The 57,671-nt window shown below is 52.8% G+C and carries 39 protein-coding genes (1 of these 39 running past the window's edge); 21 read left to right on the forward strand and 18 right to left on the reverse strand.

The window, feature by feature from the left end:
- Positions 1-530 precede the first annotated feature (530 nt).
- Positions 531-1,559 (forward strand): DUF1559 family PulG-like putative transporter, encoded by a 1,029-nt coding sequence (locus tag SH668x_RS09980; RefSeq protein WP_437184908.1) that lies wholly within the window; start codon positions 531-533, stop codon positions 1,557-1,559.
- 236 nt (positions 1,560-1,795) lie between these two features.
- Positions 1,796-2,284 (forward strand): hypothetical protein, encoded by a 489-nt coding sequence (locus tag SH668x_RS09985; protein ID WP_437184909.1) that lies wholly within the window; start codon positions 1,796-1,798, stop codon positions 2,282-2,284.
- A 71-nt stretch (positions 2,285-2,355) separates the two neighbouring features.
- On the opposite strand, the gene glgC is transcribed toward SH668x_RS09985, so the two are convergent.
- From glgC to SH668x_RS10000, 3 genes are all read right to left on the reverse strand, one after another.
- On the reverse strand, positions 2,356-3,612 hold the full coding sequence (gene glgC / locus SH668x_RS09990) for a glucose-1-phosphate adenylyltransferase (protein ID WP_437184910.1): 1,257 nt from the start codon (positions 3,610-3,612) through the stop codon (positions 2,356-2,358).
- A gap of 257 nt (positions 3,613-3,869) precedes the next feature.
- A complete protein-coding gene (locus SH668x_RS09995; protein ID WP_437184911.1) occupies positions 3,870-5,183 on the reverse strand; it encodes a PQQ-binding-like beta-propeller repeat protein in 1,314 nt (437 codons plus the stop codon).
- Between the two features lie 72 nt (positions 5,184-5,255).
- Entirely contained in the window at positions 5,256-5,645 is a 390-nt protein-coding gene (locus SH668x_RS10000; protein ID WP_437184912.1) for a hypothetical protein, read from the reverse strand.
- Between the two features lie 197 nt (positions 5,646-5,842).
- Between SH668x_RS10000 and SH668x_RS10005 the strand changes: the two genes are divergently transcribed.
- From SH668x_RS10005 to SH668x_RS10020, 4 genes are all read left to right on the forward strand, one after another.
- Positions 5,843-6,520 carry a hypothetical protein gene (locus tag SH668x_RS10005; protein ID WP_437184913.1) on the forward strand — a complete coding sequence of 226 codons (678 nt, stop codon included), beginning with the start codon at positions 5,843-5,845 and terminating at the stop codon, positions 6,518-6,520.
- Between the two features lie 169 nt (positions 6,521-6,689).
- On the forward strand, positions 6,690-8,588 hold the full coding sequence (gene mnmG, locus SH668x_RS10010) for a tRNA uridine-5-carboxymethylaminomethyl(34) synthesis enzyme MnmG (RefSeq protein ID WP_437184914.1): 1,899 nt from the start codon (positions 6,690-6,692) through the stop codon (positions 8,586-8,588).
- Between the two features lie 331 nt (positions 8,589-8,919).
- Positions 8,920-10,839: a redoxin domain-containing protein gene (locus SH668x_RS10015; protein WP_437184915.1), complete on the forward strand. Its 1,920-nt coding sequence runs from the start codon at positions 8,920-8,922 to the stop codon at positions 10,837-10,839.
- Positions 10,840-11,119: 280 nt separating this feature from the next.
- Positions 11,120-11,398 carry a hypothetical protein gene (locus tag SH668x_RS10020; protein ID WP_437184916.1) on the forward strand — a complete coding sequence of 93 codons (279 nt, stop codon included), beginning with the start codon at positions 11,120-11,122 and terminating at the stop codon, positions 11,396-11,398.
- 13 nt (positions 11,399-11,411) lie between these two features.
- Here SH668x_RS10020 and SH668x_RS10025 read toward each other — a convergent pair whose 3' ends face one another.
- The 3 genes from SH668x_RS10025 to ppk1 all read right to left on the reverse strand — a co-directional run bounded on the left by SH668x_RS10025 (position 11,412) and on the right by ppk1 (position 16,915).
- On the reverse strand, positions 11,412-13,400 hold the full coding sequence (locus tag SH668x_RS10025) for an amino acid transporter (RefSeq protein ID WP_437184917.1): 1,989 nt from the start codon (positions 13,398-13,400) through the stop codon (positions 11,412-11,414).
- 83 nt (positions 13,401-13,483) lie between these two features.
- The gene (locus SH668x_RS10030; RefSeq protein ID WP_437184918.1) at positions 13,484-14,743 is read right to left on the reverse strand and encodes a glutamate-5-semialdehyde dehydrogenase; all 1,260 of its coding nucleotides are present in this window, start codon (positions 14,741-14,743) and stop codon (positions 13,484-13,486) included.
- Between the two features lie 51 nt (positions 14,744-14,794).
- Positions 14,795-16,915: a polyphosphate kinase 1 gene (ppk1, locus tag SH668x_RS10035; RefSeq protein ID WP_437184919.1), complete on the reverse strand. Its 2,121-nt coding sequence runs from the start codon at positions 16,913-16,915 to the stop codon at positions 14,795-14,797.
- Between the two features lie 277 nt (positions 16,916-17,192).
- On the opposite strand from ppk1, the gene SH668x_RS10040 reads away from it, so the two are divergent.
- Positions 17,193-19,694 carry a DUF1549 domain-containing protein gene (locus tag SH668x_RS10040; RefSeq protein ID WP_437184920.1) on the forward strand — a complete coding sequence of 834 codons (2,502 nt, stop codon included), beginning with the start codon at positions 17,193-17,195 and terminating at the stop codon, positions 19,692-19,694.
- A 138-nt stretch (positions 19,695-19,832) separates the two neighbouring features.
- Positions 19,833-20,546: a hypothetical protein gene (locus tag SH668x_RS10045; protein WP_437184921.1), complete on the forward strand. Its 714-nt coding sequence runs from the start codon at positions 19,833-19,835 to the stop codon at positions 20,544-20,546.
- Between the two features lie 37 nt (positions 20,547-20,583).
- Here the strand turns inward: SH668x_RS10045 and SH668x_RS10050 are convergent, their stop codons facing one another.
- The gene (locus SH668x_RS10050; RefSeq protein ID WP_437184922.1) at positions 20,584-25,275 is read right to left on the reverse strand and encodes a hypothetical protein; all 4,692 of its coding nucleotides are present in this window, start codon (positions 25,273-25,275) and stop codon (positions 20,584-20,586) included.
- 236 nt (positions 25,276-25,511) lie between these two features.
- On the opposite strand from SH668x_RS10050, the gene SH668x_RS10055 reads away from it, so the two are divergent.
- Positions 25,512-26,867 (forward strand): SGNH/GDSL hydrolase family protein, encoded by a 1,356-nt coding sequence (locus SH668x_RS10055; RefSeq protein ID WP_437184923.1) that lies wholly within the window; start codon positions 25,512-25,514, stop codon positions 26,865-26,867.
- Between the two features lie 239 nt (positions 26,868-27,106).
- On the opposite strand, the gene pgi is transcribed toward SH668x_RS10055, so the two are convergent.
- Positions 27,107-28,750: a glucose-6-phosphate isomerase gene (gene pgi / locus SH668x_RS10060; protein ID WP_437184924.1), complete on the reverse strand. Its 1,644-nt coding sequence runs from the start codon at positions 28,748-28,750 to the stop codon at positions 27,107-27,109.
- Between the two features lie 517 nt (positions 28,751-29,267).
- Between pgi and SH668x_RS10065 the strand changes: the two genes are divergently transcribed.
- A complete protein-coding gene (locus SH668x_RS10065; RefSeq protein ID WP_437184925.1) occupies positions 29,268-29,717 on the forward strand; it encodes a DUF7009 family protein in 450 nt (149 codons plus the stop codon).
- On the opposite strand, the gene SH668x_RS10070 is transcribed toward SH668x_RS10065, so the two are convergent.
- Complete coding sequence (locus SH668x_RS10070) at positions 29,714-30,094, reverse strand: hypothetical protein (protein WP_437184926.1); 381 nt, start codon at positions 30,092-30,094, stop codon at positions 29,714-29,716. The two genes, SH668x_RS10065 and SH668x_RS10070, sit on opposite strands and share 4 nt — an antisense overlap.
- 156 nt (positions 30,095-30,250) lie before the next feature.
- Between SH668x_RS10070 and SH668x_RS10075 the strand changes: the two genes are divergently transcribed.
- Together SH668x_RS10075 and SH668x_RS10080 are read left to right on the forward strand one after the other, a co-directional pair.
- Positions 30,251-30,706 (forward strand): hypothetical protein, encoded by a 456-nt coding sequence (locus tag SH668x_RS10075; protein WP_437184927.1) that lies wholly within the window; start codon positions 30,251-30,253, stop codon positions 30,704-30,706.
- 72 nt (positions 30,707-30,778) lie between these two features.
- Entirely contained in the window at positions 30,779-31,363 is a 585-nt protein-coding gene (locus SH668x_RS10080) for a DNA-3-methyladenine glycosylase I (RefSeq protein ID WP_437184928.1), read from the forward strand.
- Between the two features lie 164 nt (positions 31,364-31,527).
- Here SH668x_RS10080 and SH668x_RS10085 read toward each other — a convergent pair whose 3' ends face one another.
- Complete coding sequence (locus SH668x_RS10085; RefSeq protein WP_437184929.1) at positions 31,528-32,193, reverse strand: tetratricopeptide repeat protein; 666 nt, start codon at positions 32,191-32,193, stop codon at positions 31,528-31,530.
- Between the two features lie 229 nt (positions 32,194-32,422).
- Complete coding sequence (uvrB, locus tag SH668x_RS10090) at positions 32,423-34,540, reverse strand: excinuclease ABC subunit UvrB (RefSeq protein WP_437184930.1); 2,118 nt, start codon at positions 34,538-34,540, stop codon at positions 32,423-32,425.
- Positions 34,541-34,861: 321 nt separating this feature from the next.
- Here uvrB and SH668x_RS10095 point away from each other — a divergent pair, with 321 nt between their 5' ends.
- The 3 genes from SH668x_RS10095 to SH668x_RS10105 all read left to right on the forward strand — a co-directional run bounded on the left by SH668x_RS10095 (position 34,862) and on the right by SH668x_RS10105 (position 39,868).
- Complete coding sequence (locus SH668x_RS10095; protein WP_437184931.1) at positions 34,862-36,319, forward strand: hypothetical protein; 1,458 nt, start codon at positions 34,862-34,864, stop codon at positions 36,317-36,319.
- A 50-nt stretch (positions 36,320-36,369) separates the two neighbouring features.
- On the forward strand, positions 36,370-36,915 hold the full coding sequence (locus SH668x_RS10100) for a TIGR00730 family Rossman fold protein (RefSeq protein WP_437184932.1): 546 nt from the start codon (positions 36,370-36,372) through the stop codon (positions 36,913-36,915).
- Positions 36,916-37,027: 112 nt separating this feature from the next.
- A complete protein-coding gene (locus SH668x_RS10105; protein WP_437184933.1) occupies positions 37,028-39,868 on the forward strand; it encodes an Hsp70 family protein in 2,841 nt (946 codons plus the stop codon).
- Here the strand turns inward: SH668x_RS10105 and SH668x_RS10110 are convergent, their stop codons facing one another.
- Positions 39,869-40,780, reverse strand: coding sequence for a lipopolysaccharide kinase InaA family protein (locus SH668x_RS10110; RefSeq protein ID WP_437184934.1), 912 nt, complete (start codon positions 40,778-40,780; stop codon positions 39,869-39,871).
- Between the two features lie 195 nt (positions 40,781-40,975).
- Between SH668x_RS10110 and SH668x_RS10115 the strand changes: the two genes are divergently transcribed.
- Positions 40,976-41,797, forward strand: a complete 822-nt coding sequence (locus SH668x_RS10115; RefSeq protein WP_437184935.1) for a polysaccharide deacetylase family protein — start codon at positions 40,976-40,978, stop codon at positions 41,795-41,797.
- 31 nt (positions 41,798-41,828) lie between these two features.
- On the opposite strand, the gene SH668x_RS10120 is transcribed toward SH668x_RS10115, so the two are convergent.
- Positions 41,829-42,017 (reverse strand): hypothetical protein, encoded by a 189-nt coding sequence (locus tag SH668x_RS10120; RefSeq protein ID WP_437184936.1) that lies wholly within the window; start codon positions 42,015-42,017, stop codon positions 41,829-41,831.
- A gap of 44 nt (positions 42,018-42,061) precedes the next feature.
- Between SH668x_RS10120 and SH668x_RS10125 the strand changes: the two genes are divergently transcribed.
- Positions 42,062-42,889 (forward strand): class I SAM-dependent methyltransferase, encoded by an 828-nt coding sequence (locus SH668x_RS10125; protein ID WP_437184937.1) that lies wholly within the window; start codon positions 42,062-42,064, stop codon positions 42,887-42,889.
- A 104-nt stretch (positions 42,890-42,993) separates the two neighbouring features.
- Entirely contained in the window at positions 42,994-43,800 is an 807-nt protein-coding gene (locus SH668x_RS10130; RefSeq protein WP_437184938.1) for a lipopolysaccharide kinase InaA family protein, read from the forward strand.
- A gap of 3 nt (positions 43,801-43,803) precedes the next feature.
- Here SH668x_RS10130 and SH668x_RS10135 read toward each other — a convergent pair whose 3' ends face one another.
- On the reverse strand, positions 43,804-45,150 hold the full coding sequence (locus SH668x_RS10135; RefSeq protein WP_437184939.1) for a hypothetical protein: 1,347 nt from the start codon (positions 45,148-45,150) through the stop codon (positions 43,804-43,806).
- 227 nt (positions 45,151-45,377) lie between these two features.
- Between SH668x_RS10135 and SH668x_RS10140 the strand changes: the two genes are divergently transcribed.
- The gene (locus SH668x_RS10140; protein ID WP_437184940.1) at positions 45,378-46,325 is read left to right on the forward strand and encodes a hypothetical protein; all 948 of its coding nucleotides are present in this window, start codon (positions 45,378-45,380) and stop codon (positions 46,323-46,325) included.
- A gap of 27 nt (positions 46,326-46,352) precedes the next feature.
- On the forward strand, positions 46,353-48,749 hold the full coding sequence (locus SH668x_RS10145) for an ATP-dependent helicase (RefSeq protein WP_437188531.1): 2,397 nt from the start codon (positions 46,353-46,355) through the stop codon (positions 48,747-48,749).
- Between the two features lie 153 nt (positions 48,750-48,902).
- Here the strand turns inward: SH668x_RS10145 and SH668x_RS10150 are convergent, their stop codons facing one another.
- Positions 48,903-53,141, reverse strand: a complete 4,239-nt coding sequence (locus SH668x_RS10150; protein ID WP_437184941.1) for a PVC-type heme-binding CxxCH protein — start codon at positions 53,139-53,141, stop codon at positions 48,903-48,905.
- Positions 53,142-53,444: 303 nt separating this feature from the next.
- On the opposite strand from SH668x_RS10150, the gene trpS reads away from it, so the two are divergent.
- A complete protein-coding gene (gene trpS / locus SH668x_RS10155) occupies positions 53,445-54,413 on the forward strand; it encodes a tryptophan--tRNA ligase (RefSeq protein WP_437184942.1) in 969 nt (322 codons plus the stop codon).
- Positions 54,414-54,421: 8 nt separating this feature from the next.
- On the opposite strand, the gene SH668x_RS10160 is transcribed toward trpS, so the two are convergent.
- The 3 genes from SH668x_RS10160 to SH668x_RS10170 form a co-directional block, all read right to left on the reverse strand.
- Positions 54,422-55,564: a cysteine desulfurase family protein gene (locus SH668x_RS10160; RefSeq protein WP_437184943.1), complete on the reverse strand. Its 1,143-nt coding sequence runs from the start codon at positions 55,562-55,564 to the stop codon at positions 54,422-54,424.
- Between the two features lie 164 nt (positions 55,565-55,728).
- Complete coding sequence (locus SH668x_RS10165) at positions 55,729-57,084, reverse strand: sialate O-acetylesterase (RefSeq protein ID WP_437184944.1); 1,356 nt, start codon at positions 57,082-57,084, stop codon at positions 55,729-55,731.
- Between the two features lie 104 nt (positions 57,085-57,188).
- Positions 57,189-57,671, reverse strand: partial view of a 3-dehydroquinate synthase gene (locus SH668x_RS10170; RefSeq protein WP_437188532.1) — the 3' portion only. Its footprint extends 699 nt past the window's final position; the window shows 483 of its 1,182 coding nt (coding positions 700-1,182); the start codon falls outside the window, past its right edge; the stop codon is at positions 57,189-57,191.

The following is a 57,671-nucleotide window of genomic DNA, read 5'->3' on the forward strand; positions in this document are numbered from 1 at the left end:
GATGGGGAAAATCCAGCGAAGCCGAATGCAGTTGTATGACTGAGAGTGACTCAACGTTGCTTAAAGCGGTATCGCGAGTTCTGGGCGGCTTAGGATTCGCAAGCCGTTAATGCTTGCTTTGGAACGGGTGGGTCGCCGATTCGCTTATTTGGTCACACTTTAAAGTGGAAGAGACTTCCTCTCCTCCGTGGGCAGAAATGCCCGAATTCACATCACTTCAAGATTTCAATAGTTGTTGTGGTACTGATGTGTGCGTCGCATGCGCATGAAATTGGGCAGTCTTTGCGAAAAAAAGTTATCGGTTGCCATTTGTGTTTCATTGGGACTAATAGTTGCGGTAATAAATGACATAAATAGCTTGATTCCGGTGCTGTCATTCGGTTACAGCTGTTATCAGCAGGGTCCCCCGAATGATCCTCGGGGTTTTACTGCTGCTAGGCCATTTCAAGCTTCACGGTGTTCTGAGAAGCCTCGAGTGGCTGGATCGTATTTGTTTAAGTAATTCCGTTTTTACGTCAGAAGGAATCGGCATGAAATTGAAGAATTCAACTGCACGGCTGAAAGGGTTCACACTGATTGAGCTCTTGGTCGTAATCGCGATCATTGCGGTATTGATCGCCCTGCTGTTGCCGGCGGTGCAGCAGGCCAGAGAGGCTGCTCGTCGCACGCAGTGCAAGAACAATCTTAAGCAGATCGGCTTGGCAGTTCATAACTACCACGATACTCACAACTGCTTTCCACCAGGTTCAATGAGTGGAGCGCCAGCAGGACAAACCGGATGGGATACAGGTTTCTGGCGGATGCCAAACTGGCGCGCATCGATTTGGCCGGGTCTGGATCAGGCAGCATTATTCAACGCAATTGACTGGGCCTCCTGGGACCGAACCGTCTGTTCGGGAAGCGGACTCGAAGCGTACCGGGCTCTCCTCCGCGGCCATGTTGTGCCCGCATACGTTTGCCCGTCGAGCCCATCTAACCCGAATCCAACCGGTGGTGATTACCACGCAAACTCAGATGCGGTTCAAGTGCCGATGTACATCGGGATTGCTGGCGCGTCTCTCTACGACACTTCCGCTGAATTCCCAGCGGGTAACTCCGTCGGATTTGTGAACGGCTATGGTGTCGTTACAAACAACGGGATCATGCAAGTGAATGCCGTTTCTCGTATGCGAGACATTACAGATGGATCGTCCAATACGATGATGATTGGCGAGCAGTCTGGAACGGTTCAGAACCGTGATATTCGCAGCGGACATTATGGCGGCTACGGCGGGTCGCTCATCGGTGGTTCGATCACTCCTGGTCGTGGTGGTGATTCCAGTTCGAATGAGTGGTTTACAGGCGTGACGGCAGTTGTTTACTCACCTAACGCGAAAACAATCGCAAACGGTTCTTCAAACGTTTACACCGCAAACACCCTGCTGAACTCTCATCATGTGGGCGGAATTCACGGACTGCTCGGAGATGGGTCTGTCCGATTCGTGAGTGATAACATCAGCATGGATACTTTCCGTGCTCTGTGTGCTCGTAACGATGGATTTGTGCTGGGCGAGTTCTAGTCCCTGTTTCAGGGGAGTGTGAGGACGAATGCTGGCAACGGCACGTTCAAACGCTGTGTTGATCGCCTCCGGAACGCCGCACTCTGGTGAGCGGCGTTCCTGGAGCCGAGAGCTCCAACTTGCAGGAATGAGGCGAGTGCAGGAAATCACATCACGCTTTCTGCCTCGCTGACCTTTCTGCGAAGTCATATTGAAGGTTGCACAACCCGCGGTGAATCGGGGGCAATCGATTGCGAATGTTTCCAAAATCGAATCGCGTGATTGAAGGGCAGATTGAAATGAAGATCAAGTTCGCTTTGCTACCTCTCGCATTGGCGTTGATCGTCGCGGCTGGATGCGGCGGGAAATCGGACAGTGGACCGACTGGCGCTGTTTCCGGAACTGTGACACTCGATGGCGTTCCGTTTTCAGACGGGCAGCTGTCATTGTTTTCTCAAGCGACCGGAAGTGGAGCGACGCTTCCTTTGGATGAAGAGGGCACCTTCAAGATTGGCGATCTTCTCAAGGCTGGAGACTACACGGTCGCTGTGATTCCATTGCCACCACCTCCCCCGGGAGGAGCTCCGGCAGCACCGGGTGCGAAGCCATCGAAACCAACCAAAGAGAAGGTTTCTACAACGATTCCCAAAAAGTATCTGAATGCGAAAACTTCGGGTCTCACGCTCTCGATCGCACCGGGAAAAAATTCATTGAATGTCGAAATGGTTTCGACCACCAAGAAGTAATGACGCGTTTCGTCGACGTTTCGATAGAGATCTAAGGGGAGTCAATTTCGATTGACTCCCCTTTTTTATTCTCAACGACCGGAACAGAGTCCATTCAATCCTTCGGGAAATGAATACGCTTTCGGGACGACGGTGAGACCGCTTTCTGTCACCGTGAACCCGCGCGCAGCATCCTGCTCGAGATCGATTCCGATCTGTGTTTCCGGGGGAATCTGCACTCCCTTGTCGATGATCGCGCGATGAATTCTGGAATGTCTTCCGACATTGACCCCTTCAAAGAGGATCGACTCTGTGACCTCCGCCCAGCTGTTCACTCGGACATTTGGCGAGAGAATGGACTGCTGAACGAGCCCGCCCGAGACGATGCAACCGGGGCAGACGATGCTGTCGAGTGCATGACCCACACGTGGTGGATCTTTGGTGAAGTCTGCAAACACGAATTTCGGCGGGGGGAGTTGGGCGTGATAACTTCGAATTGGCCACGACGAATCGTACAGATTCAGTAGAGGATCGACGGAAATGAGATCCATGTTGGCTTCGTAGTAGGCGTCCAGAGTTCCGACGTCTCGCCAGTAGTGCTCTTTCCCGGTGTTGCGATCGTGGAAGAGATATCCTTTGACGTGGTGCGTGTGGATGACTCGGGGAATGATGTCCTTACCGAAGTCGTGTGAGCTGGCGTTCTGAATCGCATCTCGACAAAGTTCTTCAAGCAGAAATTTCGTCTTGAAAATATAGATTCCCATCGATGCCAGACACCGTTCGGGATTGCTCTGAAGCGGTTTCGGGGATTTCGGTTTTTCAGAAAAATCGTTGACCCAACCTGCGGAGTCGATTCCCATCACGCCAAATGATTTCCCTTCTTCGAGCGATACAGGAAGGCAGCCGATGGTGCAGTCAGCATTGCAGGCGATGTGCTCCGCCAGCATCTCCGAGTAATCCATCTTGTAAATGTGATCCCCGGAAAGGATGAGAATGTGCTCGGGTGCGTGCTGTTCGATCGTGTAGATATTCTGGTAGACCGCATCCGCAGTTCCGCGGTACCAGTGCTCGCCGATTCGCTGCTGTGGAGGAAGGATGTCGATGAACTCGTCGAGCTCGCGACAAAGAAAATGCCATGCCTGGCGAATATGTCGATCGAGGCTGGCCGCTTTGTACTGCGTTAAAACGAGTATTTTCCGAAGACCGCTGTTGAGGGTATTCGAGAGCGTAAAGTCAATGATTCGAAATGCGCCGCCAAACGGGACCCCAGGTTTCGCTCTTTCATTGGAAAGTGGATCCAGACGTGTTCCTTTTCCGCCTGCGAGAATCAGTGTGAGTACGTTTTGCATGGAGATCGGATGAGGCTTTTTCGTTCGGCGTTTGCTTTCGCTCGCCACTGTCTCAGGTGTGTGTGGCGGCGAAAGGTGGCAAAAACTCGTTCTAACGCTGGGTTTATCGCCGCTGGAACGCCACACTCTCTGGAGAGGCGTTCTAGTACGGCGAAATCGCAGTGCTCCTCTTGCCCTGCATCCTAACCGCGCGCGTCTCAGAATCCAGATGTAAACTGGCACGTCGCATCAATCTGCTTCGATTCCGTTCTGAAGTTTCAATTGCGATTGAAAGCCGTTGTGTTCTCAGTTGCAGGTGGCGGAGTCTGTTCGTTCTGCTGATGCGCCGAGTCCGGCAGGAGGCGGAAGCAAACCATCTCTGAAGCATTGCGGGCGTAGAGCATTCCACGGCAGAGAACGAGTGGGTTCCAGTTCTTCCCGATGGGCAGGATCTGAAGCGATGACTTTTCCACCAGTTTTTCGGCATTGGGTTCAATGAGTACGAGCATCCCCTGCTCTGATTGAGCCAGTATCTGCCCATTAGTGACGAGAATCTGGCCGTGGTTATAGCGTCCTTTCAGGCCAGTTTTTCCGCCTTTCCACAAGCGCTTCCCCGTCTCAGGATCGAGGCAAACCAGAATTCCTTCGTCGAGCCCGTAGATCAATCCGTTCACTAGTACGGCGCTGGTGAACTTGCATCGCATGTTTCGATTTGACCAGAGTTCTTCAACTTCCCACGCGTCATTTTCTTTCGTCACCCGAATCATCTTGCATCCCACGTTGTAACTTGTCGAAATGAAGACGCGTCCATCCGGGAAGACGATTGGCTGCGCGACGTTGACGTGAGACAAGTTTTCGAATGGTGTCGACCAAAGTACTACTCCGGTTTGCGGATCGTGCCCTCGGAGTGCTTTGCCATCCAGATTGAGTATCAATTCTTGACCGGCAATCGTGGAAATCTGCGGAGAGGCATATCCCGGACAGGACTTTTCTGAGCTGTCAGGAACAGCGTTGATCCCGGTGCGTTGTGCCTCGCTGATCGCTCGAGGCTGTGGTAGTCCATCTGTTTTCCAGATGACTTCGCCCGTAACGGTGTGATAGGCAACCAAGCCGTTGCCCGAGAGTCCACCGATATTGACGATGACCCGATCCTGATCAATCAGCGGAGAACAACTCATTCCCCAACTGGTGTTGGGGACATTGAATTGCTGCAGCGCATTGACGTGCCAGTTCAGTTTTCCTGTCTTCAGATCGAGACAACAGAGGTCACCGAAAGCGCCGAACGCGAAGACAGCATCTTGAGAAATCGTCGGTGTGGATCGTGGCCCTGCTCCACCCATCGCTTCAAAGAAGCTGGCAGGATAGCTGTACTCCCAGTGCATTTCTCCTGTGCGGTTGTCGTAACAGGTGATCGCTTCATTCTCCCCACGCTGTTCGATTGTGACCAGCAGGTCTCCCCGAATGGCGACGGAAGCGTACCCGCCTCCCACTGGAATTTTCCAGATTTGCTTTGGTGGTGTTTCTTTCCAATCCTGCAGAATCGCTGGTCCAATCACAACTCCGTCGCGATGCATGCCACGATAGGCTGGCATGTCCTGAGGCTGCAATTCGGAGAGAGCGGTGATGGGGGTGAAATGAGCGTCGTCGGTCTCAGAGCCGCGTATTCAATGGAGGTGGAGTCCATCATGGACCGGGCTCCAGCGGTAAGTGAACGTGGCGATCATATCCCCGCTCAGTTCAAAGGATCGGATTGAGAGAACCCAACCGGCGATCAGAATGATCGGGATACAGCCAATAAGGGCGCGGGTGCGAAACGAAAACGGTGCAAAGATCAGCCACCAGAGAAGCAGACAGAATCCGCTTAAGATGATTTGTGCGTAGGTCGCAAGATACTTGAAGGAATCGCCCAACGTCGGATTCCAGAACTGCCAGATGTAAAACTGGCTCAGCAAAAAGAGGACGGGAAGTCCCAGCAAAAAGGCTTGAGCGAATAAGCGACCGAGTCGGGAACGTTGAGTCGAAGTTTCAGCGTGATTCTTCATAACGTTGCTCATTGACGATCTCCCAACGATTCATTGAGAAAGTTGTGCAATCCCGAAGTCTAAATGCAGCTACGGATTTCTCAAAGGGAATTCGTCATGTGAACGCGCAAAACAAACACAAAATTGTTAGTTTTGATGGATCGGTGTGAGACGACATGTCTCGTGCTCAACGAGCTGAGATATTGGTGACGAGCTGAGAAGGAAATTCCATGACGCGTTTCAATTTCGTTGTGTTGGCGGTGCTGGTGTTTGCGATTCCTGCGGTTGCCGTAGCACAGCCACGGAATGTCAAAACGGAAAAATGGGACGCCACGATCAAAGAGGTCAAGCAAAAGGGAAAATCTGTCACGCTGGTGGTCGATTATCTGGGCGAGGAGCACACGTTCCCAATCACTGCCAAAGTGACGTTGGAGATTCAACTTACCGGCGGAACCGAGGAGAGTTTGGCTCGCGGAAACTTTCTGGAAGCAAAAGGGCTTTTGACCAATGGACGCGTATTTCTTGATGAGGCGAAGGTTTATATCCTTGCGCCGAATGCCAAAGTTCCCCCGTCGGCCATTGCAAATCCCCCAGTGAATGTTGACGGTCAAAGCGTGAACTTGCGTTACATCTCTGGTCAAATCGCTGTCCGACAGACATCGAAAGAATACCCGGACTATGAGGAAATGGCACTCCGGGCTCCAGGGACGGTCCCTCCCATTATGTTCAACAAGGGCATTGCGGTTGAAATTGTCAGCTCGAACGCGGACGACATCAAACCAGGCCAGGCTGTTGAGTTGGAGGTCATTCCGGGGCGGAATGATAAAGTGACACTTGTTCGGGCGGTTGTGACCGGAGGAGAATATGTCGCCCCTGTTGATGAAAAGGCAGGCAAATCCCGGAGCTGATTCCAATTTGCGAGCGAAACCGGATACGGAGGAAAAACGGTCTCGCTTTTTGTAGAATTCATCAGCGAGAGATCATCAACCTGTTGGCCTGTCCGGTCTGCAGGTTGATCTTGTTTCAATACTCGCACGAGTAGCTGTACTTCGAGTTCCCGCGGATTACCACGATTCCATGTCCGATACATTTTATCAGTTTGACGTTGTCGTTATTGGTGCTGGCCATGCTGGTGTGGAAGCTGCACTGGCCTCGGCCCGACTGGGCGCCAAAACAGCACTGCTGACAATGAACTGCGACACAGTCGGACAGATGAGCTGCAACCCCGCAATCGGAGGGGTTGCCAAAGGGCAACTTGTTCGCGAGATCGATGCTCTCGGCGGAGAGATGGGCAAGACAATCGATGCCACCGGGATTCAGTTCCGCATGCTGAACAGCGGCAAGGGGCCTGCGATGTGGAGCCCTCGGGCTCAGGCGGACAAAAAAGGGTATCAATTCCTGCTGAAGTTGATCGTCGAGCAACAGGAGAACCTGACGCTTGCTCAGGAGATGGTTGAAGAACTGGTGGTGGAAGGGGATGCCGTCCGTGTTGATATCACTGATCCGGTCCTCGAAGATCGCCCGCGGATTGTTGGAGTGAGAGTCCGTGGTGGTGCTGTCTACCAGACTCGCGCTGTGATCGTCACGACTGGGACGTTCCTTCAGGCGATCATGCATACAGGAGAGGCCAAAACTGTTGGGGGGCGTGCTGGCGAAGGGACAACTGGCACCCTGTCCGACTGCTTCCGAAAACTTGGCTTCGAGCTGGAACGATTCAAGACAGGGACCCCGGCTCGCATTAACGGGCGGACCATCGATTTCTCCGTTCTCGAAGAGCAACCGGGAGATGCAGTCCCTGTTCCGTTCTCTTACCTCAACGATCGCATTGAACAGCCTCAGTTGCCTTGTTGGCTGACACTGACGAACGAGGGGGTGCATGATGCGATTCGTGCAAATCTCCACCGTGCGCCAATGTACAGCGGGCAGATCAAGTCAACCGGCCCTCGTTACTGCCCATCCATCGAAGACAAGGTTGTTCGATTCGCGGACAAGACATCGCACCAGATTTTTCTGGAGCCAGAAGGACGTCATACGCTCGAATACTATTGCAATGGCATCTCGACCAGCCTGCCTCGAGATGTGCAGTCGACGATGATCCATTCCATTCGAGGGCTCGAAAAAGCAGAGATCATGCGATTTGGCTACGCAGTTGAGTATGATTTCGCGCCGCCGACACAGCTCATTTCGACACTCGAGACCAAGCGGGTCGAAGGGCTTTATTTCGCTGGTCAAATCAATGGGACAACCGGCTACGAAGAGGCCGCTGGTCAGGGATTGATTGCAGGCGTGAATGCGGCGTTGAAGCTGCAAGGGAAAGGACCGTTCATCTTAGACCGCTCGCAGGCGTATCTGGGAGTTCTTATCGACGATCTGGTCACGAAGGGAGTCGATGAACCGTACCGGTTGTTCACGTCGCGTGCGGAGTATCGGCTCTTGCTCCGACAAGACAACGCCGATCGTCGGCTGACTCCGATTGCGACTGAGATCGGACTGGCGACGAAAGAGCGAATCGAGAAGTTCGAAAAGTATGAAGCAGAAGTTCAACTCGCTTGTTCTGTGTTGAAAAAGACACGCTACCAGGGGCAGGCGTTGGAAGACTGGTTGCGTCGTCCCGAAATTGAATGGCCTCAGTTGCAAGAGATGTCGCCTGAAATTGCCGCTTTGACGATCAGTCCAAGAGCGGCTGAACAGGCGCAGATTGAGACCAAGTATTCCGGCTACGTGAAACGCCAGCAGATGGATATTGATCGTCAGGTGCGAACTCAGTCGATGAGGATTCCGCCGTCTTTCAATTATCGCGCGGTGCCTCAGTTGCGGAGTGAAGCTCAAGACAAGTTTTCTCGAGTGCAGCCGGCGGATCTGGGACAGGCAAGTCGAATCAGCGGGATTACCCCGGCTGATCTGGCGGTCTTGACTTTGTATCTCAAAGAGCCACGTCGACTACGTCCTGAACAGAGCGATGCCGTCGAGGCCTAGTTTGAATCAGAGTTCACGCGACCAACTGAATTCGTTCCATCTGTCGAGACGATGCGACCTTTTTGGCATCGGTTCTGGACCCGAAACGGCATTTAAAGCTCCTACTGAATCTACCTATTCTTTCAGGTTTCCCTAAGCAGTCGCTGAATGTCTTGATCTTTGGGATGCGCAGGTGATTCGGTAATTCCTGCCGAATTGGTCATGACGCACTCCTGATGTTTCCCTAAGATCAGGCGAATGAACGGATCTCGTGCAGAGAGCCGACTTTCGAAACCACTGAATCAGCCTGTCGCAGTTCCATGAGTTTCTGCGCAGTTGGGAGTGTTTACTGATGACTCGTCCAGTTCAACCCGTCGGGAGAATCATTCGCCTAACGGTTGTCTTGAGCGTTTTTTCTCTGCCTGTCCCCTGCTTCGCTCAAGTGAAGATCGACAGTGTGCTCGCTTACAAGCCCGCACAACCCGGGGTTGACATCGACACACCGACCGCTGAAGAGATTCCTAACTGCAAGCTGGAAGTGGAACGAAACGAAGGCGGGTCGGGGTGGGCTCTTTACAGCCCGCAAGGTCAAATTCTCCGTCGGTTCATGGATACCAATGCGGATCGTGGAGTTGACGAGTTCCGCTATTACAAGAATGGTCTCGAGGTCTACCGAGACCTTGATACCAACGGCGATAATGAGATCGACCAGAGTCGCTGGATGAACACAGCGGGGAGTCGTTGGGGGGTAGACAGCGACGGTGACCGCATCATCGACAGCTGGAAAATCATCTCTGCCGAAGAAGCCTCCCGAGAAGCAATTCTGGCGATGGTCGAGCGGAATGAGAAGCGTTTAGCAGCAGTGATGCTGAATGTTGAAGACATGAAAACCCTGGGGATTCAGGGAGATTCCGCAGCCAAGCTGACCGCCCGTATCAAAGAATCTTCGCAGACATTTCGCTCCGTGTTGACGAATTCGAAGATGTTGACGCCGCAGACGACCTGGACTCGTTTCGATTGCTCGATGCTCATGCCGAATCTGATTCCTGCTGAACCGGGGAAAACTGCCAACGATCTGATCGTTTACGAAAACGTCATGGCGATTGTCGACAACGCTGGGACAAGCGGATTCGTTCAGATTGGCGAAATGGTTCGAGTTGGAAACACCTGGAAAGTGACTCAGGTCCCGCAGCCACTTGAAGGAGAAAAGTTCGAACTCAGCGGAGGGATTCTGCTTCAGCCAACAATCGCTGGTGGCGCCGGACTGACTCAGTCGATGTCTCCAAAAATGAAGGAACTGATTGACCAACTGGGGGCGCTGGATGAGAAGGCGCCACAGGCACAGGCAAGTCAGGACGAGATCACCAAGTACAACGTGGCTCGTTCACAACTATTGGCCATGCTGGCCAACGAAGTGACCACCGACGAAGAACGAAAGAACTGGATTCGCACGCGCCTTGAAGGGATTGCAGCAGCGACCCAGATGAAAACATTCCCGAACGGTCTGGATGAAATTAAAAAGGCTGAACAGGATCTCCGTGCAAGCAAGGCGGATAACGAGCTCCTCGCATTTGTCGCGTTTCAGCGAATTCTGGTGGATTACAACATGCAGCTGGAAGCGGCTGCTCCGCCAGACCGAACGAAGATTCAGCAGAGCTGGTTAAAAGCTCTCGAAGATTATGTGACCGAGTTTCCATCAGCGCAGGAATCAGCAGATGCGATGTTGCAACTGGCAATTACCTACGAATTCAACGGCAACGTCAATGAATCTAAAGCGTGGTACACGAAGTTAATTGCAGCCTATCCGCAGTCAGCCGCCGCAACACGTGGTAAAGGGGCCATGCGCCGTCTGGAACTGAAAGGAAAACCGCTGGCACTCGCTGGGAAAGGTCTCACAGGTGGTCCGATCGACATTGCGAAGTATCGCGGCAAAGTTGTTGTCGTGATTTTCTGGGCGACATGGTGCACTCCTTGTACTGAAGACTTGCCACAGATTCAGCAGTTGTATCAGACCCATCAGAAGGATGGCCTCGAAATTATCGGTGTGAACCTCGACAGTCCGGGGGGCCCGATTCAGCAGTACCTGCAGAATTACAAGGTGAACTGGGCACAGATTCACGAAGAGGGAGCTCTTGAGAGCCGACCCGCAGTTGAGTTCGGAGTCATCTCGCTGCCAACGATGTTCATCGTCGACCGTAACGGAGTCGTCGCCTCGTCCAGTGCGACTGTCGATGAAATGAAGAAGGTCATACCAGACCTCCTCAAGAAGTAGACTGACCTTGGTGAATCGTAGCGTTTCGAACATTGCAATCGAAATCGCCCTTTGACCACCGTCGAACGTGTGAAAATCACGACGACGGTGGTCTTTTTTATGTCCCCTGTTGATGAATCCGCTCGGCCACCGTTTTGTCTTCGAGGAGTAAGCCCATGTGTGGTCTCGGTGATAGTTGAGAGCGGTTTCGGATGAGCACCTCGGCGTTCATCTTATCTGATGCGCGCACTGCACCCGATTATGGTTCTGTTGGGGAATGAACGCTGGTAGGAGGATGCAGATGTATGACGTTGTGTTTGTGTTCAATGCATGTGAAGCAATCTTCTGGTTTATACTTGCAGCGATCATCGCTTCGTGCCTTCGCCCAGTTCTACAGGTTCCCGTCAGAGCACTGCTGGTGCTCTGTCTGGTTCTGTTCGGGGTTTCCGATCTCGTTGAAATGACCACTGTGGCGTGGTGGCGACCACTGTGGCTGCTCTTCCTGAAAGCTGCGTGTCTCTGCGGGCTCATTGCAGGAACATGGATTGCCTGGAAGCAGAATCAGCGGGTCAAGATGTGATTGGTCATCCGAGTTAACCAATGATGACGCGAGGGCGTTTGGTTTCATCTGGTTCTGCCTGACGAATCAGATCATACACAAGCCAGGGGATGTTCCCTTGCCCGAAGAGCAGAAAGTCCAGATTCGTTCGCATTGGACTCTCGTCAGACCACCCGAAGTGAATTTCGATTGGATGTGCTGAATTGGACAGGGATAGCGCAACTGCAGCAATCGCCGGCGCGGTCGCAGTGCAGCGGTCGAGCTTGATCACAAACCTTCCCCCTTCTGGCCGAATGGACATTTGTGGGGACTGGAAAAAGTCGCTGGTGTCTCCCAATTGCACTTCCACAAACACGACAGGGAGCGATTCAGCAATGTGATGCCTCTCGCGAAGGTCTTTTTCCTTATCGTCCAACGAGCGACCTCCGGGACGATGTGGAGCCAGAATAGGAATGTCGACGTGCTGCAAAGAATGCCAAAGGAACTGAGATTCCTGGTCACGAAACTCGAATCCTTCGACACGGAGTTCGGAACTGCGGGCGATTCGGGAGATGATCGAGACAACGACAATCCCGCCGACAAATGCTGAAGCGATCATCAGTCCATCAGGCTTTTCGATCATGATGTCGAACGTTGCGTAGGCGAAGACGAGACTGATCAGAACTGGCATCCAGGGGAAGTTCGCCCATGTCTTCTGTTGATTCTGACGGTATCGGTCAATGGAGACCGCGATGCATCCGCTCAGGATCAGGACCATCACGCCAGTGGCGTAAGCCGCCCCCTGCTCCGCGACATTCGCACGAAAAATCAGAGTCACAATTAAGCAGATCGCTACGATAATGAGAACGAGTGGACGCATGGCTGCAGCCCACCGGGGAGCCATGCCATAGCGGGGAAGGAATCGCGGAATCAGGTTCAGAAGACCTGAAAGTGCACTGGCACCCGCGAACCAGAGTATTGAGATCGTACTGATGTCGTAGATGGTGCCGAACGTGTTCCCGCACCAGTACGCGACCGGATCAGGATTTTGGCCGTGCGCGAGATACGCGAGCGCCCGATTCTCTGCCCGCCCACCCTCTTTCAGTTCTGCTTCAGGAATCAGAAGCGTGATTGCAATGGACGATGCCAGCAGCAGGATGCTCATGATGATTGCGGCCGTGAGCAACAGCTTTTTCGTTCCACGGATGCGTGTCACAGGTTGATCTGGTGGATCCTGCGGAGAGTCTTTCACGAGTGGCATCACAGCGACGCCGGTTTCAAATCCACTCAGTCCCAGAATCAGTTTGGGGAAGTAGAAGGCGCTGATCAGAAGCATGCCCCAGATCGTCAGAGGTCCGGTCTGAACTTCATCAATGGCAATGTGACCCGCTCGCACGTTCTGCCACCATTCGGAGATGAGTTGCGGATGTGTTGCGATATCGTAGAGGGCGTTTGTGAGTAGCAGAATGTTCAGGCTGAGATAGATCGTCACCAGAACGACCGCGACACCGATGACTTCGCGAAAGCCTCTGAGAAATAACGCTCCCAGACTGATGAGCATCAACATTGTGATTCCCATCTGGCTATGCAGAAATTCCGGGGTCTGCTTCCAGAATGGGTTATGGATCAGATGCTCGGAAGCATCTGCGGCAGAGAGCGTGATTGTGATGACGAAGTCGGTCGCTGCAAATCCGAGAAGTACCAACACCAGTATTTTGGCCGTCCAGCCAGAGAGGAGACGTTGCAACATGGCGATCGACCCTTGACCAAAGGGAGATTTCGTTGCAATCTGAAAGTAGATTGGCACTGCCCCAAGCAGGGTTAACGCGACCAAAAAGATCGTGGCGATTGGAGCCAGACGACCAGTGGCGTTGTAAGCAATCGATGGCTGGTAGGCCAAGGTGCTGAAGTAATCGACCCCTGTCAAACAGAGTACCCACAACCAGAACGATTGCGGGTGTTCGGCATGCTTGGGGTGTCGAAGCGGTTGAGACTGACTGTTTGCAGAGATGGTCTTCTGCTGAGAATGCCCAGTAGTGGACATTTGGGTTACCTTAAAAAGACCCCACACACCATGGTGTATCGTGGGGGGCATTCAGTTCAAAATCGAAATTTCGACGACACTGACTATCCGCGGGTCTGTCCATCTCCCCAAGCGACATATTTGTAGCTTGTCAGTTCTTTGAGACCACATGGTCCGCGCGCGTGGAATTTATCGGTGCTGATGCCGATCTCTGCACCCAGTCCGAACTCACCACCATCGTTAAAGCGGGTGCTCGCGTTGACGATGACTGCCGCTGAATCGACTTGTGCCACGAATCGTTGAGCCGCGATGAGATCTTTGGTGACAATCACATCCGTATGGTGCGACCCGTACTCTGTGATGTGATCAATCGCCTGCTCGAGAGAATCAACAACTTTGGCTGAAATCTTCTTGTCGAGGTATTCGGTTCGATAGTCTTCTTCGGTCGCTGGGATCGCTTGAGGAATCGAACTGCGAATCCGCTCATCGCCGCGTATTTCCACGCCCTGTTCAGCCAGCGCTTTGCCAGCGAGGGGAAGGAACTCCTGTGCGATCTCTGCGTGCACGAGGAACGACTCCGCAGCATTGCAGACGCCGAGTCGCTGGCACTTACTATTGATCAGAATCTTCAGTCCCTTTTCGAAGTCTGCAGCACGGTCGACATACACATGACAGACACCATCGAAGTGTTTGATCACCGGCATGAGTGCTTCTTTCGAAACACGTTCGATCAGTGACTTTCCTCCACGAGGAATTGTCACGTCGATGTACTCAGGCATCTTCAGGAAATGGCCAACCGCTTCACGGTCAGTGGTATTGACCATCTGAACGGCGTTCTCTGGAAGTCCATTTGCAATCAGCGTTTCTTTCAGTAATGCGTGAAATGCCAGATTGCTGTGAAGGGCTTCTTTTCCACCCCGCAGAATCACAGCGTTGCCACTCTTCACGCAGAGTGCGGCAGCGTCGGCGGTCACGTTTGGTCGGGATTCGTAGATGAAGAAGACGACTCCCAGCGGGACACGCACCTGAGTGACCATCAATCCATTCGGACGTGGATTGCTTCCAATCACCTCGCCGACCGGATCCGGGAGCAACGCGACTTCTTCCAGTGCTGCTGCGATCTTCTCCAACCCTTTTTCATCCAGTCGGAGCCGATCGATTTCAGCGCTGGTGAGTCCGTACCCCGGGGCTGCTTCCAGATCCTTGGCGTTGGCCGTCATCAACGTTGCCATTTGCTGGCGAATCGCTGCTGCCGAGTCTCGCAGCCATTTGTTTTTCTGTTCGCCACGCGCAATCGACAAAGCACGGGAGGCTTGTTTGGCCTGGCGGGCAACGAGCGTGGTGTATTCCTGGAGGTTCGACATCTGAATCTAATCGTTAATAGTGAGGTCAATAATTTGCGACCGGGACGTTCGTTACTCGTCGTCAGGCCGATGAGGCTCAAACACAGTTCGACGTCGTCGTTCCATGCGACGGACGGTCTCGCGTGACATACGATACAGATACTCCTGTGATCTGACAGGGGCATCATCGGGGTTTCGAATGGCAGTATAAGTGCCATCCGGTTGAAGTAACCAAGCCTTCTGGTTGTCTTCGAAATAGGTATCGAGAATTGTCGAGAGATAGTCACGACAACCTTCGTTTTCCACCGGAACCAGAAGTTCTTTACGTTGATCGAGATTTCGAGCCATCCAGTCTGCGCTCGAAATAAAGAGTTTCTTCTCTCCGCCGTGGTGGAACGAAAGGATGCGGGCGTGCTCAAGAAACCGGTCGACGACACTGACCACTCGGATATTCTCACTCAATCCGGGAACGCCCGGCTTCAGGCAGCAGATTCCGCGAATATTCAAGAGGATTTCCACGCCAGCTTGTGATGCTTCATACAGCCGATTGATCAGCGTCGTGTCCGTCAATGCATTCAGCTTGAGGATGATTCTTGCTTCTTCGCCATCCCTGCAACGCCCGGTTTCTTCATCGATCAACCCTTCGAGCGTATCACGCAATCGCAATGGGGCTGCGGAGAGCTTTCGGTAGCTATAGGGTGGCTGGGAGTATCCCGCGATGGTGTTGAAGAACGACAGTGCATCCATTCCTAAATCTTCGTCGCACGTGAGAAGTGATGCGTCGCTGTAGAGTCGTGCGGTCGACTCGTTGTAGTTTCCGGTTCCGAAGTGCATGTACCGCTGAATTCCGTGCGGTTCGCGGCGGACGACGATACAGACCTTCGCATGAGTCTTCAGCCCTTTGACACCATAGATGACCTGCGCTCCCATCGCTTCCAGTTCACGAGCCTGGCGGAGATTTCTCTCTTCGTCGAATCTCGCTTTCAACTCGAGCAGTACGGTGACGTGTTTCCCGTTCTCGACCGCACGAATCAGTGCTTTGACAATCTGACTGTTGCGGCTGATGCGATACAGCGTTTGCTTGATCGCGATGACGTCCGGGTCGTCAGCGGCTTCTTCGACAAGCCGGACAACTGGTTCATAACTTTCGTATGGATGAAACAGCAGGACGTCCCGATTGGAGAGGATGTCGAACATCAACTCTTCGGATGGAACGTTCGGTGAATTGACTGGTGGCCACGGTTCATCTTTGAGGTTCTCGAATCCGCGACGATTCGCAAGTTCCATGAATCCTCCGAGGTTCACCGGGCCGGGAACGCGGATGACCTCATGGTCCGTGACGGTTAATTGATCTTTGAGGAACTGCACGATTTCCGGGGAAGCGGAATCTTCTATTTCGACTCGAATACATTCTGCCGAAGTTCGGGCACGCAGGACGTCGGCCATATTCAGGGCAAGTCCGTACGGAGTGAGTTCCTGAACTTCGACTTCTGCATTACGCGTAATTCGCAGTGCCACGCATTCTTCGACTTCTTCACCGGGGAAGAAATCGTCGATCGACATCCTCACGATGTCTTCCAGATGCATATATGACAGCCCTTTTTCGGAAGGGACTGTAAAGAATCGTTGCAGCGAACTCGCAAACGGAATTAATGCGAAACGAGACGTCGGCGGTTCAGTTGATTCCGGATCTTCCACCGGAGGAAGTCTGACACAAATCGTCAACATCTGGTTCGGAAGCAGTGGGAATGGAGTTCCAGGATGGATGGCGATCGGAGTGAGAACCGAAAAAAGTTCCTGTTCAAAAATCTGATGAACAAGCCTTTTCTGCACTGTATTCAGCTGTGACGGAAGCAGGCGTTGAATTCCCTGCTCGACGAGCAGGGGCTCAAGCTCATGCAGGTAGCATCGATACTGAGCCGCTACCATGGTTTGGATCCGTTCACGAACGGCAGCAAGTTGTTGACTCGGGGTGAGTCCGGATGGCGCTGGACGCGTCACATCCGCAGCAACCAACAGCGACAGAGCCCCAACTCGAACACGGAAAAATTCATCCAGGTTCGAACTGGTGATGGAGAGAAATTTCAATCTCTCCAAAAGGGGAACGTCTGGATTTGTGGCTTCATTCAGGACCCGCTGATTGAATTCCAACCAACTTAATTCACGGTCGAAATAGGCTGTTGCTGGTTCCACGGACTCATCTCAATTTCTGGATGCTTCAACTGCAAAGCACTGTTGTACACCGTCTTGTGCGAGACTGGGAGCCCTAAACAATGAGAGTTTTGGGCCTAAGCGTCGGAATTCGGGGCGGGGATGATTCTCCGCCGGGATTTCATGAACGAATCGTTATGGGTAGATGGAATGATCTGTTAGTATATTATGCAGCGGAGGTCGTCAGATGGTCTTCATAATAGATCCCGCTCGATGATGTTGACGGAAATACCGAAAACATGGTTTTAAGGGCAAGTCGATGAGAATTGTCGTCCGGATTTTTTTCGCATTCTTAACACTGTCATTACTCGCTTCCAGCATTGGGGTTGCGGACGATTCTCTGATTGTTTTTCCCCAGAATCCGGCTCTGGTCGGTCCTGAGAGTTCTCAGCGATTGCTGCTACAGCGGCAACAGGGAGACGTGATCTCCAGTCAAATTTCAGATGGAGTCGAGTGGACTTCCAGCGACGAGTCTGTCGCGACTGTGAATCAGGATGGAGTTGTTGTTCCTCATCAAAACGGTTCTGCCACGATTTCCGCGAAAGTTGACGGAAAGCTCGTTTCAGTCACCTGCTCCGTGACGCAGATGGACGTGCCACATGAGTGGAATTTTAACAATCACGTTCTCCCGATTCTGACGAAAGCAGGCTGTAACATGGGGGCTTGCCACGGCACCCTCGCAGGAAAAGGGGGCTTTCGGCTGTCGCTGCGCGGGTACGATCCGAATAAGGACTACTTCAACATCGTGCTGCAGGATCGAGGTCGGAGGGTGGAGTTCGCCGATCCGGGCCGCAGCCTGGTCCTGGCAAAGCCATCCGGGGGATTACCTCACAAGGGGGGAGTTCGCATCGATACGGAATCTCGGGATTACCGAATTCTGGCGGAGTGGATTTCTCATGGGGCGCAAGCCTCACCTCAGGGCGCTCCAGTGATTGAGGAAGTCAAAGTGCTGCCGGAAAAGGTCCGCTTGGTGCCGGGGCAGACGCAACAGTTGATCGCAGTTGCCAGTTACAGCGATGGAACAAAAGTCGACGTCACTCAATGGGTGAAGTGGAGTTCTTCAAACGATGCGGTCAGCCAGGTCAATGATCATGGGGTTGTCACTGTCGTCGGGCCGGGTGAAGGGGCGATCACAGGATGGTTCAATTCGCGAGTTTCTGTTGCCCGCGTTCAAGTCCCGTATTCCAATGAACTCCCACAGGATCTGTTTGCGAACCTTCCCGAAAGGAACTTCATCGACGCGGAAATTCACCGGCAGCTTCAGGCTTTGAATCTTCCGCCTTCTCCTCCTTGTGATGATTCCACATTCATTCGCCGGGCGTTTCTGGACACCATCGGAGTTCTGCCGACTGCTGCGGAAGTCCAGAGTTTTCTGGGTGACGCGAATCCAGACAAGAGAGAGAAACTGGTTGATCAGCTTCTCGCTCGTCCGGAATTTGTCGACTATTGGACGTACAAGTGGTCGGATGTGCTGATGCTGAACGGGACGTTGTTGCGCCCGAAGGCAATTGAATCTTACTACAAATGGATTCACGCGCATGTCGAAAAGAACACGCCCTGGGATCTGTTCGTTTCAGAGATCCTGACAGCAAAAGGGGGGAGCTTTGATCAAGGAGCGACGAACTTCTATGCCCTCTTTCAATCTCCGGAAGAAATGACCGAAAACGCGAGTCAGGCGTTTCTCGGATTATCGCTGAACTGCGCGAAGTGCCATGATCATCCGTTGGAAAAATGGACCAATGATCAATACTACGCAATGGCGAATCACTTCGCTCGAGTCCGGGCCAAGGGTTGGGGCGGCGATTTCCGTGGCGGCGACGGCAACAGAACTCTTTTTGTCGCTGACTCCGGTGAACTGGTGCAGCCACGAACAGGAAAGCCACAACTCCCGACGCCGCTCGATGGAACTCCGATCCCGTTAGAGTCGACGGTCGATCGCCGAGAATATCTGGCTCAATGGATGGTTTCTCCAGGAAATCCGTATTTTGCGAAGTCGATCGCGAATCGCGTGTGGGCCAACTTCTTTGGAGCGGGACTCGTCGAGAGCGTCGATGATATGCGCGCTTCCAATCCCCCGAGCAACCAGGTTCTTCTCGACAAAGTGGCAGCGTTCGTTGTTCAGGAAAAATTCAACTTGAAGAGTCTGATGCGAGAAATTCTGCTTTCGAATTCGTATCAGCGTTCTAGCCTGACGATGCCCGGAAACGAACAGGATAAGCGATTCTACTCAACCTATCTGACACGTCGACTTAATGCGGAGGTGCTTCACGATGCCGTTGCTCAGGCGACAGGGGTTCCCACAGAATTTTCGGAGATCGCCTTCCCCGGTGCTGATAAAGAAAAGACGTCGTTTTATCCATTGGGGACCCGAGCAATTCAGTTGTACGACAGCGCAGTCGATTCCTACTTCCTGAAGACATTTGGACGCAATCAGCGGAATATCGTCTGCGAGTGCGAGCGATCCAATGAGCCTAGCATGGTGCAGGTTTTGCATATGTCGAATGGTTCGACAATCAATGAGAAGCTGGAATCCCCGACCGGAATTGTCGCGAAACTGACGTCGAATCTGAATCAGGGCTTGTCGCCGGAATCAGTGATCGATGAAGCCTATCTTGTCACTTTGTCTCGCTATCCGACACCCGCCGAGAGAGCAGGCTTCGTTGCGATCTTGAATGAAGGAAGCGTAGACGATCGTCGCGTCGCTGTGGAGGACCTCTTCTGGGCGTTGGTCACAAGTCGGGAATTTGTCTTCAATCATTGAAGTCAGCAGTGAATTCAATGAGATTGTCGAATTCGGCGAAGAACTGTGATGTTGCAGTCCCTCGTGGCGACTAGATTGACAGGCCCCGGTGTCAAATCGCCCAGGGAGACGTCTCCCTTTCGAAAGATAGGATTCGAAATGTCGGCTCGGTCGGCAATACAACTCTGGGTGGCTGGAACGGCGAGACCACAAGCGATTCTCTCCGTACTTGGAGCGGTTGCTTCTTTCGTCGGGGGGCTCGTTTGCCTCTACGTGACGTACTACCTGCTCTTTTTTTGGGGAGGAGCGATTGCTGGCGTCTTCTTTTCGCCCTCACCGCTGTTTTTCAACACCTTACCCGTTGTCGGGATCGCTTTAATCTTCGTTGCTTACTACTTCGCTGATTATCGCAAGCTCGAGAACCTCCAGTTTGAGCAAGTCGAAAAACTTCAAATAGCTCGAGTCGGGGCGTTCTTCACGGGTTCCAGCTTTCTGAATCTCGCTGCCGGGCCGAAAACAGCCTCTTCTTACGTGAAGATTATCGCCGTCGTGGTTCTGCTATCCCCCGCTCTTCTGGTCCTGTCACTTCGACTCATTGCACGAGCGTGGGCGTTCTATTGCGTTCATTCATCCGAAGTCGGACGAGCACTGTACTGTTTGCTTCGTTCGGAGCAGAGCATTTCCTTCAGTGCAGTGTCCAAAGCTAGTCCGGATCTGGAACCCCAGCAACTTGCGGCTGAACTGAAGTTATTTGATGGGGTGGTGGTGCAGGATGGCCGAAGTTCCTCCTGCTACCTGACTGAGCTTCTTCGTAACGAACTCGTCGAAGCGGTCAAGAAGTCCCGTCAGGCCGAAGCCCCTGCGAAGACTTGATCGACTGTGAGTGATTCAGCAAGGTGCTGACATTGGTTCATCTCGACGCTGGTGTCTGCATTTCTGGTCGGCGTGCTTTCGAAAGATCTTCGAAGTATCGACGAATCAGTCCACTATAGGCCGCATCGCGAGGTCGCTGTGAAGACTCCATCAACTCAGTCTTCAATGTCCCCGGAAGTTTGCCCCAGTCTCGGTCACTGACGCGGCTCATCCCTTCGTTCAGTTCCTGCAAATTTGCTTCCCCGTTAGTCGCAGTATCTGAAGCGTTGGCAGCGGTCGACTCTTTGGATTCTCGTCCTTCGTCCTGTGAGCCTTTGCCGTTTGATCGTTTCCCGCTATTGGCAATTCCCATTTGCTCGGCTGCCTGACGCATATTCTTGGCAGCGTCTCGCAATCGACGGGCTGCTTGTGAAGAATCCCCTTCGGTTTCAGTCCCATTCTTTTGAGAACCGTCCCCCTCTCCTTCTCCCTGCTGCGATCCGTTCTCGGATTCCTGCATTTGATCGCCATCTTCGCTTTTCGCGGTTTCTGATTCCCCGTCCTGATCAGACCCTGCTGGCTGCGTTTCGGAACCCTGTCCACGGGCGAGTACCTGCATCTGCGAAAGTAAAGATCCCGCCTGATTGAGATGCTGAGCCGATTCTGCAACCTGCTGCCCTGCTTCACCCTGAGCGACATGATCTGGTGCCCGGTGCGGGTTTCCTCCGTTTGATGCCTGCCGGGAAAACTTGGCAGCCTCCCGCAAACGGTCCACCGATTTTTGTGCAATTTCGGATGCCGTCCCGGAATTGCCTTGCTGGCTGGTGTTCATTGCATCCTGCTGGAACTGGGAAGCTAACTTTGCCTGTTCCTCCCCTTGTGCTGCGTCATCACCTAACGATGCACGATCGATCTGTTTCAACTTGAGTTGCTCAGTCCGATTTCCGAGTTGTTGAGACAGTCCCTCTGTTTGCTTCTGTAATTGTGCCTGTCGTTGTTCGCGGAACTGCGCTTGCAAGCTTTCTGAGCCTGAAATCTGTTCAATTGCTCGTGCCAGATCCTGCTGGTTTTTGAGTAGTGTTTCAGCCTGAGTGCGAAGTCGCTGCGGAATCGTTCCATCATCTTGTTTGCTGAAACCTTCGATGAGGTTCTGAGCTTTTTGGATGGATTCTGCAGCGGTTTCTTTTGCCCGTTGATAGTTCCCCTGCCCGATCTCGTGGGCAGTGACTCGTGCGACATTCGGGAACTCATGCGATGCCTGATTGGCCAAATCGTTGTTCACGATCACATCCCGGGCATCATCACCGAGTCGCCGTGCTTCATCAGCCAGTTGCTGTTGCGCAGTGACCAACTCTGCCAGATTTAAACTCTCCAACGCAGGGGATTCTGGCTCGCTGTCAGTCATCGATTCCGCAGGAGACGGTGACTCCGAATCCGCTGGAGAGTTCTCCATCGAACCTCTTTCAGAATCGTTGCCTTGAGTCGATGGTGTCGCGGATTGACTTTCCATCTGCTGGGATGTCGTTGATTCTGATGGCTGAGACGCGTCGGCGGCGTCAGTAGCTGGTGCATCAGAATCGCTTTGCTGAGGGGATGGGGCGGCATCACCAGTTGGTTGCGAATCTGAGTGTGCGGGGAGCGTTGACGCAATCTCTTCCGCCAGTTCTTTCTGCTTTTCGATCGTCTTCTGCAACTGATTTTGAATTTCGGCGGAGAACTCTTTTTCCCGCTTCATCTCATCCTGAACATGCTGGGAAGTAAGCTGTTCTTTGAATTGTTCATCGTTGCTATTCGATGAAAATTTCTCAGCCAGTCGTTGGACAGCCTCGTTTGCCGCACGAGTCGAATCCCGACTTTGAGGGAGTCTCTGAGCGGCCAGATGATCAGCAGCTTCCTTCATCCGATCGATGGCCTGTTGGCGAACATCGCGAGTCAGATCCGTGCTTGGAAGCTCAGCGGCAGCGCGGAGAAGCGCCGTCTGAGCTGCCGACATCTGTGTGGTCGTCTCTCTGTTTTCCGACGTCGGCTCGTCATTGAGGTTCTGAGCCTGTTCTGAAAGCTGTTGTTGACGTTGTTTGATCTCCTGCGCCATCGCGACGGGGTCGTTCGGGAGATCCTGATTCTGCATCAGCGCTTCGGCCAGCTTTTCCAGCTTCTCCAGTGCGAACTGATGCTTCTTCATTGACTCTTCAAGATTGCCATGTTCCATTGACTCCCGAGCTTCACGAGTCGGTTTCGTTGCGTTGACGTCAATCTCTTCAGACCAGTCAAGGCGAAGTTTCTGCCCAAGCTCGTGTTCCTGCTGAAGTACTTCATTCTGTTTTTCACGTAAACCGAGTTGCTCGGATTTCTTCTGAGCAGCTTGGCGGTTTGCTTGCGAAAGAGCCTGTTGTTCATTGGCAAGTCGATCTGCCTGTTCGCCGAGCGAAGCAAGTTGATGCTGAAGGTTTTCCCTGGCTCTGACCAGCAGATCGGGGTGCTCCTGGAGAACTCGACCTAGATCCGATTCCAGCTGCGTGTGACGCTCGACCAGCTGTTTGTGGTCTTGTTCCCATTTCTCGTGTTCTGGTGTTTTCGTCGTCCCCTCTGGCTGAGCGATCTGGGTTTGACGCTGAGACAACTCATCAACTTTGTCGGCGAGTTGTTCTGTGTTCTCTGCGAGTCGGTTGAGTTCGAGGAGTTCACGCTGCATCTTCGCAAGATCATGATGTTCCGCTCGTAGCTTTTTGAATTCATCTTCTGCTTTTTGAAGCTGATCTGCGGCTTCAGAGAGTTTTTGCTGCTTTTGTGCAGCCGGGGCCTTTCTTGCTTCATCTGCTTTGGCGGCAGCTTGAGCGAGTTCTTTTTCCGCCAGTTTCTGAACCTTGTCAGCGAGCGGTTCCATGACAGGAGACTGCTCCAGCACTGCGCTCAACTTCTGGGTTTGTTGAGCCAGTTCGCGGATTTTGTCTTCCATGGCTTTGGTTTTGTCATCGCCAGTCCATGCTTCGTTTTTTGCAAACTCCTGTTGTGCCTGATTCTGAAGTTGCCGTGCTGCCTGACGTTGTTTGTCGAGGTCGGTTTTCAGCGACTCCATCGCCTGATCCACGCGATGTTGCTGGTCAGCGAGCGTCTGATCCCCGTATGCCCGAGCATCGTCGCGGATTTGAAGGACTCGGTCTCCGGTCCATGTTTCATTTGGACCCGGGACGGGACGATGATCACTCGCGTATCCCTGCAATCGCACCTGCATCCCATGCTCGACGTTGAGATCACCCAATCGGAGCGTGATGAACGTATCAAGGCCCTTCCTGATCAGTTCTTCAGCGGGGACGGAGATGACCCCGGGATTCTTCACACCACCTCGTACCGCTTCGTAATGTAATTCGACAATAGACAATCCAAAGTCATCGACAGCATGGATTGGAATGTGAATGACGTCATCTGGGCGAGCGGATGCGTGCTGTTCGTTGTCTGCAAATTCAATAATCGGAGGGCGGTCCGGGATAATTGTGAGACGCCGAATCTGTTCATTTCGGGAGATCAGTCCATGCTCGTCTTTTGTCCGAATCACAAAACGTCCCGACGCTCCCTTCAGGGCGGCGAGAGACTGCAGTGATGCGGAATGCCCATCCTCCGAGAGTTTCAGCGGAGTTCTCGAGCGGACAGCCAGACCATCCACGAATTCGGCATCTGTGGAATTCTGAGTTCCAGTTGCGGTTTCGCCGTCAAACCAGAGGAACTCAGCGGATTCGATCGACTTGTTAAATGACATCGTCCATGAAATCAGGCTTTGCTCCAGAACGAGGACTTCCACCGGTACTGCATCGAGATGCTGAGCAGGTTCTCCAGTGTATTCTGGCGGAGTTAAATCAGCAGTGATTTCTGTGATCTCAGGCCGATCGACGACGACGACCGAGTGCAGCCTGGTTCGCGACGAATCTGCCGCGACCTGATAACTGAAGCCTTCGTCCACGCGAGGCAATGTCAGCGTGAATTGAGCTTTTTCTTCATCCCAATCCATTCGTCTCGCTTGACGTTTGCCATTTGACGAAACGAACTCAAACCATGCGGAGTCCGGGAAAGTGCCGACGTGAAAACGCCAGTCGGGAGTAACGACGAAGGTTGTGGCATCTCCACGTCCAATCGTGCGGTCGGGGTTGTCGATTTTCAGAATCAGGTTTTGTGGGCGTTCGTAATTTCCCCAGGGGTTGACGAATCGTTGTAGGAGAATTGCGTATGCATTCGTCGCAAACACAAAGGGAATCACAAGTGCCAGGACGGCGATGCCACCCGCCAGACAGTTTCGCATTGCTCGCCGCGTATCGACTGTTTCCTCGAAGGGAATCTTCTTAGCAAACTCGACGGTCTCATTCAGCAACATTGACTTCATCAACGGAGAGCTGGTTTCATTCCCTCGTTCTGTCTCTTCCTGAAGTTCAATTGTTGAAATGAGACGTTCACGAAGTTCTGGATGAGCAATTTCAACAAAGGCTGCCAGATCATTCGTCTGGTAACGACGGGCGAATGGAAGCAGAACCTTCGCGCCGATCAACACGAGTGCCAACAATGGGACCAGAATGAGGAACGAGATTCGGACTGCCAGTGGGAGTTCGAACAAGTAGTCGAGCAATAGCACGCAACCGAGGGCCAGGCAGGCGAGAAAAATCGTCGCGCCGATTCCAGTGGCGACGGACACGCCAACGATTCGATTTCGCAATCGTTGAAGCTGTTCAGTAAGGATGTCCGGGAGTCTGGCGTCGGCCTTCATAGTTACTCTCGTAAACTTGAGTGTCGCAACAAGTTCGCACCGTGGCTGGAACCTTCGAGGCTACCCGGACAGTGTAACATTTTTGGACGTCGAATCGAGAGGCGATCCAGCATGTGAATCCGAAGGTGGTCGTCGACCGAGAAACTGTGAATGATTTCAGGAACTTCACGAAAAAGTCTCTTGATGTTAGAATGCCCGTCCCCACGTTATTACCGACCCACCGATAAGGAATGAATGTGATTCGAAATTCTCTCGCCATGACCTGCTTCCTGCTGTTTTGGGGGCAGTCAGTCGGCCTTCCTGCGTCCGAATCCGAACCCGCGATCGTCCGAGTAATTGGTGATTGGCAGGTTCAGGTTGAGGTGCCTGCCACGAAGACTCACTCAAAGATTGTGCAGGACCTGACGATTCCGAAACCGGAACTGGTGACCGTCGTTGATGAGCCATTGGGAGTCCTTCCGGTTTATTCACTCGATCAGCCGTTTTGGGGACGTGGTGTTCGACTTGAGAAAATTAAAGCGGAAGCACTGACAGCACCCGATCTCCTCGTTCCGGAGAGCGTCGTCATTCGCACGACAGCAGGCGATGACTCGACGAACATGGAACGTGGAAAAGACTTTGATTTCGAACAACGCTGGGGTGGCCTCGGACGAATTGAAACGGGGAGAATTGGAGCCGACCAACCCGTATTCGCTTCTTATCAGTGCGCTCAGCAGCAACTCAATTCCATCGTGCTGACAGCTGATGGACAGATTCAGTATCGATCGGGAATACCTGTCGCCACACTCGCTACGCCACCGGAACTGGCTGCTGGCGAGCGCCGCCTTGCAAACGTCTGGTTTTCTGTGCAACCAGAAAAGCTCACCGACAAACTGATTTTTCCTCTATTGGAAGAGGCTTACCCGGAACCGGTCGCTGCGTCACCAACACAGATCGAGAAATTCGCTCCCAAAACAATCGCCAAGATCCGATCGGGAGAACCCGTCAAAATCCTCGCATGGGGAGATAGTGTGACTGAAGGGCTCTATCTGGCAAATCCTGCGACAGAACATTGGCAGCAACAATTCGTCGCGCGACTTCGAGAGCGATTTCCCGATGCCAAGATCGAACTTGTTACGGAAGCATGGGGAGGTCGCACGACAGGTGCCTACTTCGCTGTCCCGCCCGGGGAACTCCACAACTATCAGGAAACCGTTCTGGATGTGAAGCCGGATCTCATCATCAGCGAGTTTGTGAATGATGCATATCTCTCACCTGAACAGGTCGAGACTCGGTATTCCCGGATTCTGGACGATTTCAACAAGATCGGGGCTGAGTGGGTGATCCTTACCCCGCATTACGTTCGACCAGATTGGATGGGGTTGGATGGTGAAAAAAATGTTGACGACGACCCTCGCCCTTACGTGCATGGATTGCGTGAATTCTCAAAGAAACATGACGTCGCCCTCGCCGATGCAGCCCTGCGGTACGGGCGCATGTGGAGACAGGGAATCCCTCACAACAGCCTGATGCACAATTGCATTAATCACCCTTCACCTGCCGGATTGAAGCTGTTCGCAGATGCGCTCATGGAGATTTTCCCAGAGAAATAAGTGCGAGAGTCAGGGCTCTGAGAGGCGACGGCGATGTCAACAATCTGAGAGTTGTGCTCGCAGAGGACGCCGAACTTCGAGGAAGTCCATTCAGATCCAATTGCTCCGACGACTTCAGAGAAAATTAAAATCGTTGGTCAACAAAAAACGAGGGACGCTGCAATGTGTGGCGTCCCTCGTTTCGTTTTTCTTGAATCGCGATGCGACTCAATGCGTCGCCTGCAAGAGCAGCCTGTTGATCAGGCGCGGTCTCGGAGGCTCCGATAGGCTCGAATCAGTTGGTTCGTCGAACTGTCGTGATGGAGTTCTGGGTCGGATGAGCTTTCCAGTTCGGGGACAATGCGGTTCGCGAGCACTTTCCCGAGTTCCACTCCCCACTGATCAAACGAGTTCACATTCCAGATCACTCCCTGCGCGAACACGATGTGTTCGTACAGCGCGACGAGTTTTCCGAGCACCGCTGGAGTGAGTCTGTCGATCAGGATTGTGTTCGATGGGCGATTTCCTGCGAACGTACGATGCGGGACCAGCCAGTCCGGATTTCCTTCCGCTTTTACTTCCTCTGCTGATTTTCCAAACGCAAGGGCTTCCGATTGCGCGAGCACATTCGCGATTAAGATGTCATGATGCCGGCCCAGTGGAGTGAGCGCATTCGCAAAGGCAATGAAGTCGCAGGGAATGAGGTGGGTTCCCTGATGAATGAGTTGATAGAACGAATGCTGGCCGTTTGTTCCAGGCTCACCCCAGTAAATCGGGCTGGTGGCGTAGTTGACAGGCTGGCTGTTCATCGTCACAGATTTCCCGTTGCTCTCCATTGTCAGTTGCTGGAGATAAGCCGGGAATCGCTTCAAGTATTGTTCGTATGGAAGAATCGCGATTGTCGATACGCCGAAGAAGTTGCAATACCAGACGGATAGCAACGCCATGATGATGGGCAGATTCTCCTCGAGTGGAGCAGTGCGGAAATGGGCGTCCATTTCGTGGAAGCCGCTCAGCAACTCACGGAATTGATCCGGCCCAAGAGCGATCATTGTCGAGAGACCGATTGCAGAATCCATCGAGTAGCGACCGCCAACCCAATCCCAGAAGCCAAACATGTTCTGGGTATCAATGCCGAATTCGGATACTTTGGCTGCATTCGTCGACACCGCAACGAAATGCTTGGCAACCGCAGCGACATCTCCTTTCACTGAGGAGAGCAGCCAATCTCGTGCACTGTTGGCGTTGGTCATGGTTTCAATCGTGGTGAATGTTTTTGACGCCACGATAAACAACGTTTCTGCAGGATCGAGATCGATGGTTGCCTCCACGAAATCGGAACCATCGACATTCGACACAAACCGGAACGTCAAATTGCGGTCGCTGTAGTGTTTGAGGGCTTCATAGGCCATCACCGGCCCTAGGTCGGAACCACCAATTCCGATGTTGACGACGTTGCGAATACGACGACCTGTGTGCCCTTTCCACTCACCGCTTCGAATGCGGTCCGCGAAGCCGGCCATTTTATCGAGGACCGCATGGACGTCGGGAACGACGTTTTCGGAGTCGACGAGAATTGACGCGTCGCGTGGTGCGCGAAGAGCAGTATGAAGGACCGCTCGGTCTTCAGTAATGTTGATCTTCTCTCCAGAGAACATCGCATTGATTCTGTCTTTCAGTTTGCAGCTTTCTGCAAGTTGAAAGAGCAGTGGCATGGTCTCTTCGGTAATGCGGTTCTTGGAATAGTCCAGAGTCAATCCAAGTGCGTTGACGGTGAATTTTTCTGCGCGCGCAGGATCCTGTGTGAACAACTCCTTCATGTGAAGATGTTGCACGGCAGAAGCATGGTTTTCGAGCGTCTTCCAATGAGTACCGGAAGTCAATTCAGGCGCATGCACTGTCATGGATCGAAGCTTTCAATTAGAAATTGGGTGAGACAATGAACTGAAGGAACGATTTCCAGCAATTGATTTGACGAGCGCTCGTCTCATTTCTGAAGTACTTTCGAACTTGTTGAAACGATACCAAGGAATATTCCGGCGTCCTATCGAAACGGCGTGTTTTCAGATCGCTGAGAAACAAGCCCACCAGACGCTTCGTCACGATCGATACTGCTTGATTTAGTGGTCTTCGCCATTTGGTTTTGTAGCTGAAGGGCTGCTGACCAGACCTCAATATCAGAATTTTGCAGAGTCACGCAGCTTTTCAATTCTCAATTTATCGAGAATCTGAAAAGTTCGATCAATCACCGCAGCTATTTACACGAGCTGCGGAGCGTTCATGCGTCACCTCAAAGGCATTGTGGGAAGGTCGACGTGAAGAGGCTCTCGTCCAGTTCCCAGTACCAGTTTGTTCGGGCATAGGTCATACTCTGTGGATCAATCCGATTCCAGATCGCCTCAAATTTCCAGTGGTCGACTCATGAAACTTCGAACGCACAAGAACTCCATCCGGATTCGCATCGATCAAAGAGATTTATCGACACTGGCAGAAGAACGATGCCTGACGGAGCGCATCGAGTTTGGAGCGTCGCCCGCCGAGCATTTCAGCTACAGCCTGATTTTGGATTCTGCATCGAATGGAGTTCTCTGCGCTCGTTATGAAAATGGAGAGCTTCAGGTCAGAATTTCGACAGATCATCTGAATGAGTGGCTGACGACGGATCGCGTCTCTTTCGCTGCCGAGCAGCAGATCTCAGGCGGCGTGCTGAGTATTTTGATCGAGAAGGATTTCAAATGTCTGGATCGTGCTCCTGGACAAGAGGCGTCCGATCTCTATGCATTTCCGAATCCTTCCCAATTCTGTCGACCCAAAGAAAATCCGGAGTCCGACTGCGAACAGGCGAACTCCGGTGAGCAGGGCGATCACTAAAACGGGAATTCCTCGGTCTTCTGTTTTCCCATCTCTTGAGCGACGATTTTTCCGAAACTTGCACTTAAACGGACAAGTTGAACCACGCGAGTATCAAGAACTTCCATCCTCTTCTGTGGAGTGACAACAGCAACGAACGGAAGACAGACCTCCTTGACCAGCAATGGGTTTCCTGAGTCCGCAGGTTTCATTTTCAAACGAACGAGTTCGTCCGGCGGAAGCCTGGAGCATTCCCCCCACATGAACGAAGGAAATTCAATCGTTCGGGTGAAGACTGAAACGTAGTCTCCGCAACGGATCTCTTCCGAAGCCAGTGACCGTGAGAGTGTCAATTCGCCCGTTGACTTGAGTTCCTCTTTTTTGAGTTTGGTTTTCATTTTGCGATCGTGAAGGTTGATGTCATCGCGGAAAAACCGAATGAGACGCGATGGGTTCGACACGCAGCGAGGTCGTCGGGTTCGTGGGAATTAGGAGTTTCTGGCACTGAACGGGCGAAACGATAGAATCTCAGAAAAAGCGTGTGAAAGAAGTTCATGAACAAGGCATTTGTCAGAGAGCCAGATGATGACGGGCGGGCGTTTTGTCCTCGCTGTGGCTCATTGGGGACTTCTGTCATTGCTGCGACTCTCGACGCTCACATTCAGACGGAATTCCGCATGAAGATTGGGGGCACTGGATGGTACTGCCAATATCCCCCCTGCTCTATCGCCTACTTTGATCAACTTGGAGGGCTGACGACGACCGAAGAGTTGAATGGCCCTGTCTATCCAAAGTCTACGTCCGCACCGATCTGTGCGTGCTTTCAATTTGATCTCTCTGAAATTGAAGAAGACATTCTGGATGGCTCACCATCACGCATTCGGGAACTCCTGAAGAAATCGGAGTCAGAGGCAGCGAATTGCGGGAGACTGGCCGCTGATGGACGATGCTGCATCACGGAGGTGAAGCGGATATATATCCGCTTGAAGGAACAACGAAACCAGATGTAATCAGCACAGGATTCCGACTGCAGAAGTCGGTTTAAACTGCTGAATGAGAATGCAACAGAATGAGTCAGGGTCATGCAGAAACGTGTTCATTCAAATGAGATCAGCCGATGCCCGTGGGCCAAGGGAGAGCAATATTGTGATTATCATGACCAGGAATGGGGAGTGCCCGTCCATGATGACGCCTTGCTCTTTGAGATGCTGATGTTAGAGGGGTCGCAAGCGGGCTTAAGCTGGGAAACGGTCCTCAAGAAACGTGAGGCTTACCGGGAAGCTTACGACCAGTTTGATCCACAGCGAATGTCGCGATACACGCAAAAGAAATTCGACAAGCTGATGCTGAATCCGGGGATCATTCGCAATCGATTGAAGATCGAATCGACCGTCCGCAATGCTGTGGCGTTCCTTGAAATTCAGAAGGAATTTGGCAGTTTCGATCGGTACATCTGGCGTTTTGTCGGGGGAAGCACAATCCAGAATCGCTGGGATGAATTCAAATCGGTTCCCACTTCCACGCCAGAGTCTGACGCAATGAGCAAAGACCTGAAACGACGGGGATTCAATTTTGTGGGAAGCACGATCTGCTATGCGTACATGCAAGCCGTTGGCATGGTGAATGACCATCTCACCAGTTGTTTCAGGCACTCGGAACTCACGTAAGCGAGCGAATCGGACAATTAAAAGCGGACGACTCGTGAAGTCGTCCGCTTTTAATTGGTCCTGTCTGTGACCAATGTGCTGGGGGAATGAATCTCACTGCGTTTGGGGTGTCGGTTCATCACTTGCCACGACCGACTGAACGCAGAAGTCTCGTTCGCTCCGCTCTAGTCATGCATGCCCGCACGTTCCATGCGTTTAGCGATTGACTTCAACTTCTGGGAGATTACGGCGTTTTCTGGGTCACGTTTCAGGACAAACTGAAAGTGCAGCAATGCTGAACGCAAGTCGCCACGTTGGAGCTGAATGTCTGCAAACAGAGTTCGAGCAGTCAGAGATTGCGGGTCCAGTTGAAGTGCCTGACGAAGACAATCAAAAGAAGGTGTCTCGTCTCCCATCAGCCAAAGAGCTTCGCTCATGGCGGTCCAACTATCGACGTTGAACGGGTTCATCCGAATTGCTTCTTCAATGGCATCGACGGCATTGGCGAGCTTCCGGGACTTCAGATAAGCAAAGCCTAGATTGTGGTGGAAATCTGCCCGGGTAGAGTCGATTCGAATCGCAGTGCGAAAGAGTGGGATTGAGGCCTCGACTGGTCCTTGTCGAAACGCGATTTCACCCATGAGATTCCAAGCCTGTGAATCTTCGGAATTCTTTTCCAGCAAGGACTGGCAAATTCTTTCGGCTCTCTTGAGATCGCCGTCTTCCATGCATTCGCGAGCCTGGTTCAGCAACTCGCTCGGTTCATCGCTGGAAATGGAATATTGTTGACGGTGAAGGACGGGACTCTCTGAAACGCTGATTTGCGCAACATCGTCAGAACGATCAACCACGCGGGATTCTCCGGCAGGATTTGCATCCTCCAACTCCACTTTCTGCATCCGTGCTGAAAAGTTTGTTGGATTACAAGTAGTATCGGCGTTCTCCCGAAAAGATGTGGTGTTTTTTCCCATCTTCTCGAAGTCAACGACGGGATTCCGAAGGCGTTCTTCGTCCGCGTATGAGATGGCTCAGCGTTGATTGGTCAACGGCTTTTGATGAGTTGTTTTGGGACTCGCTTCTTTACTCAGATTTGGGACGAGGGACTCGTCCGCGAGAGCTTCCACCGGATCCCTTACGGCCTCGCTTCCCTTTCTGACCTCGCTCTTTGCGTCCGGAACCTGCGAATCCCGCGGTCCCTTCGTCACCGGCCAGAACTTCTTCCCCCGCATTCATCTTGCGCTGCAGATCGGTAATTCGGTCGCGCAATGACGCTGCTCGTTCGAACTCGAGATTTTCGGCGGCATCCATCATTTCCTTCTCAAGAGCGGAGAGATACTCCTGAGTGACATATTGGACTTCGTTCCGGACGCCGGAAGCCTGCTGTTCTATCTTCCTCGCGGAGATCTCATCTTCGATTCCTCGTTTAATCGCTTTGCGGACTGTTTGCGGGGTGATTCCGTGTTCCTCGTTGTAAGCCAGCTGGATCTGTCGACGGCGATTTGTTTCGTCGATAGCCCGCTGCATACTTTCGGTGACAGTATCTGCATACAGAATGACTTCGGCGTTCACATTCCGGGCCGAACGTCCGATCGTCTGGATCAGACTGGTTTCGCTGCGAAGAAATCCCTCTTTGTCGGCGTCGAGGATACAGACGAGTGACACTTCGGGAAGGTCGAGTCCTTCTCGAAGAAGATTGACTCCAATCAGTGCATCGAACTTCCCCTCTCGCAATTCTCGCAGGACTTCCACCCGCTCAATTGCATCCAGCTCGCTATGCAACCATTCACAGCGTATCCCTTCCTCCTTGAGATAACTGACGAGGTCTTCCGAAAGTCTCTTCGTCAGAGTGGTGACAAGTGTTCGTTCGCCGCGTTCAGTTCGCTCTTGAATTTTTTGCATCAAATGGGGAATCTGACCACGTGCGGATTGAATCACGACCACGGGGTCAACAAGACCGGTCGGCCGAATGATCTGTTGAACGATTTCTCCTTCGGACTGCTCCAGTTCCCAGTCTGCTGGAGTTGCAGAAACGAGAATCGTCTGGCCGCGCCGTTGATCCCATTCCTCGAATTTCATCGGGCGATTGTCCAGCGCCATCGGGAGACGAAATCCGTGGTCGACCAGAGTTCGTTTCCGCGCCTGGTCACCGTTGTACATTGCACGAATCTGCGGAACCGTCTGGTGCGATTCGTCGACGACGAAAAGAAAATCGTCAGGAAAGAAGTCGTACAATGTCGCGGGAGCTTCCCCCTTTTTTCTTTTTGCGAGTGCACGTGAATAGTTTTCGATTCCGGGGCAAAACCCTGCTTCCTTGAGCAACTCCATGTCGTGCCGGGTGCGCGCTGCGAGTCGCTGCGCTTCGAGTAGTTTCCCCTCTTTCTGGAACAGGGCTAATTGCTGATTCAGTTCCTCTTCGATCTCCTGCATTGCCTCTTCGATTCGGGACTGTGGAAGGACGAAGTGCTTGGCAGGATAGACGTAGATTTCCTGAAGATTTTTGCTGCTGGCTCCAGTGAGTGGATCGATGATGGAGAGTTTTTCAACTTCGTCTCCCCATAGCTCAATGCGGTAGGCGAACTCTTCATAAGCTGGCCAGACTTCGATGACGTCTCCACGGACGCGAATCTTTCCACGCTGGAAATCGTAGTCATTTCGGGAGTAGTGGATGTCGACGAACTTCATCAAGAGTTTGTCACGATCGACGGTTTTTCCGACGTGCAGCGGGACCATCATTTCCAGATAGTCCTTCGGGGATCCCAGTCCGTAAATACACGAGACACTCGCAACAACAATCACATCTCGACGAGAGACCAATGCGCTGGTCGCGAGCAAGCGGAGACGGTCGATCTCTTCGTTGATGCTGGAATCTTTTTCGATGTAGATATCACGCTGTGGGATGTACGCTTCGGGCTGGTAGTAGTCGTAGTAGCTGACGAAGTACGCGACGGCATTGTTGGGAAAGAATTCCCGAAACTCTCCATACAGCTGAGCAGCGAGCGTTTTATTGTGGGCAAGAATCAACGTGGGACGTTGCACTTGCTGAATGACATTCGCAATGGTGAACGTCTTCCCTGTTCCGGTCGCTCCAAGCAGCACCTGCGACCTCTTCCCATCTTCCAACCCATTGATCAGTGACTCGATCGCCTTTGGTTGATCTCCCGCCGGTGAAAACTCGGAAACAAGTTCAAACTGCGGCATGAGAGATTCTCTTCTTTTCTGTTTTCGCTACACCCGAAATCAGGTGATCCGAAGGGAGCGCCTGACCGATCTGGATGATAGCAGGAATTGATGTCCTGTACAAAAGTATCGTGTGATTCCGCCACTGCAGAAGAACCTGACGGCAGACGCAAAGTCTGATTTCTCATCACCGCAGGGAAGATTCGTTGCTCAAAAAGATCAACTTGCCTGCCCTTCGGTAGCAACGCAACTTGCGACTCGACATAATCTTCCTACAAAGTTCAGACACTTTCGGATGCACCGTTAGTGTCTCCTTCGCCGTTTGACTGAGTTGCCAAACAGATGCTCTCCCTGACTCTCAGCGCTAGTCTCCTGCTGCTCGCTGCATTCATCCTGCGCGGCTTGCCTGAGAAGTCGATGTCGTACCTTGGAAGAATGGGAGCGGTCGCCTGTTCGGTCGCAGGGCTGATCCTTCTGTTTACGCATCTCCGATCGGTCGCCCCCGTCTCTGGGAGCCTGATCTATCGGGATGACGCGATTGCCCGCGGAGTTCTCCTGGCTGCACTTGTCATACCATCGCTGCTGGTGCTGTTGGAGCGTTCGCATGCATTGCTCGCCACCTCTTATTGGAGTGCTGGAATGCTGGCACTCGCAGCGACGACACAACTTCCCTTGATTCAATGGGCAGCCTTACAGCTTTCGATCATTCCCCTGTTCTTCTACGGTCGACAGCAACGCGAAGGACTTCGCGGGTTAATCAAGCGAAATGCCGCTCCCGTTTTCGGCAGCATCCTGTTTGCACTTGGATTTTATCTGGCGACGCGCGGCGACAGTGAGAATCCACAGACGATTATCGGAATCATTTTCCTGATGGCGGGCTCAGGGGCCATGCTGGGATGGTTTCCATTTCCGCGTGTGATCGATGCTGCCTCTGGCGATGCAGCGATGGGAACTCTCTTCGGGAAACGAATTCTTCCCCTGATCACAACTGCCGTACTGCTCTTCCGGATGGTCGAGCGGCAACCCCTGACAACCTATCAGTCGAGCCAGTTGGCGCTCTGTGCGTTTTTTTGTCTCATTATTTGCGGAACACGACTTCTCGGTGAACAGCGAATCTCGCGTCGACTCTCGCTCACTGGAATGTCGATGTTCGCGTTTCTTCTGATTTCAATCTGTATCGCAAATTGGCAGGCAGCGCATTCAAAACTCAATTGGGTGGAAACCTCTCCGATTCCAGGGGGGGACTCTTTGTTTCTGTCGATTTTGTTCTGTGAAGTTGTTGCACTGCTCGTCTTCGCGAGCGGGATCAAGCTTCTCAAGAACGATTCGGATGCCGGCGACTTCGTTGAAACCGTCAGTGGATCTTTTTCACGTCGCCCGGTTTCGTCGCTCGCAACATTCTTCGGACTGACCAGCCTTGCGGGAATTCCTCCTTTTCCGGGCTTCTGGTGGCGATTGGCTTTGATCGCTGCTCTGGGGATGCCACATCGTCAGTCCAATATCACTCAAATGGCTGAAGCGGATTTCGGCTATTCGATGCTGACTCTGATCGTGATTTTTGCCATCATCCTCAACTCGATCGCCCATCTTGGTCTCATTCAACGCATGATCACGGAAGAGGCTTTTCGCGGAAGAGAATCCCTCCTCAAACTGAACCTGAAGCTCGCTGCCGGGCTCTCTGTGCTGGCACTGACGTTGATTGCACTGACTCCAATTTCAATCGGACAAGTACTCACTCCTCGTCAGTCTCAGGTTGCGATCGAGGTTCCAATTCCCGATCAGGAAGCTGGCGCACAGTAGCGGCAATGGCATCCACAAGCTTTGAATCGGAATAGCAAAGAAATTTTCTAATGAAATCGTTGTGTGTTTTCTGTGGTTCAAGGCTCGGGTCTCGTGAAGAGTATGCAGCGATTGCGACTCAACTCGGACATGAACTGGCAGACCGGGGAATCCGTCTCGTTTACGGCGGAGGAAATGTCGGCATCATGGGGGCAGTTGCGGACGCTGTTCTAGAACGCGGCGGAGATGTTACTGGGGTGATTCCGGAGGCATTGCTTGACCGGGAGCTCGCTCACACCGGAGTGAACGACATGCGCATTGTTCCGACAATGCACATTCGCAAAGCGTTGATGGCGGAACTTTCGGATGCGTTCGTTGCTCTCCCCGGTGGACTCGGGACTTTCGAAGAATTGTGCGAAATTCTGACGTGGGGGCAACTCAGTCTCCATTCCAAGCCCGTTGCACTGGTCAACACTCGCAACTACTACACGCCGTTACTGGCAATGCTCGATCAGGCTGTCGAAGAGGAATTTCTAACCATCCCAAACCGTAACTTGCTCAAATCTGTTGAGACGGTGCCGGAGCTGATGAATTACCTGACCTCCGCCACGACCTGAGTGAACTCTCACGGTTCTTGAAAAAGCAGACTGAGATCGCGACAGTAAAGAGTCTCGCGATGGTCTCCTGTGATCACTAGTTGCCCACTTACTCTGTTGTTGATACTGATTCATGTCTGCGAATTCTGATGGATTACTCAGTCCTTCCACCCCGAGCCGGTTCGTCGTTGGCATCGATCTGGGTACAACCAACAGCGCAGTGTGTTTTGTTGATACTCACGGGAATGACAGTCGGGTTCAAACCTTTCGAATTCCTCAGCTGATCAGCCCCGGAGAAATTGAATCGCTGGAATCGCTTCCGAGTTTTCATTACCACGCTGCCAAAGGGGAATTTGCAGATCGATCTCTGTCGATGCCGTGGTCGGAAGCGGCCCCCGAGACAGCGGTTGGAGTTTTCGCACGCGAGCAGGGAAAACTCGTTCCGGGACGTGTCATCGAATCTGCCAAGTCATGGCTCTCGCATGTCGGTGTCGACCGAACCTCCGGGCTCCTTCCGTGGCATGGTTCCGCAGATGTTCCGCGATTGTCTCCGGTGGAAGCGAGTGCAGCCTATCTCTTCCACATCAAGTGTGCGTGGAATCATGCTCATCCTCAACATCCTCTCGAACAACAGGATTTGGTCATCACGCTGCCTGCTTCATTTGACGAAGTCGCGCGTGAACTGACCGTCGCTGCTGCTAAACTCGCGGGCCTGCAAAAAATTGTTTTGATTGAAGAGCCACAGGCCGCATTTTACGCGTGGATCAGTGCTCATCCCGATTCCTGGAACACTTTAGTATCGCCCGGGCAAAACATTCTGGTCTGCGATGTCGGAGGGGGAACATCCGACTTCACGCTGATTCGAGTTCGGGCTGGTTCGAATGATCAAGTGCAGTTCCATCGAGTGGCGGTTGGCGATCACCTCATTCTGGGGGGGGACAATCTCGATTTAGCGCTCGCTCATCATCTCGAACGAAAACTGATGGGAGAGAAAAAACTTGAACCGCGACAATGGGGAAGCCTCGTTCGTATCTGTCGACACGTGAAAGAAACACTCCTCAGCGAGAATGCTCCGGAGTCTTACAGCGTGTCGCTGCCCGGATCGGGTTCAAAATTGATCGGGGGAGGATTGCGAGTCGAAATCTCCCGAGATGAAGCCAGAAATCTGTTGATGGAAGGCTTCTTCCCGCACGTTCAGATCGACGACCATCCGCAGCGAAAACTGTCGGGGTTTCAGGAATTTGGACTCCCCTACGCCGCCGATCCCGCTGCAACGCGACATCTTGCCAAGTTCCTTCAAACTCATAGTCGGGCCGGACTGAAGTTGGGGGAAGAAGGATCAACACGCCCGGACGTCCTCCTGTTCAACGGAGGAGCGTTCATTTCTCCGCTCATTCAGCAGCGAATGATCGATGTCATTACTGACTGGTTTGCGAACGGAGATCCAAACTGGGCGCCACTGGTGCTGCATAACGCAAGGCATGATCTCGCAGTTGCGCAGGGGGCCGCTTATTACGGGATGGTGCGACGGGGAACGGGAGTTCGCATTTCAGCGGGCTTACCGCGCACGTACTACATGGGTGTTGAAACCATCGCGTCGGGAGCAGTCGAAGGGCGGGTTCAAGCATTGTGCTTGATGCCAGCAGGTGCTGAACCGGGAACGGAAGTTGACCTTCGAGAGCATCCCTTCCAACTGACGATCTCTTCGCCAGTCGAGTTTCCACTTTTCCACTCGTCCTCCCGTCTGACAGATCGACCCGGTTCAATCTCGCCGATCGAACGTGAGCAGCTTACTGCGCTCCCTCCGATTCGAACTGTGTTGCGTTCTCGCAAAGAGAAAGAAGCGACGTCGATTGCGGTCGAACTTCATGCCCGCCTCACCGAGATCGGAACGCTGCAGGTCTGGTGCACGGAGGTTGATGGAAACCGAAGCTGGCAATTGCAGTTCGATATTCGCTCCGCGACCCATACTGACGTCGAAGCGCATCGTGGAACGGGTGAAGCTGCAGGTGTGCTGGATGAGCATTCAATTCAGCTGGTTCAATCGACATTGCAAAACTGCTTTGGGCCGAACTCCAACGAGAAGCCTGCTGGTCTCCCCAAGCGGATCTCCAAACTTCTCGAACTCTCTCGGGAAGAGTGGCCACCTGCTCTGCTGAGACAGATCTGGGAGATGCTGCTTGAATTGGAATCGGGACGAAAGCTAAGTGCCGAGCATGAGGCTCGTTGGCTCAACCTGTTTGGGTTCGCCCTGCGTCCCGGCGAAGGGATGGCACTCGATGACTGGCGCGTTGCGGAATCGTGGAGGAGACTGCGCAGCCACATGCATTACCCCGGACCGGCCACTCTCAGCGAGTGGTGGATCCTCTGGCGTCGTGTCGCTGCTGGTCTGGCCGCCGGGCAACAACAGTCGCTCGCCACGCCACTGTTGACTCGTCTCAAGGATGAGCAGCGAAAAGAAAGACAGACGAATAGCGTTAAAAAAGGGGGGCATCCGCAGGAACAGATCGAAGCATGGCGAATGCTTGCCTCGATGGAACGCTTGCCCGTGACAATGAAGCAGCAACTCGCAGAGATCGCGATCGAGCACTTATACACTCCCGAAAGAGCCATTCAGCACCCGGCGATTCTGTGGTCGATTGGGAGACTGGGGGCGCGCCAGCCGTTTTACGGCCCGCTCAATACAGTCGTCGCTCCGGAAGTCGCAGCAGAATGGCTGGATCGTTTGCTGGCGATTCGACAACCCTCACCGGAGCGATTCTTTGCCGTCATGCAACTCGCCCGCAGAACAGACGATCGCTACCGTGACCTGCCCGCGGATAAACGTCAGAAGGCAGTCAATTTCCTCACGTCGCTGGAAGCTTCCGAGGAGTTTATCGCGCTGGTTGAAACCGGCGGAGAATTACAGGCTCAAACATCCGCACTCGTGTTTGGAGAGTCCTTACCGATTGGACTGAAATTTGGGCATTCCTGATCAGGCGGCACGAACGCGGTCATGAATCAGCATTTGTGCTCGCTTCCACTTGAAGGTGACGAGATTCAGGAAGATTCTGCGAAACAGCCGAGTATCGCCGCGTAATGAAATTCGCTTTCGTCCCTGATTTTTGAGCCATCGAAGCGTTGTAGAGTCCGTGAGGAACTTTTCGTAACAGTCATACCAGAAGTCGTTGTAATCACGGTAAATCTGAAGTCGAATCAGTGAATGGCGCAACTGGCCCATGTCCTTGAGCCATTGATAGTAACCGGCATGGGGATCGCTGATCCGGCGAATTCCCTGCAGGTCGATCAGTCGTGCCACAGTCTCGCGTTCTGACCGGTCGACGTAGAAATGCTGGAAATGACAATCGTTGTGGTACAGGTGTCCGCTATGTAGTCGCGCAGCAGTAAAAGCGGTGATTTCCAGTAGGTCTTGAATTTCCTGTTGACGATCTGCCTTGTCGTTCAAAATGTTCTGCAAGGATTGATAAACGGAGAGCCCTTCTCCAACCTGCTTGCTCAAGAAGAACGAGTGAAATTTCTGCCCGGCTTCATTCGCGACTCCGCTTTCGGAGTTTCCTACTGCAATGATCTCCATGCAGGGGGCGCCTGTCAGCTGACACCAGCGAACCGCTTCGGCTTCATGACTTGCTGGTGATGTTGCTGGCTTGCTGAATCGGTGTCGTTTCAAAAATGAGACCGGTGACGTCGACTCCGCGTCGAGACGCCACTGCACGTTTTCCCAACCATCGTCGCGATCTCGACTCCGCATGATGGTTCCGCGAAAGCTCGCCTGAATCACTGAATCGGTCGTGGTCCAACCATTATTTTCGAAGAGAGGCGCGTAGTCGGGATGCACCAGCAGATTGCTGGAGTCCAACTTCACGTAATTGTCCGGCCAAAGCAACATGGATCAGACTCGCCTCATGCGGTGAATATTTTTGCGATGGGGCATTAAATCATCGGGATCGGATTGCCACAAGCGGATTTTCTTAAACCGAATCTCGACATTGCGTGAACTGCACTCTTCTGGCACGATTCGCGGGGAGGTCCCTGTACCCCGTGTTGATCAGAGGGGCTGTTTCACTCGAGAGAACTTTGGAACATGCTGATTGAAGCTGGAATCGGAATGGCGGCTCTCTCAGGAATTGGGTGGTTCAGCTCCCGGTACGCCTGGTGGCGTCCCGCGATCAATTGGAAATTTCCAAGGGTGTTGATGTATCACATGGTCTCGCCTCACCGTCCGGGGACCCGTTTTAATAAGCTCAGAGTGAAGCCTGAAGAATTTGAGCAACAAGTCAAGTGGCTCAAAAACAACGGATTTACATTCCTCTTCGCGAGTGAACTCTTGCAGCGAGATGCGTTGCCGGAACGATCGGTCTGCCTGACGTTTGACGATGGATATGAAGATAACCTGATCAATGCCGACCCCGTTTTGGAGCGGTATCAGGCACGGGCAACTCTTTTTTTGGTCGGCGATCGTAGCGGCGGTTGGTCAAGCAAAAAGAAGGCTCATCATGCGGACGATGAACTTGCTCGTGAGCCAAAATTGAGTGATGATCAGGTTCGAGTCCTGCTCGATACCGGACGCTGGGAACTCGGTGGGCACACACAGACTCACGCGAACCTCAATGCTGTGGCTGAAGATCAGGCCAGAGATGAAATCGCTGCCGGAAACGACACAATTGTCCAGTCGTTTCAAGCAAATCCAGTCACATTTGCTTATCCATTTGGGCTCTGGAATGACAAACATCCTGAGCTCTTGCAAGATTTGGGAGTTCTAGGGGCATTTACGACCGAGTGCGGAATCGCCCCCACTCCCTATGTGTCTCCCATGACCATTCCACGCGTCAAAGTTTCCGGAGACGACGGGATTTGGGCATTTCAGCTCCGAATGAATGCCGCCAAACGCGGGCTGTTCAAATAACCAGACCCGTGGAACTGTCGATTCTTACCGCTCAGCGGTGCGTTTCTGCACTGTGATGGATTTGATATTTACCAAAAATCGGCGAATGGGTAAAAACGCCTCGCAAGCGGCGGAGCAGCCTTGTTCGTTCGAGCACCAATGCCGATCTACCCAGTTCCGCCAATGTACTGAGATCGGTCGGGCAACCGTTCCAAAAATCACCATCGAATTCAGCGATCACGACAGAGATCCTGTTTACAACATAACTGTGTGAGGAGTCGATCGATGCATTCAGCGCCTACAACACGTACAAAATACTCCAAGCCGGGCTGGGTATCTGGATGCGGCCAGTCTGGGAAAAAACTATGGTCAGAGCGACTGAAACAGATCTTTCGCCCTACGTTTTACCGTACGTTCTACCCAAACAAGCCCGTTTTCGAATGTCCGAATTGCGGTTATGTCGGACCGTTCAAGAGCAAGCCGGTCAAGCGATTTGATCAGGTCAAGCGAATCAACTCGAAGTGCCTCGGCTGCGCGTGTCTTGAGCGTCACCGCATGCTCTCACTCGTGTTCGATGAGCTTTATCCGCAACCATCCGAATCAAAGAGCATTTTGCACATCGCCCCTGAACTGTGCCTGCAGCCAAAGCTGCGCGGTCTGTTTGGAACTTACCATTCCTGCGATCTGTACATGCCAGGAGTCGACTTCGTGGAAGACATGCAGAAGATGTCTTTCGCGGACGCTACGTACGATTGCGTTTTTATCGCCCGCGTCCTGACGATTCCACCAGATCTTGATGCCTGCCTGAGCGAAATGCGCCGCGTGCTGAAGCCGGGCGGTGTCGCGGTCATCGCAGAGATTCATACTCTCGAGAACACACTTGAATACGGCGAGATGCGAGGAGGCCGTTCTCGTGTCCTTGGGACAGATTTCTTTGATCACTGTCGTCAGTACTTCTCCAAGGTCGAAGAATGGACTGGCGATCGTTACGACGCCAAATATCAGCTCATTAACTATATGATCGATCACGGCGTCGCAAACGACAAATTCCCTGAGAAGATTCGCGTTAAGGGGGTCGGGTATCAGGAAATTGTTGCGATCTGCCAGGCCTGATCACAACGATCTCAAGTCGATTCAGCCGGTGCATTGATTCCGATCAGTGCTCCGGCTTTCATTTTCAGGTTGTGATTTACAGCTTTCACAGGAACTTTCACCGAATGCGATCTCCTTTCCGCTGGCTTCGAAGAAAATTCGAACTGGCTCAGCAGGCGCCACGACGTCGAGAGATTGAAGCCGAGTTCAGCCAGTTTTGCGGCTGCCCGGTCAAATTGACGAATGCGGACGCCAAAGGGGGATACGACGAGATTTACTTTGCTCAGCGAGGTAGTGAGCGGTTCGCCGTCGTACGGGTCAACAGCCCGTTCAAGTCACAGATCGACCCCATTGGAGAATTCGATCCCGGCGTCCCTCTCGATGCCTCTGGAAGGCTCAACCGAGAATGGGATGCCTATCGGGTGCTTTACCCGTTAGGGCTTTCGCCTCAACCGCTTTGGCGTTCATCAGACGCCATTGCTTGTAGCTGGGTCCCCTGGGACCGTGTCGCAAAACGGTTGATTCAGAATCGTCAGGAATTTTGGCCGCTTCTGGTTCAGATCTTCCCTGCAATTCGCCGGATGCATGAGGCCGGAGTGACGCATCTCGATCTGAATCTGGGGAATCTTCTCACTGAGCCAAATGGAGACGGGATTGCCCTGATTGATTTCGAGTTTGGCCCCGTTGCCTGGGTGAATCCTGCTCAGCAGCGTGCTTTCGACTATTTGCGACTCATTGACGATTGCACGAAACCGAGACGCGGCGGACACCAGATGTTGTCAGACCTGGATCAGCTGCACGCGGTGATTTCCACGACAGTCGACACCGAGGCACTCCAGTCTGAGATCGCCTTCACCCGCAAGAAACTGGTTCGACTTGAAGAACATTCTGAGTTGTTAAAGATGCTGCGAAGTCTGTTCGTGAAGCTCTAGTGATTACGCGGCTGCCACTTGCCGGGAAGCATCAACCTGTGACTGCTTTCCCTGAACGGTTCCGAGGATCTCCTGTACTGCGGCAGTACTTTCCGTCAATGAGCCATCGTTGTTGAAGGCGATGTAATCCGTTGGAATGCGTTGAGACAATTTCTCGAACATCTCTTTGTCGTAGGCTGCATGCCCTGCCGCGGTCACTTCCTGCTTTCGCAGCAGGACGTTGGAATAGTTCACAATGCAATGAACTGTGGGGATGCGAATGCCAAACCAGTTTGAGAGCCACGACAACCGGCTGAACGACGGTTGATCCGATTTTCGATTCACGAACAGGAAATCCAGAAGCGAGCGGTCGATCAGCGTCGTCTTGCGACTGGAATGCAGAACTTTCATTCGCAGTGCAATCGCAGCTCGTAAATAGACGAACGGTGCCAGCGTTTCGTCAAAAAGTTCCCGGGATTGCCGCATGAGAGGGCGAAGGAAGATGACAGCCAATTTGTAAAGAAACGATTTTCGGTACAGATGCTTCCCAGTAAATGTTTGAACCGCAGGCTGTTGCTTGCTGACTTGTTCCGCAAGTGTTGTCTTTCCTGCTCCGTCACACCCGATGACGCTGATGTGCCGCGGTTTTCGAGGGACTGCCAGCGCCCATTTTTGCCACAAGCGGGAGATCGAGTTCCCGTGAAATTGAATTCCGGATGCTTGCGGAATTCGCTTGAGTGAAGACAGTTCCAACTCTCGGCTGATTTCTTTCTTGAATGCGACTTCCTGAAGCTGATCTGCGAACGCGTCCTCTCCGTTTTCTCGGCAGGCATCGACGAGGTTGAGCAGTCGTCGCTGGCATTTCTCGCTCGCCAGATCTTTTCGCTTGCACAGGATATGGTGCAGGTAGATGCTCGCTTCAATCGATGGCGGGAGTCGCTGAATTGAACCGTGCGAAGATGAGATCGCTCCCCCGCATCCTTCGTATGTCAGGGATTGTTTTTCCCGGTTAACCTGGCGGAGGTTCATCCATAAGTCGAAGGTTGCTGTCTGCTGACCGTCTACTGAAAAGATTGTGAACTCGACCTTATTTTCATTCGGACGACGAATGCGTAGATGGCAGAGGCGTTGCTGAACCCACTCCAACGAGGACGACAGAAGTTGTTCGACTGCTTCCGGACTCCCGAGCAGATCAATGTCATCCCCGGTTAGACAGGTCTCAGGTGCATCAGCTGCCAGTGTTTGGTCTCGTAGCTGAATGAACTTCCAGGGACCGGTCGTTAATCGCGAAATACATTCCTTCAACCCGACATCGACAGCCGAAGCGGCGTACAACCTGCTGGAAGAATGGCTTGTCTTCACGGGGTTCATATGATCATCTCGGTGATCGTTGGGCGACGTGATCGGTCTCGCAGTTCCCGGGCCGGTGGATGCTAATGATCGCAAACTGTATCTACATCTGAAACTTCGGTGAATGCCAATCTTTTCTCGCTGATTGCGACGTAAGTTTTTGATTCGAGTGAGGTAAACTGAAGTCCTCTTCTCTTTTCAGTTTTTTACGATCGACAACCGAAACCGGGTCGAATCAGGGGCAAAGTATGTTTTCGTTGACGTCCGCTCAGCATGCAGCCACGTTGCTCGTTCTCGCTATTTTCGCAGTCGGGTGCGGAAATTCCTCAACGCCGGAACCAACTGCCGCCCCGCCGGCGGCGACACCCCCGCTCCAGCAATCAGGAAAAGTTGAGGGGGCAGCAATGGCTCCTCCTGCTCGGATGGAAATTCCGAAAATCAGCCTAAGTAGTTCCAGCCCTTCGACATCCACAGTCGCAGATTCAGGTGCGACAATTAAAAACGCGGAAGAGCGTCGCCAAGAACTGCTCAACGCCATGATGCCGGTTCAGGTTTTGTTGGGGCAGTGGAACGGCACGACGCAGCGAGACATGGGCCAGTTCAAAGCAACTGACACTCCGAATTGGGTCTGGGATTTTCAAACCGACCGGGATCAGCCAGCACTGGTTATGAAATCAGAAACAAGTCCATACATTCGTGAAGGTCGATTGACTTACCTGACAGAGAAAGAACTCTTTCAATTCAAAGTCGTCGACGCCGATGGAATCGCTCGCACCCTGGAGGGGACGTTCTCAGTTCCAGTAGAGGAGTTTCAAGGGGACGATCAGCAAACTCATGTCAAATATAAACTTGAACTGACACAAGTTGACACTGCGGATCAGCGGGATGTCTGGCAGGTCATTTTCAACCAGCAGGAGAATAACCGATACCTGCAGGAAATGGCTAAAAAGCGAGGAGCGAGCTACCTGCGGTACGACACCGTTGCGACGCAGCGGACCGGAATCGCGTTCGCCAAGAGTGATGAAGGGTATGGCGATAAAGAGTGCGTGGTGTCCGGGGGGCTGGGGACAATCGAGCTGAGGCACAACGGCCGATCGTATTGGGTTTGCTGCACAGGCTGTAAGGCCGCATTCGAGGAAGATCCAGAATCCTGGATTGCGAATTATCAAAAGAAGAAGGCTGCCAAAGGGAGCTGAAAAGCCGTATGATGAACGGTCGTGCAGATGGCCTGTTGTGGGGCAAATGCATCGCTTCCTTTCATTGATGCTGCGACGTTGAATACGAACCCAAGTCTCACGGACGATCTGACAGCACCGCAGGCGCAAGCGGTGCAGCTCCTTGACGGTCCCCTCCTGATTCTGGCAGGTCCCGGGTCAGGAAAGACCCGAGTGATCACTCGGCGGATCGCCAACCTGCTCGAGCATGGCGTTCATCCACGAAACATTCTGGCGATAACGTTCACGAACAAAGCAGCGCGCGAGATGGCGGAACGCGTCGAGCACATCGCACCGGGTAACCGCGTCTGGATCAGTACATTTCACCGATTTTGTGCGAAGTTGCTGCGGCAGTACGGTGAGTTTGTTGGGCTGAAATCCAACTTTTCCATTCTCGATACTTCCGATCAGAAGCAGATGATTCGCCGTGTGCTTCACGATCTGGATTTTGATCCAGTGCATTTCTCTCCGGATAAAATTCTTTGGCGAATCAGTACCGCTAAGAATGACCTCATCACTCCAGAGGCGTACCAGGCTCGCTATGAAGGGATGATTGGAGACCACTGGCAGGCTGCGGTCAATAAGGTCTACCCGGCTTACCAGAAGCGGCTGCTGGAATCGAACGCTGTCGACTTCGACGACCTTCTCATGCATGCAGCGTTGCTTTTGGCCGAGAACCCGGAATTGCGCAGGCAACTCGACGAACGGTACCAATATGTGCTCGTCGACGAATATCAGGATACCAACAGCTCGCAATATCAGATTGTCTCTGCCCTATCGCAGATGCAGCGAAATCTGTGTGTGACGGGTGATCCGGATCAATCCATCTATGGATGGCGAGGTGCCCGTATCGCCAATATTCTTCAGTTCGAACGGGAATTTCCGGAGGTGAAGGTCGTCCGCCTCGAACAGAATTTTCGCAGCACTAAGTCGATTCTGAATTCTGCTGATGCACTCATTGTCCATAACAGCCAGCGGAAACACAAAGACCTGCTGACTGATCAGGGGCCGGGCGAGCCAGTTCAGCGACTGATTTTTGATGATTCCAATACAGAAGCTGATGGCATTGCGCAAAAGATTCTTCAACTCACTGAAGATGAAAATTTCCAGTGGGGCGATTTCGCCATCTTTTACCGCGTCAATTCGCTATCCCGTCAATTGGAACATGCCCTGACTCGTTTTCGGATTCCGTATCAGGTTGCGGCGGGCGTGGCGTTTTTTGACAGGGCTGAAATTCGTGATTTACTCGCGTACCTGCGGCTCATTGAGAACCCCGCTGAGGTGACCGCCTTTTTGCGAATTGTGAATAAGCCACTTCGCGGGCTGGGGCAGACTTCACAAAATCGGCTGCTTATGTGGGCTGCAATGCAGGGGCTCACTCCGATGGAGGCCTGCGCCAACGCAGAGAAGATACCGAAGCTCTCCAAAAAGGCGATCAGCATGTTCAAGCTGTTCGCACGCATGCTGAATGAGTTCTCACTCGCCGCTGCAGGCTCCGTTGCCGACTTGCTGCAACAGGTGATTGAGCTGACCAGATATGCCGCCCCCTGGGAGGGTATTGAATCGGAAGAAGCTTACGAGCGACTCGCGAATATCGAAGAACTGGTCAGTGCTGCCCGGCAGTACGATCAGGCCGCGGGAGACGATCGCAGCTTGCAGGGATTTTTAGAGCAGACCGCTTTGGTGAGTGATACCGACAAAGTCGAAAACGATTCTGGACGTGTCACGCTCATGACATTGCATGCAGCTAAGGGGCTGGAATTTCCCGCAGTGTTTATCGTCGGTGTCGAAGACGGACTGATCCCGCATGAGCGGTCCAAACGTGAGAATGATCGCAAGGAACTCGAGGAAGAACGAAGATTGCTCTTCGTGGGAATGACACGCGCTCGAAAACGATTGTTTCTTACTGAGACTCGCGTTCGCGCGATGCACGGAAGGACGATGCCGACAATTGGCAGTCCGTTCATGATGGAATTGATCAGCGAAACGGTCGAGTGTGGGACAGCAGGAAATCCACAGGCAGCGTGGGCGTCAGTGCTGGGGAAATCTGCGCAACAATACCAGCATATCGGCGATGACGAAGAGTCGATCGACATCGCGGCCCGCGATCGTCAGGATGAAGACGAGGCGACCGAATCTCCAGTCACCGCTGCCATGCAGACCCATCAGAAGTCGAAGCCCATGCTGATGACTGCCGCTGACCTGCTGAAGGGGGGCACCAGCGCAGCGAAACTCCCCGTTGGGTTCGGCGTTGGCCAGATGGTGCGGCATCCACGATACGGGGTTGGTATGGTGACCGCTGTCGGAGGATTCGGACCCCATCGAACTGTGACGGTCACGTTTCACGACAAGAATCGGCAAGACACCTTTGTGCTGAGCAAGGCGCCGTTGCAGCCGATTGGCTGAGAACGTCCGAGATATCGCTGATACACTGGTGCGATTAACGCTGCCACAAACTGGTATCAATCAGCCCATGTAGAAATCAAAAGAACTCGACCGAAAGCACGCTGGGTGCTTCCGGTCGAGTTCATATTGCATCATCGGCTTACAGGAATCGTCTTAACGATTCGCAGGCTCCGCCCGACCCGCTGAACCCTCGAGATCGATCACTTCCACAAAGAGTGGAGCAAGGCGACCTGTAGCAGGTTCGATCGTCAATCGATGTCGACCGGCTGGAAGTTCAACGGTGTAGATGTCCCCTTCTGGTTCAATGGCATTCTCCTGCCAAAGCAATTTCAGGGTTTCGGGATTTCGAAGCTTCAATCCAATCAGACCTGGAGTGGTCACTTCCACTTCGAAGCTAATCGGTCCACCCGGACAATCGTCCATCGGCAATCCCCCATCGACCATGCTGATGAGCTGACCTTGGTCTTGCGCCATCCAACGACGGATATACCGATTCTGAGGGACTTTGTATTGTCCTTCCTTCCCAAGTGATGACAGGAACACAACCAGATCGAGAAGTTCTTCGTTGTTTAGTCGTGAGACAAGTTCCGGTGGCATCAACGAATTCGGGCTCATGATCCGTTCATCGACTTCTGCAACAGGAATGACCATCTCCTTGTTCTGTGCATCTCGAAGAACGATTTCAGTATCCCCTTCTCGCACCACGACTCCTGAAACAACTCGACCATCTTCCAATGCGATCGTGTTGGTGTGGTAGCCCTCTTTGATCTTCGCAGATGGGTTGATCAGCGAATCCAGAATGTAATCCACTGGAGAACTCGCCCCGAGCGACAGGATATCTGGACCTGCAAGACCACCTGCTCCACCGATGGAGTGGCAGCTCATGCAGAGCAGTTCCTTCCGGCGATAAATGCGCTCGCCGTTCGCAGCGTTCCCTGCAATATCAACACGGCTTAGAATTCGTTGAATTTCTTCAGGAGAGTAAACTCGTGGTTCAACGCTCATCCCGCTTGCAGATCGGATTGTTGTGGCGAGTTTCTCACCACGCTGGCCAACTGAAGTGGCCCGACGCAGTGCAGCCTGAGAAATCGACTCACTGAGCTGAACTCCATTCAATGCATTTGCGAGATGATCTGGTCCATCTCCTCGAGCGACGATATCGCCAATCACTGCATCGATTTCTGCGAGATCATCAGGTGTTGCGACTTGAATGAGGTCGACAGCGTTCTTTACAGCGACGGCTGTATCGACATTCAAAAGAACTCCGGCAGCACGACGGCGAATCGGGAATGGAAGTTCGGTATTCGCTACAATCGCTTCAAGGGCTTCGCGATTCTTCAGCTCGCTGAGGCTTCTCAACGCTGCTTCACGAGTACCGAATTCGACTGCGTTGTCGCTCACCAACGAGATGAGTGTTGGTACGTGCGCTTCCTGCTTCCAGAAACCAACCAGATAAACTGCTTGCGGAGCTGGGAGCAACGATTCCAAGGCTGACAGATCACCTGCTGGCACGACGCGACGACGGTCAGCGAGGGCAACGAGATGTCCGAGGAGTTCACCTCGTTCGGATTCATTGGCCAATGCACGATCGAAGAGTACTCGTGCTTCGTCTGGGCCAGCGAACTTTGTAATCAGCGCCAGAACTTCACCCAGTTTGTCTGCTGGGACATTGTTGGACGTGAGCAGATTCATCAGCACTGGCAATGAAGCAGGGCTGTCGACAGCACGCAAAGCGAAGAGGAGCTCTGGAAGGTTTCCTGAGAATTCCGCAGTTCCGTTGGCAACCTGCGGCCCCCATTGTGGCTCGAGAGTCCGGATGGTTGACCAAAGGGCGAAGTCCAGGAAGCCGTCCATCGGTTGATTCAGAACCTGCAGTGCCAGTACAGCCGATTGCGGACTCGGAATGACCCGCAAAGCATTCACTGCTTCGAGGCGAACCTGTGGATGAGCGTCTTTGACGGCTTCTGCCAACAACGGAAGAACATCGAAGTCAGCTGGCAGACCGTAGTTTTCCTGAGTCCCCTGCGAGAGAACACGGATGGAAGCCGCTCGGACATGGTGGTCCGCAGACTTCAGCCCACTCAGAAGGAAATCAGTTGGAACCTGAGCAATCGCTTGGTATGTCCAGAGTGCTTCAAGTCGACGCTGTTCATACAATGGATCTTGGGTATCCAATGCGCCGAACCAATTCTGCACGGCAGCAGACACTTCCGCGTGATCTTTAAAGCGGAGGTGAACACGAGCGAGATGCCGAACAGTTTGCTCTGGATGCTCAAACAGTTTGACGAGGTTTTCAACCGACTCATCTGCGATCGCTGGACGAGGAGCAAGTGACTGACCAGTTTGCGTGACTCGCCAGATGCGACCGTGCCGATCGTCTCGGCGAGGATCGCGGAAGTCGACTTCCCCGTGGTTAATAATTGGGTTGTACCAGTCAGCGATATAGAGCGCTCCATCGGGACCGATCTTCTGATCGATCGGGCGAAACGCACTGTCGCTGGAGGTCAAAATGTCTTCAGTCTGGCGGGAAATATAGCCCGAGCCTTCTTCCGACAGCTTAAACCGAACAACGCGGTTTCCGCGGAAATCTGCAGTCACCAGCGATCCCTGGTATTCCTGTGAGAAGTGGTTTCCAGTGATGATTTCCAGACCGCACATCTTTGGCTGTCCGGGATTCATTCCTTCGAGAATGCGGTTGAAACCAACCGCTGTCAGATAGGCAGCTCCCGGGAAGATGTAGTTAATCCCGTGTCCGCCTGCTCCGTCAGTCGCGAAGCTCTGTCCCCAGTTATCGAAGACGTAACCCCAAGGATTGACCAGACCGAACGCCACTGTGTTGGCGCGTGCGGTTTCTGGACGATATCGCCAGAACCCTGACCCCATCATCTTCTCGACACCGTAAGGTGTTTCGACATGACTATGGATGTAGATCGACTGGTTGAATGACAACAACGCATCGGGAGTCCAGCGGAACGTGTGAAGAATGTGGTGAGTATCTTCTGTTCCGAACCCGGACAAAATCACACGACGCTCATCGGCAACACCGTCACCATCGTTGTCGATAAGGTGCAGCAACTCGGTGGAATTCGCAACGTAGGCACCGCCACGCTCATCCGGCAGAACAGCGGTTGGGATCAGCAATCCGCCTGCGAATACAGTCTTCTTGTCAGCGACGTTGTCGCCGTCGGTGTCTTCAAGAACGATGATTTCGTCGGTTGGCTGAGCTCCCGGGCGAATCTGTGGATAGATCGGGCTGGAAGCAACCCACAACCGCCCGCGACTGTCAAAGTTGATCGCGATGGGATTCATCACCATTGGCTCAGAAGCGAATGGTGTGACTTCGAGTCCCGGGGCAACCTTGAACGATTCTTTCTGCTCTTGAGCAGTTTTAGGAGTGAAGGTGAGGTCCTTCGGGGGCAGCGGAGCCATCTTGGGGATCGGTTTCCCCTGAACGTAATCCGCAATACGAGCTTCTGCTTCTGCAATCAGCGGCTCAAATGCTGCGATGTCCTTCGCATTCTGGCCTTGTTCGTGCTTACGGAAGCCGCGGATGTAGGTTTCGTTCTGCGGACGGTACTGGTGGAAGTACAGGTCGTTCTTGACTCGGATCAGTTCGAGCAGCTCTGCATTTGTGCTTTCACGGCTGAATCCGCTCACGCCAATTGCGTTGAGAGTCGCTTCAGCGGCGGCAGCATAACCGGCGGAATTGTAGCGAATCGAGTCCAACGTGAGTCGATCAGCGTTTTCTGAATTCAGCTCTGCTTGAAGTGGAGTCAGAATATCGATGAATTCCAGCTTCTCATCAGCAGCCAGTTGCTTGAGAATTGCCGAAATCGCTTGCCGATTCGCGTTGGTTTCCGCAGGATCTCGCACAGGAGCGGGCAACTTTTCAGCTGCCGGCGGTGAGACGAGCGTAATGCGATCGGTCAGTTTTTTGACGTCTGAAATCAATCGCTTCATCTGGTCGGTGAAAGCAGGAAAACCTGCTTCGCCAGCGTAAGCTGATGTTTCACCGTATTCGATGAAGACCACCGTCGGCTTCAATCGAGTCAATTCTTCGATGAGGCGAGGATATCCCTCAGCCGCTCCGTTGAAGTAGCCGCGAGCAACAGCAGTTGGATCGTCACCCGCCCAACCTAAATTTCGGAAGGTGATGCGTCGATCTGGCCAACGGCTCGTCAGAGCAGCTTCAACAAAGTTGTGTTTGATCGACTGTTCGGTGAATTCCGATCCAATCCAGACGACTCGGTCACCATCCTGCAATTCCAGCGGTTGTTGAGCATCTGCCGCTGAAACGATCCAAAGCAGGCTTCCGAGAAGTACTGCCGCTAGACGTAACCGATGTGTGATGGATGAATGGAATTGTGGAAGGAGAGGTGTGTGGAGATTCAAGTTGAATTCACTCTCTTGGGGGCAAAATTCGATCAAAACCGTTAGAAATGTCTATGAAGCAATTGCAAGCATGACATTTTGCAAAGGCAGACAATTCATAAGGGGCACTTTATGCCGTACTGTCGGCGAACGTCAACGATAACTGACGGGGCAATTCATTCTGACAAGCAGATTGAACCGAATTGGGAGAGTCGCCAGAATCTCCTCGTCCCTTGGCGAACCTGAAGACGGTATTGTTCGTCGTGACAAGTCAGTCTGTCTTGATATCAGTGAAATCGTTTCCTTTCGTGAAAGAGATTTGAAATGCGCGTGCTTTCCGGAATTCAACCCACTGGGCGTTTCCATTTGGGGAACTATTTCGGCGCGATCAAGCAGTACATTGAATTGCAGAATAATGACCAGGCATTCTATTTCATCGCGGACTTCCACGCGCTGACAACGGTCCGAGATCCGGCTGAGCTGAAAGACCACACAAAAAACGCTGCGCTCGATCTTCTGGCTCTGGGACTAGATCCAGCCAAAGCATCACTCTTTCGCCAGTCGGACGTACCGGAAGTGACCCAGCTGACATGGTTGCTGATGACGGTCTGCCAGATGAGTCTTCTGGAAAAATGTCATGCCTACAAAGACAAGATCGCCAAAGGGCTCGCTGCCGACGCGGGGCTCTTTACCTATCCGGTACTGATGGCTGCTGACATTCTCGCCTACGACAGCGACGTTGTTCCGGTTGGACTGGATCAGGTGCAGCACATCGAAGTGACTCGCGATCTCGCCACCCGATTCAATCATATCTACAATTCCGAAGTGTTCGTCCTGCCTGAAGCACGTGTGATCGCTGACACCTCGAAGGTCCCCGGGACGGATGGCGAAAAAATGTCGAAGAGCTATGGGAATACCATTGGAATCTTCGAATCTTCCAAGCAGATGCGTAAGAAGTTCATGTCGATCAAGACGGATTCCATTCCAATGGAAGATCCGAAAGATCCAGAGAACGATTCGGTATTCGCTCTGTACAAGCTGTTTGCCGACGGGGATGAACAGGCAGCCCTGGCAGCACGCTATCGTGCGGGGGGAATGGGGTATGGGGACGCGAAGCAAACGCTCTACGACAAAGTGATGGAATATTTCAGCGTTGCTCGTGATCGACGTGCAGAGTTGGAAGCCCGCCCGGATGATGTCGAAGACATACTGCGGGCCGGAGCGGAAGCGGCTCGAAAGAAGGCGCAGGAAGTTTTGGACAGAGCGCGCACAGCATGTGGTTTGGGGAGCTAATAACAAGCTCAGCGAGCATTGGAGTGCAACGAGCGTTGTCGTTGCACTGCCTTTACAATCTTCTCGATTGCAGAATCTATTTCAGACTCTGTGTTCTGCGTGCTAACACTAAATCGAACGGATGACTGGGTCACTTCTGCCGGGCACCCCATTGCCATGAGAATCGGTGACGGTTCGGTCGATCCGCTGGCACACGCGCTCCCCAACGAACAGCAGACATTCGCGAGGTCCAGTGCAACGAGAAGCGCATCGGCATCACAGCCGGGAAATGCGATGTGAAGTGTATTGGGAAGTCGGAATTCTTGGTTGCCGTTAATCACAATTGGGCTGCAATTTGCGGTGAGTCCTTCTTGAAGCCGGTCTCGTAGGCGAGCCAACTTGAGTTGACGTTCAGCGCGTTCCCGCGCCCATTTTGAGAGCGCAAAACTCATCCCGGCTGCCAGCATGACTGGCTCAGTTCCCGGTCTGTGGCTCTGTTCCTGAAACCCCCCAACCATCATCGGGGAGAGATTCGTTCCCGTGCGGACGAGTAGTATTCCCACACCGCGAGGTCCATGAAATTTATGAGCAGCAGCACTCAGTGTTGTCGCTTGAAGTGCGGAAAAGTCGACTTCTATTTTCCCGACAGCCTGAACAGCATCAATATGAAAAGGAATTTGCGATTCCTGGCATTTTTGAGCGAGGAGTTTCAGGTCCTGAATGACCCCTGTCTCATTGTGAGCGAGGAGCGCCGTCGCCAGTCCAACCTCTTCGAATGATTGCCGACGCAATGCTTCCTGATCAATTCTTCCGTCCGCATGAATGGCGACTTGTGCCCGACTCCATCCCCGTTTGACGAGAATTTTGGCGGGTTCTTCGATAGCAGGATGTTCTCCTGCTGGAAGCAAGATTGTCGATGTACGACCGTAGCTGAGTCCAAAGATAGCGAGATTATTCGACTCGGTTCCGCCCGAGGTAAATACGACCTCTTTCGGTTGGGCACACAGGATGGAAGCGATGGACTCGCGAGCGTCTTCCAGGACCTGCCTCGCACGTCGGCCAGCGAGATGGCGGCTGCCGGGATTCCCCCCTGCCCGCAGCGCAACGCGATTCATCTCATCCAGTACCTCTGGATCAAGCATGGTTGTCGCGTTGTTGTCGAGGTAGATCATGGGAGTCGCATCAGTTTACAGGACTTCACTACGGAAGCGAACGTGATCGAGTCGTATCGACCGTTTCAAGTTTGACTTCGGGTGAGGGGGAAAAAGCAACAGGCTGCCGGTTATCAAGTCGGCAGCCTGTTGAGTTCAATTTTTACGTCGATCCGGGCGAGGAGTTATTCGCCGGTCGCTCCCTGCCAATCCTTGGATTGGAATGGGGATGCCGGGAGTCCAGCAGTGTTCATCAGATTCGGATCACACGCACGGTGCCATCCAAACTGAACTTGGGTCGGATCGCTCACTTCGCTTGATGAAACGATCACTTTGTGCCCATCAATTTCCGCGACGGCATCAAAGAATTTTCCGTCTTCGCCAGCGATCTTGAACTCATTGAGTGGCTTCCCGTCTCGTGATTTCAGCCCCTCAGCGGTGTGTGCAAATTCGATAATGGCTTTGTTACCGTCGAAGGTCACAGATTTGAAGAGTGGTCCAGAATAGACGATCCCCTCTTTACCGTAGGTCTTGGTCAACGCCCAGCGTGCGAGGCGGTTACCGACCTCGTACTTATTCTTCGGGTGAATGTCTGAAAGATCACCGATGTCGGTTGTCACTGCCATCCCCGTGCCAGGAATGGAGAGTGATTTGACCTGTGCTTCCCAGAGTCGGGGGAGGTCATCCCCTTCGTAGGCACCATCAAGAGGCGCGATCTGGACGAAGTAGAACGGAAGTTCATTGTTCCAGGCTTTTCGCCAGCCAGAGATAAGGTCGACCTTCTTGTCGAAGTAGGCAAGACCATTCTTCTGCATTGCATTGGTCTCACCCTGATACCAGATCACACCCTTGATCGGGAACTTGGTGACAGGTGCAATCATCGCATTGTACATGCCCCCTGCTTTACCATCTTTAATTGTCCAAGGCTCAATCGGCGAGCCGCCCCAAGAACTGTTGATCAGTCCAATGGGGATGTCCAGATCCTTGTTGAGCCGAGCACCAAAGTGGTAAAGGACAGCTGAGAAGTGCAGCGCATGCTCTGGAGTGCAGGTCATCCATTTTGCGTTCACATCTTCGTTGGGTTCTTGTGATTCCACTTTGGGAATCTGGAACAGGCGAACGTTCGGGTGATTTGCACCGGCCGCTGTTTTTTCGGGCTCTCCAGAAATGGCGATGGTCCATTCCATGTTGGATTGTCCAGAACCGAGCCAGACGTCCCCGACGAGCACATCCTCCAGCGTGATTGTGTTTTTCCCCTTCACAACCAATGAATTGGGGGATTTTTCAGCGCCCATCGCTGGAAGTTCGACCTCCCATTTGCCATCAGCATTCGCCGTCGTTGTCGCGGACTTTCCGCGGAACGACACGGTCACTTCTTCTCCAGCATCTGCCCAACCCCAAACTGCAACTGGCTGATCACGTTGCAGGACCATGTGACTGTCGAGCACCGCTGGAAGTTTGACATCAGCCTGCAGATCTTCGCTGGCGATGCCGAGCATCACAGCGGGAAGAAGCAGCATTCGAGAAAGCAATTTGGACATGAAAGAACGCTTTCCATTTGAAATGACAAGGGAATTCGCTGATGTTCAGCGAGACCGACACGGTCACTCTTACTCAGGGACGCAGGCACACGTAATCTGACGAATTATCTCTGTTTCGCCGCTGCAGATGACTGCACAAACTCAATCACGAAACGAATGGCCTGACGCATCTGCTCTCGGTCAACGTCATGGACGTTAATCGGAGATCCGATCGCCGTAAGCATTGTGAGTGTCAGGCGACCACCCAAATGCTGGCGAAACTCTTCCAGGCCATCGAAAAGTAGTTTGGTTTCATTGAGCAATGGGTGGTACAGGTTCAGTCCCAGAGCTTCGAGGCACCTCAACACGCGGATCGCGTCCTGTTGAGGGAGGCCATGCACCAACGATGAATAGACGGTGTCGATCGCAACGCCGATTGCGACCGCTTCCCCATGACGCAGTTCGAAATTCGTCATGGGCTCAAGTTTATGAGCCGACCAGTGCCCGTAATCAAGTGGGCGTGCTTCGAGTGCCTCAAAAGGATCTCCCCCTTGAGTGATATGTTGCAGGTGCAGTTGTGCCGAGCGGTAAAGCACCGGTCGAACTGC

This window comes from Planctomicrobium mucosum (assembly GCF_051466335.1).
Taxonomy (GTDB): domain Bacteria; phylum Planctomycetota; class Planctomycetia; order Planctomycetales; family Planctomycetaceae; genus Planctomicrobium.

Bases quoted from the DNA above. Each gene is read 5' to 3' on its own strand.
- SH668x_RS09980 (WP_437184908.1), top strand. From the start codon at position 531: ATGAAATTGAAGAATTCAACTGCACGGCTGAAAGGGTTCACACTGATT.
- SH668x_RS09985 (WP_437184909.1), top strand. From the start codon at position 1,796: ATGTTTCCAAAATCGAATCGCGTGATTGAAGGGCAGATTGAAATGAAG.
- glgC (WP_437184910.1), bottom strand. From the start codon at position 3,612: ATGCAAAACGTACTCACACTGATTCTCGCAGGCGGAAAAGGAACACGT.
- SH668x_RS09995 (WP_437184911.1), bottom strand. From the start codon at position 5,183: ATGCCAGCCTATCGTGGCATGCATCGCGACGGAGTTGTGATTGGACCA.
- SH668x_RS10000 (WP_437184912.1), bottom strand. From the start codon at position 5,645: ATGAGCAACGTTATGAAGAATCACGCTGAAACTTCGACTCAACGTTCC.
- SH668x_RS10005 (WP_437184913.1), top strand. From the start codon at position 5,843: ATGACGCGTTTCAATTTCGTTGTGTTGGCGGTGCTGGTGTTTGCGATT.
- mnmG (WP_437184914.1), top strand. From the start codon at position 6,690: ATGTCCGATACATTTTATCAGTTTGACGTTGTCGTTATTGGTGCTGGC.
- SH668x_RS10015 (WP_437184915.1), top strand. From the start codon at position 8,920: ATGACTCGTCCAGTTCAACCCGTCGGGAGAATCATTCGCCTAACGGTT.
- SH668x_RS10020 (WP_437184916.1), top strand. From the start codon at position 11,120: ATGTATGACGTTGTGTTTGTGTTCAATGCATGTGAAGCAATCTTCTGG.
- SH668x_RS10025 (WP_437184917.1), bottom strand. From the start codon at position 13,400: ATGTCCACTACTGGGCATTCTCAGCAGAAGACCATCTCTGCAAACAGT.
- SH668x_RS10030 (WP_437184918.1), bottom strand. From the start codon at position 14,743: ATGTCGAACCTCCAGGAATACACCACGCTCGTTGCCCGCCAGGCCAAA.
- SH668x_RS10040 (WP_437184920.1), top strand. From the start codon at position 17,193: ATGAGAATTGTCGTCCGGATTTTTTTCGCATTCTTAACACTGTCATTA.
- SH668x_RS10045 (WP_437184921.1), top strand. From the start codon at position 19,833: ATGTCGGCTCGGTCGGCAATACAACTCTGGGTGGCTGGAACGGCGAGA.
- SH668x_RS10050 (WP_437184922.1), bottom strand. From the start codon at position 25,275: ATGAAGGCCGACGCCAGACTCCCGGACATCCTTACTGAACAGCTTCAA.
- pgi (WP_437184924.1), bottom strand. From the start codon at position 28,750: ATGACAGTGCATGCGCCTGAATTGACTTCCGGTACTCATTGGAAGACG.
- SH668x_RS10065 (WP_437184925.1), top strand. From the start codon at position 29,268: ATGAAACTTCGAACGCACAAGAACTCCATCCGGATTCGCATCGATCAA.
- SH668x_RS10070 (WP_437184926.1), bottom strand. From the start codon at position 30,094: ATGAAAACCAAACTCAAAAAAGAGGAACTCAAGTCAACGGGCGAATTG.
- SH668x_RS10075 (WP_437184927.1), top strand. From the start codon at position 30,251: ATGAACAAGGCATTTGTCAGAGAGCCAGATGATGACGGGCGGGCGTTT.
- SH668x_RS10080 (WP_437184928.1), top strand. From the start codon at position 30,779: ATGCAGAAACGTGTTCATTCAAATGAGATCAGCCGATGCCCGTGGGCC.
- uvrB (WP_437184930.1), bottom strand. From the start codon at position 34,540: ATGCCGCAGTTTGAACTTGTTTCCGAGTTTTCACCGGCGGGAGATCAA.
- SH668x_RS10095 (WP_437184931.1), top strand. From the start codon at position 34,862: ATGCTCTCCCTGACTCTCAGCGCTAGTCTCCTGCTGCTCGCTGCATTC.
- SH668x_RS10100 (WP_437184932.1), top strand. From the start codon at position 36,370: ATGAAATCGTTGTGTGTTTTCTGTGGTTCAAGGCTCGGGTCTCGTGAA.
- SH668x_RS10105 (WP_437184933.1), top strand. From the start codon at position 37,028: ATGTCTGCGAATTCTGATGGATTACTCAGTCCTTCCACCCCGAGCCGG.
- SH668x_RS10110 (WP_437184934.1), bottom strand. From the start codon at position 40,780: ATGTTGCTTTGGCCGGACAATTACGTGAAGTTGGACTCCAGCAATCTG.
- SH668x_RS10115 (WP_437184935.1), top strand. From the start codon at position 40,976: ATGCTGATTGAAGCTGGAATCGGAATGGCGGCTCTCTCAGGAATTGGG.
- SH668x_RS10125 (WP_437184937.1), top strand. From the start codon at position 42,062: ATGCATTCAGCGCCTACAACACGTACAAAATACTCCAAGCCGGGCTGG.
- SH668x_RS10130 (WP_437184938.1), top strand. From the start codon at position 42,994: ATGCGATCTCCTTTCCGCTGGCTTCGAAGAAAATTCGAACTGGCTCAG.
- SH668x_RS10135 (WP_437184939.1), bottom strand. From the start codon at position 45,150: ATGAACCCCGTGAAGACAAGCCATTCTTCCAGCAGGTTGTACGCCGCT.
- SH668x_RS10140 (WP_437184940.1), top strand. From the start codon at position 45,378: ATGTTTTCGTTGACGTCCGCTCAGCATGCAGCCACGTTGCTCGTTCTC.
- SH668x_RS10145 (WP_437188531.1), top strand. From the start codon at position 46,353: ATGGCCTGTTGTGGGGCAAATGCATCGCTTCCTTTCATTGATGCTGCG.
- trpS (WP_437184942.1), top strand. From the start codon at position 53,445: ATGCGCGTGCTTTCCGGAATTCAACCCACTGGGCGTTTCCATTTGGGG.
- SH668x_RS10160 (WP_437184943.1), bottom strand. From the start codon at position 55,564: ATGATCTACCTCGACAACAACGCGACAACCATGCTTGATCCAGAGGTA.
- SH668x_RS10165 (WP_437184944.1), bottom strand. From the start codon at position 57,084: ATGTCCAAATTGCTTTCTCGAATGCTGCTTCTTCCCGCTGTGATGCTC.